Source organism: Pseudomonas sp. FEN (assembly GCF_904067045.1).
In the GTDB taxonomy this organism is placed as follows: Bacteria; Pseudomonadota; Gammaproteobacteria; order Pseudomonadales; family Pseudomonadaceae; genus Aquipseudomonas.
Genome location: NZ_CAJFDC010000024.1, coordinates 113893 through 170441, shown reverse-complemented (window position 1 = coordinate 170441; position 56549 = coordinate 113893). Strand labels below are relative to the sequence as shown.

At 61.5% G+C, this 56549-nt stretch carries 57 protein-coding genes and 1 pseudogene; 5 read left to right on the top strand and 53 right to left on the bottom strand.

Annotated elements, in window-relative coordinates:
• Positions 1-30: 30 nt before the first annotated feature.
• Positions 31-1539, bottom strand: a complete 1509-nt coding sequence (pap, locus tag PFEN_RS21355; RefSeq protein WP_191488688.1) for a polyphosphate:AMP phosphotransferase — start codon at positions 1537-1539, stop codon at positions 31-33.
• Positions 1540-1679: 140 nt separating this feature from the next.
• Between pap and mnmC the strand changes: the two genes are divergently transcribed.
• Positions 1680-3692, top strand: coding sequence for a bifunctional tRNA (5-methylaminomethyl-2-thiouridine)(34)-methyltransferase MnmD/FAD-dependent 5-carboxymethylaminomethyl-2-thiouridine(34) oxidoreductase MnmC (gene mnmC / locus PFEN_RS21350; protein ID WP_191488687.1), 2013 nt, complete (start codon positions 1680-1682; stop codon positions 3690-3692).
• 20 nt (positions 3693-3712) lie between these two features.
• On the opposite strand, the gene PFEN_RS21345 is transcribed toward mnmC, so the two are convergent.
• Entirely contained in the window at positions 3713-8566 is a 4854-nt protein-coding gene (locus PFEN_RS21345) for an NEL-type E3 ubiquitin ligase domain-containing protein (RefSeq protein WP_224771034.1), read from the bottom strand.
• 264 nt (positions 8567-8830) lie between these two features.
• Between PFEN_RS21345 and PFEN_RS21340 the strand changes: the two genes are divergently transcribed.
• Positions 8831-9058 (top strand): YheU family protein, encoded by a 228-nt coding sequence (locus tag PFEN_RS21340; protein ID WP_191488686.1) that lies wholly within the window; start codon positions 8831-8833, stop codon positions 9056-9058.
• 3 nt (positions 9059-9061) lie between these two features.
• On the opposite strand, the gene csrA is transcribed toward PFEN_RS21340, so the two are convergent.
• The 8 genes from csrA to PFEN_RS21300 form a co-directional block, all read right to left on the bottom strand.
• Positions 9062-9262, bottom strand: coding sequence for a carbon storage regulator CsrA (csrA, locus tag PFEN_RS21335; RefSeq protein WP_191488685.1), 201 nt, complete (start codon positions 9260-9262; stop codon positions 9062-9064).
• Between the two features lie 168 nt (positions 9263-9430).
• Positions 9431-9763 carry a YnfA family protein gene (locus tag PFEN_RS21330; RefSeq protein ID WP_191488684.1) on the bottom strand — a complete coding sequence of 111 codons (333 nt, stop codon included), beginning with the start codon at positions 9761-9763 and terminating at the stop codon, positions 9431-9433.
• 65 nt (positions 9764-9828) lie between these two features.
• Positions 9829-10644 (bottom strand): SDR family oxidoreductase, encoded by an 816-nt coding sequence (locus tag PFEN_RS21325; protein WP_191488683.1) that lies wholly within the window; start codon positions 10642-10644, stop codon positions 9829-9831.
• A 180-nt stretch (positions 10645-10824) separates the two neighbouring features.
• Positions 10825-11700 carry a polyamine aminopropyltransferase gene (speE, locus tag PFEN_RS21320; protein ID WP_191488682.1) on the bottom strand — a complete coding sequence of 292 codons (876 nt, stop codon included), beginning with the start codon at positions 11698-11700 and terminating at the stop codon, positions 10825-10827.
• A 177-nt stretch (positions 11701-11877) separates the two neighbouring features.
• The gene (locus tag PFEN_RS21315) at positions 11878-12066 is read right to left on the bottom strand and encodes a hypothetical protein (protein WP_191488733.1); all 189 of its coding nucleotides are present in this window, start codon (positions 12064-12066) and stop codon (positions 11878-11880) included.
• A 247-nt stretch (positions 12067-12313) separates the two neighbouring features.
• The gene (locus tag PFEN_RS21310) at positions 12314-12502 is read right to left on the bottom strand and encodes a PLDc N-terminal domain-containing protein (protein ID WP_191488681.1); all 189 of its coding nucleotides are present in this window, start codon (positions 12500-12502) and stop codon (positions 12314-12316) included.
• An 89-nt stretch (positions 12503-12591) separates the two neighbouring features.
• Positions 12592-13122 carry a hypothetical protein gene (locus tag PFEN_RS21305; protein WP_191488680.1) on the bottom strand — a complete coding sequence of 177 codons (531 nt, stop codon included), beginning with the start codon at positions 13120-13122 and terminating at the stop codon, positions 12592-12594.
• 92 nt (positions 13123-13214) lie between these two features.
• The gene (locus tag PFEN_RS21300) at positions 13215-13733 is read right to left on the bottom strand and encodes an ankyrin repeat domain-containing protein (RefSeq protein WP_191488679.1); all 519 of its coding nucleotides are present in this window, start codon (positions 13731-13733) and stop codon (positions 13215-13217) included.
• A 328-nt stretch (positions 13734-14061) separates the two neighbouring features.
• On the opposite strand from PFEN_RS21300, the gene PFEN_RS21295 reads away from it, so the two are divergent.
• On the top strand, positions 14062-14334 hold the full coding sequence (locus PFEN_RS21295) for a DUF3509 domain-containing protein (protein WP_191488732.1): 273 nt from the start codon (positions 14062-14064) through the stop codon (positions 14332-14334).
• A gap of 78 nt (positions 14335-14412) precedes the next feature.
• On the opposite strand, the pseudogene PFEN_RS31225 reads toward PFEN_RS21295, so the two are convergent.
• The 6 genes and pseudogenes from PFEN_RS31225 to aroC all read right to left on the bottom strand — a co-directional run.
• Positions 14413-14592: pseudogene (locus PFEN_RS31225) on the bottom strand (response regulator transcription factor); the annotation flags it as partial.
• A gap of 427 nt (positions 14593-15019) precedes the next feature.
• Complete coding sequence (gene mtnC / locus PFEN_RS21285; protein ID WP_191488678.1) at positions 15020-15703, bottom strand: acireductone synthase; 684 nt, start codon at positions 15701-15703, stop codon at positions 15020-15022.
• A 29-nt stretch (positions 15704-15732) separates the two neighbouring features.
• On the bottom strand, positions 15733-16278 hold the full coding sequence (locus tag PFEN_RS21280) for a 1,2-dihydroxy-3-keto-5-methylthiopentene dioxygenase (RefSeq protein ID WP_191488677.1): 546 nt from the start codon (positions 16276-16278) through the stop codon (positions 15733-15735).
• 103 nt (positions 16279-16381) lie between these two features.
• Positions 16382-17002 carry a methylthioribulose 1-phosphate dehydratase gene (locus tag PFEN_RS21275; protein WP_191488676.1) on the bottom strand — a complete coding sequence of 207 codons (621 nt, stop codon included), beginning with the start codon at positions 17000-17002 and terminating at the stop codon, positions 16382-16384.
• Complete coding sequence (locus tag PFEN_RS21270) at positions 16999-18159, bottom strand: MFS transporter (RefSeq protein WP_191488675.1); 1161 nt, start codon at positions 18157-18159, stop codon at positions 16999-17001. Before PFEN_RS21270 ends, PFEN_RS21275 begins: the two co-directional genes overlap by 4 nt.
• Positions 18159-19250 (bottom strand): chorismate synthase, encoded by a 1092-nt coding sequence (aroC, locus tag PFEN_RS21265; RefSeq protein ID WP_191488674.1) that lies wholly within the window; start codon positions 19248-19250, stop codon positions 18159-18161. Before aroC ends, PFEN_RS21270 begins: the two co-directional genes overlap by 1 nt.
• An 82-nt stretch (positions 19251-19332) precedes the next feature.
• On the opposite strand from aroC, the gene PFEN_RS21260 reads away from it, so the two are divergent.
• Positions 19333-20331 (top strand): alpha/beta hydrolase, encoded by a 999-nt coding sequence (locus tag PFEN_RS21260; RefSeq protein ID WP_191488730.1) that lies wholly within the window; start codon positions 19333-19335, stop codon positions 20329-20331.
• Positions 20332-20490: 159 nt separating this feature from the next.
• On the top strand, positions 20491-21282 hold the full coding sequence (locus tag PFEN_RS21255) for a hypothetical protein (RefSeq protein ID WP_191488673.1): 792 nt from the start codon (positions 20491-20493) through the stop codon (positions 21280-21282).
• Positions 21283-21352: 70 nt separating this feature from the next.
• On the opposite strand, the gene PFEN_RS21250 is transcribed toward PFEN_RS21255, so the two are convergent.
• From PFEN_RS21250 to fliS, 37 genes are all read right to left on the bottom strand, one after another.
• Positions 21353-21745 carry a DUF2802 domain-containing protein gene (locus PFEN_RS21250; protein WP_191488672.1) on the bottom strand — a complete coding sequence of 131 codons (393 nt, stop codon included), beginning with the start codon at positions 21743-21745 and terminating at the stop codon, positions 21353-21355.
• The gene (locus tag PFEN_RS21245) at positions 21746-22228 is read right to left on the bottom strand and encodes a chemotaxis protein CheW (protein WP_040069887.1); all 483 of its coding nucleotides are present in this window, start codon (positions 22226-22228) and stop codon (positions 21746-21748) included.
• Positions 22229-22301: 73 nt separating this feature from the next.
• Positions 22302-23159 (bottom strand): CheW domain-containing protein, encoded by an 858-nt coding sequence (locus PFEN_RS21240; RefSeq protein ID WP_191488729.1) that lies wholly within the window; start codon positions 23157-23159, stop codon positions 22302-22304.
• Between the two features lie 84 nt (positions 23160-23243).
• Positions 23244-24032: a ParA family protein gene (locus PFEN_RS21235; protein WP_191488671.1), complete on the bottom strand. Its 789-nt coding sequence runs from the start codon at positions 24030-24032 to the stop codon at positions 23244-23246.
• 51 nt (positions 24033-24083) lie between these two features.
• Positions 24084-24971 carry a flagellar motor protein MotD gene (gene motD, locus PFEN_RS21230; protein ID WP_191488670.1) on the bottom strand — a complete coding sequence of 296 codons (888 nt, stop codon included), beginning with the start codon at positions 24969-24971 and terminating at the stop codon, positions 24084-24086.
• Between the two features lie 10 nt (positions 24972-24981).
• Positions 24982-25722, bottom strand: coding sequence for a flagellar motor protein (locus PFEN_RS21225; RefSeq protein WP_191488669.1), 741 nt, complete (start codon positions 25720-25722; stop codon positions 24982-24984).
• A complete protein-coding gene (locus PFEN_RS21220) occupies positions 25722-26861 on the bottom strand; it encodes a protein-glutamate methylesterase/protein-glutamine glutaminase (protein WP_191488668.1) in 1140 nt (379 codons plus the stop codon). The genes PFEN_RS21225 and PFEN_RS21220 overlap by 1 nt, the downstream gene beginning before the upstream one ends.
• Positions 26862-26913: 52 nt before the next feature.
• Complete coding sequence (locus PFEN_RS21215) at positions 26914-29196, bottom strand: chemotaxis protein CheA (protein WP_191488667.1); 2283 nt, start codon at positions 29194-29196, stop codon at positions 26914-26916.
• 14 nt (positions 29197-29210) lie between these two features.
• Positions 29211-29999 (bottom strand): protein phosphatase CheZ, encoded by a 789-nt coding sequence (locus tag PFEN_RS21210; protein ID WP_191488666.1) that lies wholly within the window; start codon positions 29997-29999, stop codon positions 29211-29213.
• Between the two features lie 22 nt (positions 30000-30021).
• Complete coding sequence (locus tag PFEN_RS21205; RefSeq protein ID WP_003183998.1) at positions 30022-30393, bottom strand: chemotaxis response regulator CheY; 372 nt, start codon at positions 30391-30393, stop codon at positions 30022-30024.
• 172 nt (positions 30394-30565) lie between these two features.
• Complete coding sequence (gene fliA, locus PFEN_RS21200) at positions 30566-31306, bottom strand: RNA polymerase sigma factor FliA (protein ID WP_191488665.1); 741 nt, start codon at positions 31304-31306, stop codon at positions 30566-30568.
• Positions 31303-32136 (bottom strand): flagellar synthesis regulator FleN, encoded by an 834-nt coding sequence (gene fleN, locus PFEN_RS21195; RefSeq protein WP_040069867.1) that lies wholly within the window; start codon positions 32134-32136, stop codon positions 31303-31305. Before fleN ends, fliA begins: the two co-directional genes overlap by 4 nt.
• Before the next feature lie 121 nt (positions 32137-32257).
• The gene (gene flhF / locus PFEN_RS21190; protein ID WP_191488664.1) at positions 32258-33580 is read right to left on the bottom strand and encodes a flagellar biosynthesis protein FlhF; all 1323 of its coding nucleotides are present in this window, start codon (positions 33578-33580) and stop codon (positions 32258-32260) included.
• A gap of 11 nt (positions 33581-33591) precedes the next feature.
• Entirely contained in the window at positions 33592-35721 is a 2130-nt protein-coding gene (flhA, locus tag PFEN_RS21185) for a flagellar biosynthesis protein FlhA (RefSeq protein ID WP_191488663.1), read from the bottom strand.
• A gap of 159 nt (positions 35722-35880) precedes the next feature.
• On the bottom strand, positions 35881-37020 hold the full coding sequence (gene flhB / locus PFEN_RS21180) for a flagellar biosynthesis protein FlhB (RefSeq protein WP_191488662.1): 1140 nt from the start codon (positions 37018-37020) through the stop codon (positions 35881-35883).
• 3 nt (positions 37021-37023) lie between these two features.
• Entirely contained in the window at positions 37024-37806 is a 783-nt protein-coding gene (fliR, locus tag PFEN_RS21175; RefSeq protein WP_191488661.1) for a flagellar biosynthetic protein FliR, read from the bottom strand.
• 1 nt (position 37807) lies between these two features.
• Positions 37808-38077, bottom strand: coding sequence for a flagellar biosynthesis protein FliQ (gene fliQ, locus PFEN_RS21170; protein WP_191488660.1), 270 nt, complete (start codon positions 38075-38077; stop codon positions 37808-37810).
• Positions 38078-38092: 15 nt separating this feature from the next.
• The gene (fliP, locus tag PFEN_RS21165; RefSeq protein ID WP_191488659.1) at positions 38093-38845 is read right to left on the bottom strand and encodes a flagellar type III secretion system pore protein FliP; all 753 of its coding nucleotides are present in this window, start codon (positions 38843-38845) and stop codon (positions 38093-38095) included.
• A complete protein-coding gene (gene fliO / locus PFEN_RS21160; protein ID WP_191488658.1) occupies positions 38845-39276 on the bottom strand; it encodes a flagellar biosynthetic protein FliO in 432 nt (143 codons plus the stop codon). The genes fliP and fliO overlap by 1 nt, the downstream gene beginning before the upstream one ends.
• Positions 39277-39744: a flagellar motor switch protein FliN gene (gene fliN, locus PFEN_RS21155; RefSeq protein WP_191488657.1), complete on the bottom strand. Its 468-nt coding sequence runs from the start codon at positions 39742-39744 to the stop codon at positions 39277-39279. It lies immediately after the preceding gene.
• Positions 39745-39800: 56 nt separating this feature from the next.
• The gene (gene fliM, locus PFEN_RS21150; protein WP_191488656.1) at positions 39801-40769 is read right to left on the bottom strand and encodes a flagellar motor switch protein FliM; all 969 of its coding nucleotides are present in this window, start codon (positions 40767-40769) and stop codon (positions 39801-39803) included.
• A 9-nt stretch (positions 40770-40778) separates the two neighbouring features.
• On the bottom strand, positions 40779-41285 hold the full coding sequence (fliL, locus tag PFEN_RS21145; protein ID WP_191488655.1) for a flagellar basal body-associated protein FliL: 507 nt from the start codon (positions 41283-41285) through the stop codon (positions 40779-40781).
• 185 nt (positions 41286-41470) lie between these two features.
• The gene (locus PFEN_RS21140) at positions 41471-42967 is read right to left on the bottom strand and encodes a flagellar hook-length control protein FliK (protein ID WP_191488654.1); all 1497 of its coding nucleotides are present in this window, start codon (positions 42965-42967) and stop codon (positions 41471-41473) included.
• A 99-nt stretch (positions 42968-43066) separates the two neighbouring features.
• Positions 43067-43411 carry an Hpt domain-containing protein gene (locus PFEN_RS21135; protein WP_191488728.1) on the bottom strand — a complete coding sequence of 115 codons (345 nt, stop codon included), beginning with the start codon at positions 43409-43411 and terminating at the stop codon, positions 43067-43069.
• A gap of 41 nt (positions 43412-43452) precedes the next feature.
• Positions 43453-45159: a fused response regulator/phosphatase gene (locus PFEN_RS21130; protein WP_191488653.1), complete on the bottom strand. Its 1707-nt coding sequence runs from the start codon at positions 45157-45159 to the stop codon at positions 43453-43455.
• Positions 45160-45164: 5 nt separating this feature from the next.
• Positions 45165-45470 (bottom strand): STAS domain-containing protein, encoded by a 306-nt coding sequence (locus PFEN_RS21125; protein WP_191488652.1) that lies wholly within the window; start codon positions 45468-45470, stop codon positions 45165-45167.
• Positions 45471-45558: 88 nt separating this feature from the next.
• Positions 45559-46008 carry a flagellar export protein FliJ gene (fliJ, locus tag PFEN_RS21120; RefSeq protein WP_191488651.1) on the bottom strand — a complete coding sequence of 150 codons (450 nt, stop codon included), beginning with the start codon at positions 46006-46008 and terminating at the stop codon, positions 45559-45561.
• A gap of 6 nt (positions 46009-46014) precedes the next feature.
• Entirely contained in the window at positions 46015-47373 is a 1359-nt protein-coding gene (gene fliI, locus PFEN_RS21115) for a flagellar protein export ATPase FliI (protein ID WP_191488650.1), read from the bottom strand.
• On the bottom strand, positions 47363-48145 hold the full coding sequence (gene fliH, locus PFEN_RS21110) for a flagellar assembly protein FliH (RefSeq protein WP_191488649.1): 783 nt from the start codon (positions 48143-48145) through the stop codon (positions 47363-47365). The genes fliI and fliH overlap by 11 nt, the downstream gene beginning before the upstream one ends.
• 10 nt (positions 48146-48155) lie before the next feature.
• Positions 48156-49175: a flagellar motor switch protein FliG gene (fliG, locus tag PFEN_RS21105; protein WP_017124426.1), complete on the bottom strand. Its 1020-nt coding sequence runs from the start codon at positions 49173-49175 to the stop codon at positions 48156-48158.
• Positions 49168-50955 (bottom strand): flagellar basal-body MS-ring/collar protein FliF, encoded by a 1788-nt coding sequence (fliF, locus tag PFEN_RS21100; RefSeq protein WP_191488648.1) that lies wholly within the window; start codon positions 50953-50955, stop codon positions 49168-49170. Before fliF ends, fliG begins: the two co-directional genes overlap by 8 nt.
• Before the next feature lie 21 nt (positions 50956-50976).
• Entirely contained in the window at positions 50977-51306 is a 330-nt protein-coding gene (gene fliE / locus PFEN_RS21095) for a flagellar hook-basal body complex protein FliE (RefSeq protein WP_191488647.1), read from the bottom strand.
• A gap of 132 nt (positions 51307-51438) precedes the next feature.
• Positions 51439-52854 carry a sigma-54-dependent response regulator transcription factor FleR gene (fleR, locus tag PFEN_RS21090; RefSeq protein ID WP_191488646.1) on the bottom strand — a complete coding sequence of 472 codons (1416 nt, stop codon included), beginning with the start codon at positions 52852-52854 and terminating at the stop codon, positions 51439-51441.
• Entirely contained in the window at positions 52851-54050 is a 1200-nt protein-coding gene (locus tag PFEN_RS21085; protein WP_191488727.1) for a sensor histidine kinase, read from the bottom strand. Before PFEN_RS21085 ends, fleR begins: the two co-directional genes overlap by 4 nt.
• Positions 54051-54178: 128 nt before the next feature.
• A complete protein-coding gene (locus PFEN_RS21080) occupies positions 54179-55654 on the bottom strand; it encodes a sigma-54 dependent transcriptional regulator (RefSeq protein WP_191488645.1) in 1476 nt (491 codons plus the stop codon).
• Positions 55655-55824: 170 nt separating this feature from the next.
• Positions 55825-56121 (bottom strand): flagellar protein FliT, encoded by a 297-nt coding sequence (locus PFEN_RS21075; RefSeq protein ID WP_191488644.1) that lies wholly within the window; start codon positions 56119-56121, stop codon positions 55825-55827.
• Between the two features lie 10 nt (positions 56122-56131).
• A complete protein-coding gene (gene fliS, locus PFEN_RS21070; protein WP_191488643.1) occupies positions 56132-56527 on the bottom strand; it encodes a flagellar export chaperone FliS in 396 nt (131 codons plus the stop codon).
• Positions 56528-56549: the final 22 nt, after the last annotated feature.

Here is a 56549-nt window from a genome sequence, read left to right as displayed (position 1 = left end):
CATTCACCCGGCGTATGCGTGGCCATCGCGCTACTTCGTCTTGCCCTTCCTCTCACGCTTGGCGAACGCGCTCTCGATGGCCAGGTTGAGCGTGCGTAGCACCTTGACCCGGGCCCAGCGCTTGTCATTGGCTTCCACCAACGTCCAGGGCGCCACTTCGGTGCTGGTGCGATCGACCATGTCGCCAATGGCGTCGCGATAGAGCGACCATTTCTCGCGGTTGCGCCAATCGTCCTCGGTGATCTTGAAACGCTTGAACGGAATATCCTCGCGCTCCTGGAAACGCTCCAGTTGGGTCTGCTTGTCGATAGCCAGCCAGAATTTCACCACGATCACCCCGGCGTCGCTCAGTTGTTCCTCGAAGTCGTTGATCTCGCTGTAGGCGCGCATCCAGTCGGCCTGGCTGCAGAAGCCTTCGATCCGCTCCACCAGCACACGGCCATACCAGGAACGGTCGAACACAGTGAACTTGCCGCGCATCGGAATATGCCGCCAGAACCGCCAGAGGTATGGCTGGGCGCGTTCGTCCTCGGTCGGTGCGGCTATGGGAATGATGCGGTATTGCCGTGGATCGAGCGCCGCCGCCACCCGCCGGATCGCCCCACCCTTGCCCGCCGCGTCATTGCCCTCGAACACCGCCACCAGCGCGTGCCGGCGCATGCGTTTGTCGCGCAACAGACCAGCCAGCCGCGCCTGTTCGGTAATCAGCTGCTCTTCATAGTCGTTCTTGTCCAGGTGCTGGCTCAGGTCCAGGCTGTCCAGCAGGCTCAGATCGTCCACCCCCTTGAGCAAGGGCGCGGCATTGGTCGGCCGTGGCTTGGCGTCCCGGGTCTTGAGCGCCGTCTGCAAACCTTCCAACAGGATCTTGCCCACGGTCAGGCTGCGGTAGTGGGGGTCGACGCCTTCAATCACATGCCAAGGCGCATAATCGTGACTGGTACGACGCAGCACCCGCTCGCCGTATTGCACGAACTTGTCGTAAGTCTCCGACTGCTGCCAGTCCAGCGGGCTGATGCGCCAGCTGTGCAGCGGGTCATCCTGCAGCGATTTGAGACGGGCCTTCATCTGTTTCTTGGACAGGTGGAACCAGAACTTGAAGATCAACGCGCCTTCGTCGCAGAGCATTCTCTCCAGGCGTTCGGCGCCATTGATTGCCTGGTCCAGCACGGCGTCCTTGAAGTGCCCATGCACCCGGCCCTGCAACATCTGGCTGTACCAGTTGCCGAAGAACACCCCCATGCGCCCCTTGGCCGGCAACTGCCGCCAGTAGCGCCAGGCCGGCGGCCGGGCCAGTTCTTCATCGGTTTGCTGGTCGAAGGTACGGACCTCGATCAGGCGCGGGTCCATCCATTCGTTGAGCAGCTTGACCGTCTCGCCCTTGCCCGCGCCTTCGACGCCGTTGATCAGTACGATGACCGGAAAGCGCTTTTGCTGATGAAGTTCGAACTGCGCCTCCAGCAAGGCTTCGCGCAAGGCCGGAACTTCGGCGTCGTAGGTCTCTTTGTCGATGGCATGACCGATTTCGGCGGATTCAAACATGGGCGACTCCCTTCCAAGAATGGAGCAAGACTAACGGATCGGCCCCCACTTTGTGACGGGAAATCCCCAGGCCTTGCCGTGGATCAATCCGACGTCCGGCAATGGGCTAGAATAGCCGCCTTGTTGCCGTCGAGCCGCCCATGACCAACGTATCGCCCAATCTTCCCGCTCACGCCCAGATCGACTGGGACGAGCAGGGTCGCCCGCACTCGCGGGTCTTCGATGACGTGTATTTCTCCGACCATTCGGGCCTGGAGGAAACCCGTTACGTGTTCCTCGAGCAGAATCGCCTGCGGGAACGCTTTGCCGCGCTGAGACCGAACGAACGACTGGTGATTGGCGAAACCGGCTTCGGCACCGGATTGAACTTCCTCTGCGCCTGGCAATTGTTCGAGGCCTGCGCGGTGCCAGCTGCCCGGCTGCATTTCGTCAGCGTGGAAAAGTACCCCCTGAGCCGCGCCGACCTGCAACGTGCCTTGGCCCTCTGGCCCGAACTGGCGGTTCTCGCCGAGGCGCTGCTCAAACAGTACGTGGCGATTCATCAAGGTTTCCAGCGACTGCTGCTGGACAATGGCCGGGTGACCCTGACACTGCTGATCGGTGATGCCATGGAGCAATTGCCACAACTGGACGCCCAGGTCGATGCCTGGTTCCTCGACGGTTTCGCCCCGGCGAAAAACCCACAAATGTGGACCCCCGAGCTGTTCAGCGAACTGGCGCGGCTGGCGGCCCCCGGCGCGACCCTGAGCACCTTCACCAGTACCGGTTGGGTCCGACGCTCATTGAATGCCACGGGCTTCAAGATGCGCCGCACACCGGGCATCGGCCATAAATGGGAGATCCTGCGGGGCGAATTCATTGACCGGCCCGTGGACTCGGCCGCGCCGCCGCAGGCCAAGCCATGGTTCGCCCGCCCCCAGCCACCCAGCGGCGAGCGCCGGGCGCTGGTGATCGGTGGCGGCCTGGCCGGTTGTGCCAGTGCCGCGAGCCTCGCGGCACGTGGCTGGCAAGTCTGTTTGCTGGAGCGCCACGATGAGCTGGCCCGGGAAGCCTCGGGTAACCCGCAAGGCGTCCTCTACCTCAAGCTGTCGGCTCATGGCACCGCCTTGTCACAACTGATCCTCGGTGGCTTCGGCCATACCCGGCGTTTGCTTGAGCAGTTGCACAAAGGCCTCGACTGGGATGACTGTGGTGTACTGCAACTGGCTTTTGATGCGAAAGAAGCCGAGCGCCAGGCCCAGTTGGCCGCCGCCTTCAGCCCCGAGTTGCTGCGGGTGCTGGATCAGGCGCAGTCCCAGGCCCGCGCCGGTGTAGCCCTTGAACATGGTGGGTTGTTCTTCCCGGAAGGTGGCTGGGTCCACCCACCCGCCTTGTGTGCCTGGCAAGCCAGCCACCGGAATATTGAGGTACGCCTGCATAGCGAGGCTTTCGAACTGCGCAATATCGATGGCCAATGGCAGGCGTGGGACGCCGACTCCCTGCTGGGCAGCGCCCCGGTGGTGGTCCTCGCGGGGGCCGCTGAAGTGAAACGCTTCGCGGCCAGCGCGGCGTTGCCGCTCAAGCGTATCCGCGGACAGATCACCCGCCTGGCGCAAACCGCCGAGAGTGCGGCCTTGAGTACCGTGGTCTGCGCCGAAGGCTATGTCGCGCCGGCACGCCTCGGTGAACATACCCTGGGGGCCAGCTTCGACTTCAAGAGCAATGATCTGGCGCCCACCACCGCGGAACACATTGGCAACCTGGAGCTGTTACAGGACATCTCACGCGATCTGGCCGACCGCCTGAACAGCGACAAGTTGGCCCCGGAGCAACTGCAAGGCCGTGCCGCTTTTCGCTGTACCAGCGCCGACTATCTGCCGGTGGTCGGGCCGCTGGCGGACCCGGGGCTTTTCGCCGAAGCCTACGGCGTCCTGGCCCGGGATGCCCGGCAAATCCCCCAGGTCCCCTGCCCTTGGCTCGAGGGACTGTATATCAACAGCGGCCACGGCTCCCGTGGTCTGATCAGTGCGCCGCTCTCGGGCGAGTTGCTGGCCGCCTGGCTGGAGAACGAACCACTGCCGCTGCCGCGCAGCGTCGCCGAGGCCTGCCATCCGAATCGCTTCGCCTGGCGGGCGCTGGTTCGAGGCAAGGGCAAGCCTGGGGCGGGCGCCTGAAGCAGCACTCAGATACAGAGTCAGACCCGGGCGGAATGCTCATCCAGCTCGTTCTGGGTCAGGGTTTCGAGAAAAGTCTGCTCCTCGGCGATACGGTTCTCCATCAACACTGACAAACGCCGGGCATAACGATCGCTGAGCATCTCCGGGGAGTTGGTCAACAGTTGCTCCTCCTGCTCGTGAAAGGGTTTGTTGAACCGGGCAAAATTGCGTGGGTATTTCTTTTTCAGGTAGTCGATCCAGAAATCCCTTGAAGCAATGAAGCTCCTCATCGCCGGCGTGTCCTCAGCCTCGCGGACGCGCGTACGGGCTTCAAGGATCTGCTTCTCGGTGACATTGGCAATCGACCTGAAGAACATTTCCTTCGGCTGCCCGGGCAAATACAGCGAACGTCCCAGCCCTACTCGATAGGCCAGGTTCACCTCGACCTCATCGACCGCACTCGATGAAGACACCTCGGGACTATCCTGCAGAGCCTTGACATGAGCCCTGGCGATGTCGTCGATGCGCTCCAGGCGAAACAGTCCGCGCGCCAGTTTCAGCAACTCCGTCGGCTCATTGGTCCTGGTCGCCAGATTCCGAGCCCTGGCCAACAGCATGCGGACTTCCAGATGGCTGAAATTTCGCGCGGCGCTATCGACGCACGTCATCGGGTCGGCCGCCAGATCGAACAGTTCGCCGCGCAACGTTGTGTCCTCGGCCGCCTCCCCCAGCACCTCCCAGACACGTCGCGTCAGGTCCGCACGAATCTTCAGATAGTCCGCGCTGCCCCCCAAGCGTCCCAACAACGCGAAAAATTCCTCGGAACCCGCCTCCCGCCGCAAGTCGTGCCACAGGTCCCGCAGGCTGTCACGGCGCTCCCCCGCCTCGATATCGGCCAGCCAACGCTGGCGCGCACTGAACTCATCCAACTCCAGCTCCGTCTCAGGAATACCGAAGGTGATTCCGCTACTCACCCGATAGGCGGCCAACTGATTCTGATCGTCGACCGTAAAGGGGTTGTTACGCAGAATGATCCGCCGATTGATCGGCGAAGGCGCCGCATAGAGGGCGTCCGAGACGCTGCGGATCTGGTTATCGCGCAAGTCCGCTTCGTACAGCCGAACCCGGGTCAACAGGCCAGCAGGCAAACTGTCGATTCCCGCTCCCCGCAGGAGCAGACGGCGCAGGTGCGGCATCTGGCCGACATCCAGCAAGCCGACATCAAAGTTGCCGTTCAGGTTCAGCACTTCCAGATTGTGCAAGCTCGACAGCACATTGACCGAGCCCGGAGTCAGCACGATCCGGTTGTCCTGCGCGTGCAGCTCCCGGAGCTGGCGCATGTCGGCAATCGCACTGGGCAGGCGATCAAGCTGATTGTTGTTCAACTCCAGTTTGCGCAGATTGGAAAAATGCTCGAGAAAATCTTCGGGAATGCGGTCCAGCCCCATGTACTTCAAAGAAAGCTCGGTGACATGATCGAAGTTGATCCCGAAGGGCAAGCGCGGCAAGTCGTCGACACGCAAGCCTGCCAGACTCAGGCTGCGACCAATGACGACGCCATTCTCGTCATAGGTTCTGGGCGTTTGCCGCCGCCAGCAACGCTCGATGATCTGGGTCGCCTGTTCACGGCTCTCGGCCACGCCTCCCATCCAGGCGTGCGAGCGGTGAATACGCACCTCATCCCCCTGCCAATTGAACAGCGCCAAGCGCAGCTGCTGCAATTCCCCCTCAAGCGCGTCAAGCTGGTTTCTGACCTGGAGCGGATCGTCGCCGAGGGAAAAAAAGAAGTTGCGCGCTTCCGGCTCGCAGAGGTCGGGATACAGCCGGGTCACCCGGCGCAATCCTCGTCGCGAGCCATGAACACCGCCGCGCTTGATACGTAGACAGCCTGGAGCAGCCTTGTCGCGCCAGGCCGGCGAGCGGTGTCCTGGCTTGCGCGCGGGGAGACCGAGGGTTTCCTCTAGTTCGACGCGCGGACGCGCCAGTATCTTGGACATCAACTGCTGGTGCAGCAACTCGGCTTCGCCCAGCTCGATCCCCATCGCCTCACGTTCGCTCAGCCGCAGGCCACCGAGCAACGCAGCGCTCAGGGCAAAGCGCCCCTTGCCCCGTGGCCCCAGGCTCAGCCCCGAGCCATCAAAGGCCTGATAACCTTGCGCGGTCCTGAGCAAAACCCGGCGCCGGGGCAGATCTTCGTCACCCATCTCGATCAACAGGTGACCATCGAATCGATCCTGGCGAATCTCCAGGCGCAAATCCAGCGGCCAGCCCTCGATCGTTTTCAGCATGGGCAACTGCAACCTGGCGTTTTCCAGACTGCCCGGGCTCTCGAGAAAGCCGCCATCCAACGCATGGTTGATTCGAATTTCGCGCACGCCCTCGTTCGCCTCTTCAATCAACTGCAAGGGCAGCCGATCACTGAGGCTCAAGCGTCCTCTCAGCACATCGTTCGCCTGCCCCAGAATTTCACGCAAGACCCCGTCCGGCAAATCGGGAAAGCGTCGCCTCAAGCTGACTGGCAGCCCCACATCGGTCACGCAGGACAAGCTGTAGAGACGCTGGAACAACGCCGCGCGATGCTCGCGCACATGTGCGCCCAGCACGTGCTCCAGACACGCCGACACCTTGTCGGCGTCCACCACCGAACCGAGCAGCGCCTTGCGATCCTCGCTCGTCAATTTGTTCAAGACTGCCGCCACCCCCTGCGTCTCGATGTCCTGGGCCCGCAACATCAACCTGCGCGGCTGCGCGGTCAGGTCTGCCCCGTATTCGCGCAGCGGTTTGCGCGCCGCGTCCAGAAGCATGAGCGTGTAATCCTGGGGCCACCCCTTGAGGCCTGGCAGAATCTGCAACTTCAGATCAAGCAAGCGGGCCGCGACCGATTTCGGCGCATCAGCAGGCGCGAGCAGCCAATCCAATTCGTGGTTCAGTCTGAAACGCTGTATCGAGTCGAGCAGAGGGGCCGGGATCGTTGCATTATTCATATGCATGCGCCGCAACGACACTTCGTCGAGTCGCTGAATCGACAGGATCTGCTCGATGCTTTCATCACTCAGGAAACGCACCTCAGGCCCCAGGCGACGAAACAGGTAGACCGGATCATGCCATTGCAAGGGCGATTCGTGGACCAGCCTCCAGGCCCCACGACCATTGTGTTCAAGCAAAGGCTCGTAGGCTGATTCGCGGCTCGGGTGGCGCAAGCGCCAGGCCCCGACAGATTCATCCCGGTAGACCCGGTAAGGTTCGCCCGCGATATCCAGGTAACGATGGCCGTCCCCCGCGTCATCGCCCTGATAGAAGCCCTCGTGGTCCAGCGTCCGCTCCGCCAGCCCAGGCGCTTCATGGCGGTAGGCACGCGGCTCGGCCTGCCACAGCCGGTAGCGACCATCGCTCGACTCGATCGGCAACAGGTCGTTGAAAAAGTCCGAGTGTCGCTGGAAGAACCCTTTGAGGGCCTTGCTCCCCCAATGCATGGCAACCCCCTGGGCAACCATCGTGGCAATATCCTCGGCCACCGACATCATGTGCGTGATGGCCTCGTCACGCTCACCACGCTGCCAATCCTCGTAGCCCTCATAGGACTCGGCCAACAGTTGCCCGACCGCCACGCCCATCATCAGTAAACCCAGCCAGGGATTGACGAAGGCCGCCAGGTTCAGCAGGGTCATTCCCAGGCTCAACACCGACAGATACCTGGCCTTGCGGGCATCCTGGTCGATATCCTCGGTCGGGACCGCCACCACCCGCGCATCCTCCTGGAACCGCAGGACCTGTTGCCGGTAGAGATGAAAAAACAACTCAAGGCTCAGCTGCGCAGGCTTCAACTGTAGATCGGCCGCCTGATTCAGGCACCTGGTAACCTTGCCGTCGGCAGTCCGGGTCTCAAGGGTCAGGCACTTGCGCAACAGCGAGAGGAAACCCGGCAGGTCGCGCTGGCTGACAAAACCGCAGAAGAACTTCTCATACGAGGGTTGCCAAAGGCGAATACACAGTTCGGCCTGAAACGCCTCAAGGGAGGCATAGAGTTTGAATCGCGTCAGCGGATCGTTGGGAATATGCACCAGCACCCGGTTTTTCATGCTGGCCTTCCCGGTCTGCGGCACATTCTGCAGCGTGAACAGGCAAATAGCCGATAACGAAAAGCCCAGCATCTTCAATTCATTGACCATCATCCGCGAGCCATCCGGCGCTACGTCGACATTCAACTCGATCAATTTGCACAGTTGCCGATGGGCAATGTCATCGATGTCCTTTTTCATGTAGGCAATACAGGCGTCCACCAACATATCGGCTTTCTTTTGTTGCAGGATGGCGGACTCGATACGAAGTTCGTCGCTCACCGTCTGCCGCCCTTCATTTTCCGCAAGATGAAAAGCCCTGCACACATGCTGCTGATAGCGCTTTCCCAGATCGAGCTTGCGCACCAGCTCGACAAAGGCCTCCAGTGTGATGCTTGGCACCTGCTTCGGGTCGCCGCTCAGACTGATATGGGACTTGGGGGGAAACTGCTCGTCCGCTTCAAAATTCTGTAACGCGGCCTCCAGCAAACTGTGGCTGGTATAGGTCATCGGAAAGAAGTAAGCCACCCCGGACGGAGCCGGCAGCATCGGCCATCGATTGGCAATTTTCAGTTGATCCTTGTGAATATCCAGTCCCGGGCCGAATCGAACGCGCAGTGCATTGACAAGCAACGGCTCGCAAAAATCGCGGACGGCCTTCAGGTCCTTGAGCCGTGATGACACCTCCTCTTTGCAAAACTGACTGAGGCGCAAGTATTCACGCAGGCGTGCAATATCTTCGGCGCTGGCTTCCAGTAACCAGCAGGGAGCATTGGCCTTGATTACATCTTCGTTGGCGCTATGTTCGTCCGGAGCGGACGCTGCAATAAACATGTGGAAATACCCTTGTCGTCCATGTCCATCGAGGGTATCGCCGGCCCAGGCTTTAAAATCGATAAAAAATTATTATCTATCAGTAGGTTAATAAAAAAATAAATAGGCTTTGGACAGCCGGATAGCCCCCATCCGCGGAACACTGCGCAGCACCGAAGGGCGACGTGCCGTATCCTTTGGCGGCATGTCATTATGCCCTGGCGATATAGCCCAATCAGCGCTGGCCCGGTAGCATCAGGCCTCATAGCCACAAGAGACGATTCCATGCTGATTCCCTACGAGCAACTCGAACCCGATACCCTCACCCGCCTGATCGAAGACTTCGTCAGCCGCGACGGTACCGACAACGGTGACGACACGCCCCAGGAGACCCGCGTGTTGCGTGTGCGCCACGCGTTGAGCAAGGGCCAGGCGGTGATCTTCTTCGATCTCGAAAGCGAGCAATGCCAGTTGCTGCCCAAGCACGCGGTGCCGAAAGAACTCTTCGACTGAGCGTTAGACAATGGAGTCGCGGGCAGGCTCCGGTTCAGCCAGTTTGGTCAGAATCCGACGGTAGATTTCCGCTCGATGCACGTTGACATTCTTGGGTGCCTCCACACCGAAACGAACGTGATTACCGTTAACAGCGAGAATTCGCACGGTGATGTTATCGCCGATGGAAATCATCTCGCCCACGACGCGGCTCAGTACAAGCATGGCACTCAATCCTCAAGGGTTTATGAGTGCCCAAGACTGCCCGGCCCGATGACCGCCTTCAATGCAGGCACGGCAAATCAGCCGGCCCTGACCGACAGGGTCGATTCGCCCTACAGAATCAGATTGCTTACTCGACCAAGTCGGAGATTTTACCGACAAGGGCCAGGCTCAAGACGTTGAAAAGCGCGGCCCCAGCAGGATGATGCTGGCACCCAGGACACAGAGCGCGGCGCCCAGCCAGTCGGAACCCAAGGGGCGGATGCGTTCGACCAGGCCCAGCCAGGCGATGGAAGTAATGATATAGATACCACCGTAGGCCGCGTAGGCCCGACCGGCGTAGCTCGCCTCGACTTTGGTCAACAGCAGTGCAAACAGGGTCAGGCTCAAGAGCGCGGGGGCGACCCACCAGGCGCTCCGGCCCAAGCGCAGCCACATCCAGAAGGCATAGCAACCGGCGATTTCAAACAGCGCAGCAAGAAAAAACCACAGGTAATTGACCACGATGAACACTCGTCAGGGTTGCACATTGCTGGCAACCCTAACCAGACGTCGATTCACGAGCAAGCTCAATGAGGGACTTGCTTGGCCTTGTGGCGCATCTTGTCGGCCATCACGGTCATTTCGTCATAGAGCAGCTGCGGATTCTTCTGCTTGAGGGCCCAGGCCAAACGCCCCTGCTCATGGGGCAGAATCATGAATTGCCCCTGGCCTACCTGGGTGTAGATGTAATCAGCAATGTCGCTCGCGCTGATCGGCGAACTTTCCAGCAGCTTACCGACCTGGGCCTTCATCGCCGGCGTAGGCCCGCGGAACGAGTCCAGCAGATTGGTCTGGAAAAACGACGGACAAACCACATGCACGCCGATTTCCTGTTGGGCCAGTTCAATCAGCAGGCTTTCGGACAAGGCCACCACACCGGCCTTGGCCACATTGTAGTTACTCATCGCAGGCCCCTGCATCAGGGCAGCCATGGAGGCGATATTGATGATTTTGCCCTTGCTCTGCTCCAGCAGCGGCAGGAACGCCTTGCAGCCCTTGACCACCCCCATCAGGTTGATCGCGATCTGCCAGTCCCAGTCCTCCAGGGACAGCTCGCTGAAGAAGCCGCCCGAGGCGACGCCAGCGTTGTTGACGATCACATCGATACCGCCGAACTTGACCTCGCATGCCTGGGCGAAGGCGGTCAACTGGCTGTAGTCACGGACGTCACACCGCTGGGTGAAACCATCGCCGCCGGCTTCGCGCACCAGTCTCAGCGTTTCCGCCAGGCCGGGTTCGCTGACATCCGACAGCGCCAGGCGCCAACCTTCGCGGGCCCAGCGCAGTGCGATTTCGCGGCCAAGACCGGAGCCGGCGCCAGTGATCATGATGCGATTGTGCATAGCAGATGCCTTGTGGGTTCTGAGGACGATGATCGGCAGTGTAGCGAAGGACGATCAAAGGCCCATGCACCATCAGATTGCTGAATGCTCCAGGCAAAGTGGCGGCCTGCCCGTCTTCCCACACGCCAGTAACCGGGGTTATGGTCCATCGAGCGCGGGGAACACGGTGACTACAAGGATTTAGTCGTTGCTTGGCTTGTTCACGGCCTGCAATACGTATTGTGGCAAGGCAAACGCACCGATGTGGATTTCGGGATTGTAGTAGCGGGTGACAATACCGCTGCCGGCAAAGCGCTGGCGCAGGGTTTCCAGCGACAATTTGCGTGACCCGGTGTCGGTCGCGCCCCAGGCAAAAGTCATGGCCCCACCGATGTAGGTCGGTACCGCGGCCTGATAGAAGTGCCAATCCGGGAACAGGCTGCGCAGGCGTCCCGCCGTGGTTTGCACCTCGGCCAACTGCATGAATGGCGTACCGTTCTGGGTCACCAGGATGCCACCTTCGTTCAGGCAGCGACGACAGGCCTGGTAGAAGTTTTCGGAAAACAACACTTCGCCGGGACCGATCGGGTCGGTGGAATCGGAGATGATGACATCGAACTTTTCCGCGGTGGTGGCGACGAAACGCATACCGTCATCGATCACCAGGTTCAGGCGTGCATCGTCGAACGCGCCCTTGGAGTGCTCGGGCAGGAACTGCTTGCACATGTCGACCACGGTGGCATCGATCTCGACCATGGTGATGTGCTCGACGCCACGATGCTTGCTCACTTCACGCAGCATGCCACCGTCGCCGCCGCCAATGATCAGCACCCGCTTGGCGCTGCCATGGGCGAGGATCGGCACATGGGTGAGCATCTCGTGGTAGATGAATTCGTCGGCTTCGGTGGTCTGGATGACGCCGTCCAGGGCCATGACCCGGCCCATGCGGGCATTTTCGAAGATCACCAGGTGCTGGTGCCCGGTACGCACTTCGTGCAGCAGCTTGTCTATGCGAAAGCGCTGGCCGTAGCCTTCGTAGAGGGTTTCCTGGTAGTGGGTTTCAGGCGTGTTGCTCATGGGAAGTGCTCCGGTGAATGCGGGTGGCAACGGATGGTTGCCCGCCCATGGCGGGCTATCGAGCAAGCAACGGGCGCGAATGGCCGTTGCCGCGATGATCCGAGAAAGGCACGCATTCTACGTTGCGAATGATGACAGGTCGAACCTTCGCGGGACAAAAGCCGCCGGCGGCTCCGCTCAAGGAACGAGATACTTGATCAGCAGTGCGGTGACAGTCGACACGGTACCGACAAAGCCAACGGCAATCGCGACCGGGTACCAGAATGTTTCACGGGTCATCTTCCCCGCCTCGGCATTGAGCTTGCGTTGCTCGGCGATAAGCTTGGCGATCTCGACATGGGTTTTCTCAAGCTGAGCCTGTTCCATGTTCATCTCCTGCATGGGCTAGTCCTTTAGCGTAGGGTTTCGGGACAGCGCCTCCCTTGAATCCAAGAGAGGCCTGAGGGCCAAAGCCTCCAAGCTTTTTTACCCTGTTCAAACCCTAGGAGTTCATCCTTATAAACACCATCAGCCCTCTACAACCAAAATCGTAGGCAATTTCCGAGACGCGATCAGAATGCGCGCCCCCCCTAATCCCGGGTCTACGTCTTGCTCAAGATCGCATGCCCAGCCACTAACGCAGATTGCCGCGCGGCCCCGCGATGGCCCAGATGATCAGGCCGAGCACGGGCAGCAGGATAATCAGCAAGATCCAGAGGATCTTCATCCCGGTTTCGGTAGTGCTTTTCAGCACATTGAGGATGGCCCAGATGTCCAGCGCCAGGATGATCAGGCCAATCAGGCCGTTGAAAGTGGAACCCATGGTCTTGCTCCTTGATGAGGATCTGCCCTCATAGGATAGCCGCTCGCCACCAGGGTTCACTTTCTTGCAATTATCTCGAAGCCGGCGGCTCAGACGTGCACTGCGATCCGCTGCGCTTCCAGGGCGGGCGCGGCGGCAATCCCGAGCTCCTCGCACAGGGCCAGTACCCGCGGCAGATCATTACCATAGACCAGCACCGCCTGGAGTTCGTCGTCCAGCAACTGGCTGAAATTCACCAGTACGTAGCCGCCCATTTCCGGGTTCATGCTGCTCAGTTGCACCTGAATGCGGTTCAAGGCGGTCAAGGCTTCAACCTTGGCCAACTGCTTGGGCTTGATATTGAAAGGCACGTCCTTGCCGAAGGACTCGACGATCCGGGTGAACAGCTCCATATAGGTGTCGGCCTGGAACAGCACGGTCTCGGGTAAGCTGCCCACGACCACCCACTCGCCCAGGGGCATCGGAAAGCTGTCGTCGTAGTTGATGTCCGGATTGGCCACCAGAAAGCCTGCCGCATCGGCATAGGCCTGGGCCGCTTCATCAGCGATCCGCAGGATTTCGGCCTCGCCCATGCAACCGGAGCTGATTTTGCTGATGAGTTCGGCGAGGGCGGTTTTCATGGGCAGGTCCTGCAACAGGGAAAATGACGGCCGCGAAGAATACACCAATTCTGGCTGGGGCTGGCTTATGGTCCGGGTCAGCCTCAATAACATCAGCCCAGGATCTTCTGCAACTGCGCTGCCGTGTCCTGCGCGCCCATGGTCTGCGCGGCTGCCAGCGCGGTGACGCCATTGGCGTCCTGGGCCCGGGGATCAGCCCCCTGGCCGAGCAGGTAATCGACAATCGCCGTGCGATTGAACATCGCCGCCATCATCAGCGCCGTGCGGCCGTCCTTCGACGCCCCTTCGACCTCGGCCCCGCCCTCGATCAGCAGCCTGACCATCTCCAGGTCGCCCTTGAACGCCGCCCCGGCAACCGGGCTCTGACCATTATCATTGCGTATCTGCGGGTCGGCCTGGTACTCGAGCAGCACGCGCACCGCATCGGCGTGCCCATGATAGCTGGCCAACATCAGCAAGGTGTCGCCCTTGTGGTTGCGCAGGTTCGCTGGCAAGCCTTTGCTCAACAGGGCCGCCAGCAGCGCCGCATCACCCTTGCGCGCCACATCGAACACCTGCTCGGCGAACTCGGCGGCTTGCTCTTCGGTCATTTGTAAGGGCTGGTCGGACATAGAGATCTCCTTGGCGTTGCTCGGACATGGCTGCGAAGGCCTTCAGTTTCCCGAGCCCCCCGCGTGCTGTCATGCCTTATTTTTCAAGCGCGGCCATAGAAACAATCAATAGAAGGGGTTGGGCAGCCCGGCGCCTTGGCCTCGCCGAATGGCCGAACATCGGTAAAATGCAGGATGCACGATGGCCAATCTTGCAAAATGCACGACTCCGAAGAATCAGAAAAAATATAACTCCATGCTTTATAACGACTTTTTAAAAAAACCATGCTGGCACAATCACTGCACTCATAACGCCATGCCCTTCATGAGCGAAAAGGAGTCAATAGAGATGAGCCTGATTCAGGAAAAGTTCGCTTCGGTATTTTCCAACCACAAGGTCACGACCCAACCGCGTCCGGACGGTGGCATTCTGTTAACCCTGCAGGACAGCAACGGCAAGCAAGTCCGGCGCTCGGTTTCCTACGCGCAATTACACACTGCCGAACAACTCACCTGGGTGATCAGCGCTATTCGCCGCGACCTCGCCAGCGAGCCCGGTGAACTGCCCTCCATTGCCCTGCTGCAAAGCCAGAACCGCTTTGCGCTGCCGACCTATCAATAACCAGCCGGCTACGAGCCGAAGTATGGCGGACTCTCTACCGCCGCTTCGGCTTGCAGCCTGCAAGTGGCCGCGGCCCTGTCAGACCAACCCACGATTCACCGCCTCGCCCACGGCATGGGCACGGTTACTCACACCCAGCTTGTGATAGATATTGCGCAGATGGAACTTGACCGTCGCTTCGGAAACATTGCGAATAACGCTGATTTCCCAGACGGTTTTGCCCGCCCGCGCCCAGCGCAACACTTCCAGCTCTTTCTCACTCAATATCTTGCTCTTGGAAAGCCTGCACCTGCGCGGCTTGCTCAACGCTGGCAGGACGACGACGTGGGACGACTCCTTGGCTGGCTGAATAAAGTCCTGTTTATGCCGCACTCGCGAATCGGCAATATCAACGACCCTGCACGACGCCCTGTGCACGGCATCGGCACCCAGCCTTTCGGGAACGCTCATCATTGTTTCTTCCTCCGGTTTCAATAGATCGTCCAACTTTCGCCAAGTCTTATTGGCCGCAGACAAGTACCCATCAAAAAACAGAGAGTTACACAGAAAGGGGATTTAACAAGCAACTACAAACACAAACAGGGATGCCCGACATTTCAACAGGCAATTTCCTACAACTTAAAGTATACAAGACCGACTCAAGTTTTAATCAAGCCGGCCGCTCAACCACCGTTTAAGACCTTGTCTAGAGTGTTGTCGGATCAATCTCGGCAAAGTTGCTCACATTCGGATGACCAGGCAACTCCCCACCGTCGCGCGCCAGACCACAGGTCAGCATGCCAGCCTGTCGCGCGGCATCGAGTTCTTCGACGATATCCGAGAGGAACAGGATCTGCTTCACCGGGCAGCCAATGGCTTCGCTGATGTGCCGATAGGACTGGGCTTCACGCTTGGGGCCGGAGGTGGTGTCAAAATAACCGCTGAACAAGGCCGACAGGTCGCCGGCCTCGGAACAGCCGAAGATCAGCTTCTGCGCCTGGATCGAGCCCGAGGAATAGACATAGAGTGCATAGCCCCGCGCGTGCCACTGCTGTAACGCCTGGACCGCATCCGGGTAGACATGCCCCTTGAGCTGGCCGGCTTCATAACCCTGTTGCCAGACCATGCCTTGCAAGGCCTTGAGCGGTGTGGCCTTGCGATCCTCGGCGATCCAGCCGAGAAGAATTTCGATCACCCGTTCGACATCCGCCGCCGGCTCGCCGCTGTCGAGCCGCACCGCCCCCAGTTGTACCGCCACGTCCGGGCGCTCGGCGTGCTGCCGGACAAAATCCGGCAGATGCCGGGTGGCGTAGGGAAACAGCACGTCGAAGACGAAGCTCACTGCACTGGTAGTGCCTTCGATATCCGTGAGGATGGCTTTGATCGGCATGTCGGGTCCTTCTGGGTAAGCGCGCGGGTTCAATCTTCGAGACGCGGGAAACGGTTGGCGATGTCTGCGCCAGTGAACTGGGCGACCCAGCCTTCGGGGTTGTTGAACAGTCGGATGGCAACGAAATACGGCTGTTCTCCCATATCGAACCAGTGCGGCGTACCGGCCGGGACCGAAATCAGGTCGTTCTTTTCACAGAGCACGGCATAGACATACTCGCCGATGTGCAAGGTGAACAAGCCACGCCCGGCAACGAAGAAACGGACTTCGTCTTCGGCATGCCGGTGTTCGTCGAGGAACTTGGCGCGCAACTCGGCCTTCTGTGGGTGATCGCTGTTCAAGCTGACGACATCGACGGTGATATAGCCGCGCTCAGTCATCAAGCGGTCGATCTGCACCTGGTAAGCGGCAATCACTTCCTCCTGGCTGGCGCCGGGCTGAATCGGCACGGCCGCATGCCAGCGATCGAAGCGCACCCCTTGCTCGGCCAGGGTCGAGGTAATGTCGTCAACGTGGGTGAGGACTTTGTTCGGGAGGTCCGGGGTTGAAACGTGATAGACGGACAAGCTGCTCATGGGGCTCTATTCCTCGACTTGGGTCGGCGCGGGCAGGTTTTCGGGAACCGGCCCGACGCACCGGATAATCAGACAATCAACAGGCTCGTGCAAACACCGCGGCTCAGGAAGGCCGCAACGAACGGGTTTTCAACTCGCATTCGAAGAGGAACTCGAACGCTTCGATCTGGCGCAGTGCGTCGCTCATGCGCGCGCCCCAGGTGTAGAGACCGTGCCCACGGATCAGGTAACCGACACAATCGGGATGCGCCTCGAGCCAAGGCTGCACCTTGGCCGCCAGGCGCGCAATATCCTGATCGTTATCGAAGATCGGCACCCGCACCGTCGACTCATGGGTCGACACCCCGGAGAAGGCCTTTTGCAGTTCATAGTCCTCGAACTCGATGAACTCGCCAAGCGTCGTGCGCGACAACACCGTGGCATTCACCGAATGGGTATGCAACACCGCGCCGATCTCGGCTCGCCAGGCATAGAGCTGGGTGTGCAACAAGGTTTCCGCCGAGGGTTTCTTGCCTGGCTCCAGGCTGTTGCCCATAAGGTCGGTGGCCAGGACATCATCCGGGCCCAGTTGCCCCTTGTGCTTGCCGGACACTGTCAGCAGTGCCTGGCTGGACGACAAGCGGGTCGAATAGTTGCTGCTGGTAGCCGGCGACCAGCCGCGACCATACAGAAAGCGCCCGGCCTCGATGATTTCCAGGCTCAGTTGTTCACGGGTCAGGCTCATGGCCGCTCCTCTTGCATGCGTGTGGCAATGATAATGGCCGCGGCCAGGGCCGCGAGACTGGCGATACCGAAGGTCCAGGTCGGCCCCAGGCTGTTCCAGCTATAACCGGCGTACAACGCGCCCAAGGCCCCGCCGGTACCGGCCAGTGCGGCGTATAATGCCTGCCCCTGGCCTTGCTGGCGCGCACCGAAGCTACGTTGCACGAAATGGATGGCCGAGGCGTGAAAGCTGGCGAAAGTCGCCGCGTGCAGCACTTGGGCGAACAGCAGTACCAGCAGTTGATCGGCCAAGGCCCCCAGCAAGAGCCAGCGCACGGCGGCCAACAGGAAACTGGCGAGCAATACCCTGCGGACCGAAAAGCGCCCGAGGATCCGGCTCATGGCCAGGAACATCAACACTTCGGCCACCACCCCCAGCGCCCAGAGCAGGCCGATCAGCCCGCGAGTGTAGCCGAGGCTTTCCAGATGCAAGGTCAGGAAGGTGTAGTACGGACCGTGGCTCATCTGCATCAGCGCGACACAGGCATAGAACGCCAGCACCCCGGGACTGCGCAACTGCCGTAGAAAACCTTCGCTGGAGGCGCGGTGGCCAAGGTTCGGCGGCTGGGCATTCGGCACCCAGGCGCTGCTCAGGACGATACCCGTCATGATCACCACAATAGCCACCGGGTAGATATCCAGGCTCAACCACTCGAACAAGCGCCCGAGCGCCACGACCGTGAGAATGAAACCGATCGAGCCCCACAGGCGGATCTGGCTGTAGCGCGCCGTCTGCCCCTGGACCTGCAGATGCGCCAGGGTGATGACTTCGAACTGTGGTAGCACCGCGTGCCAGAAAAACGCATGCAGGGCCATGACCAGCGCCAGCCAGCCATAGCTTTTGTCGAAGAAGATCAGCGAAAACGCCAACAGGGTGCAGACCGCGCCGAAGCGCACGATCGCCAGGCGCCGGCCACTGTAGTCGCCCAGCCAGCCCCAGATGTTCGGTGCCACGCAACGCATCAGCATGGGAATCGCCACCAGTTCGCCAATGCGCGCCGGAGCAAACCCCAGATGGTTGAAGTACAGCGCCAGGAACGGCGCCGTCGCTCCCAGCAACGCAAAGTAGAACAGGTAGAAACTGGACAACCGCCAGTAGGGGAGCGCTGCTCCCGGCATTACAGTTGGCCCAGTACCGGCGTGGTGACCCGCACGTCCGCGTTCTGCCCGCGGTGACGCAGCAGGTGGTCCATCAGCACGATCGCCATCATCGCTTCGGCGATCGGGGTGGCGCGGATGCCCACGCAAGGATCGTGGCGACCCTTGGTGATCACGTCCACCGGGTTGCCGTGAACGTCGATGGAGCGTCCCGGCGTGGTGATGCTCGAGGTGGGCTTGAGCGCCAGGTGCGCGACAATCGGCTGGCCGGAGGAAATCCCGCCGAGGATGCCGCCGGCGTTGTTGCTGAGGAAACCTTCGGGGCTCAGTTCGTCGCGGTGTTCGGTGCCACGCTGGGCCACGCAGGCAAAGCCGGCGCCGATCTCGACGCCCTTGACCGCGTTGATGCTCATCAGCGCATGGGCCAGCTCGGCATCCAGGCGGTCGAAGATCGGCTCGCCCAGGCCCGGCATCACGCCCTCGGCCACCACGGTGATCTTCGCGCCGACCGAGTCCTGGTCACGCCGCAACTGGTCCATATAGGCTTCCAGCTCGGCAACCTTGTCCGGATCAGGGCAGAAGAACGCGTTCCGCTCCACCGAGTCCCAGGTCTTGAACGGGATGTCGATGGGGCCCAACTGGCTCATGTAGCCGCGGATGACAATACCCTGGCTGGCCAGGAATTTCTTCGCGATGGCACCGGCCGCCACGCGCATGGCGGTTTCCCGCGCGGAACTGCGACCGCCACCACGATAATCGCGCTCGCCGTACTTGTGGTGATAGGTGTAGTCGGCGTGAGCCGGGCGGAACAGGTCCTTGATCGCCGAGTAGTCCTTGGACTTCTGGTCGGTGTTGCGAATCAGCAGGCCGATGGCGCAGCCGGTGGTGCGCCCTTCGAAAACCCCCGAAAGGATCTCCACTTCGTCGGCTTCCTGGCGCTGGGTGGTGTGGCGACTGGTGCCAGGCTTGCGTCGATCGAGATCGCGCTGCAAATCCTCCAGGGACAGCGCCAGACCCGGAGGGCAGCCGTCGACAATAGCGACCAACGCCGGGCCATGGCTCTCGCCAGCGGTGGTGACAGTGAACAGCTTGCCGTAGGTATTGCCGGACATGCAGGGCGCTCCGCGATTCGAATCTAGATAACCAGGCGCAACAGTATACTCAGGCTATCCCCTTAGTTCATCCTCGAACCTTATCGGCGGTTTCGAGTCGAACCGACACCTTGTAAATAATGGCGTGATGATGCTGCGATTGATTCTGCTGGCCCTGACCCTGTTTACCGGCATTGCCCAAGCCTCCGTGCTACAACAACCGATCACCCTGGACACCGGCAGTGGCGAGCTGTTCGGCTCGTTGCTATTGCCCCGATCGGACACGCCGGTGCCGGTGGTACTCCTCGTCTCCGGCTCCGGCCCCACCGATCGCGACGGCAACAATCCCGACGGCGGGCGCACGGACAGCCTCAAGCGCCTGGCCTGGGTACTGGCCAACCATAATATCGCCAGTGTCCGCTTCGACAAGCGGGGTGTCGCCGCCAGCCTGGCCGCCGACCCCGACGAGCGCACGCTGAGTGTCGAGGGTTACGTCGCGGATGTCGTGGCCTGGGGCGAGAAACTCAAGGCCGACCCGCGTTTCGGGCCACTGATCCTGCTCGGCCATAGCGAAGGCGCGCTGATCGCCACCCTGGCGGCGCCCAAGCTGGATGCCGCCGCGCTCATCAGTATCGCCGGCAGCGGTCGCGCCATAGACCTCGTGATACGTCAGCAACTGGCCAATAACCTGCCACCGGCCTTGATGTTGCGGGCCAATGAACTGATCGACAGTCTCAAGGCCGGACACCCGGACAACGACATCCCCGCGCCACTGAAGCCGATTTTCCGTTCCAGCGTCCAGCCCTACCTGATCAGCCTGTTTCGCCAGGACCCGGCGGCGGCCTTCGCCCGGCTGCGGATACCCGCGTTGATCGTCCAGGGCCGCAACGATATCCAGGTCGGCGTCAGCGATGCACAGGCCCTGAAGGCCGCCAAGCCGGATGCGCAGCTAGTGCTGATTGGCGGCATGAACCATGTGCTGCGCATCGTGCCCAACGACGTCAAGAGCCAGCTGGCGTCCTATCAGGACCCGCAACTGCCCCTGGCCGCGGAGCTGGGCAGCCGGGTGCTGGCCTTTATTGACGGATTAGCGCACCACTGACGCCCGATTCGAGGCCGCGAAGAGGCCCTCAAGGCCACCAGAAGACGCACGTCGGGCACGAGGGTATTTTGTGCTCCAGTCTTGTCGAAAACGGCCGATAAGCCATTGCCGGTAGCGATATTGTGACCAGCAAGCTGGATACGGACAGGATCTTGCCGAATGACTGAACCCCAAGCCTCACCCGAAAACACCGCCGAAGCCGCCGAAGTCGCACCGGTAGATCTGCCGTGGGCGGACGTGCAGGCCGAACACTTCAAGCTGCTGCGCCTGGCACCGCTGACCACCGACCGCGCCACCGGTGCCCGCCCCTTGCGCTTTGTCCAGTTCGGCTACGCCGAGCGCCATAGCAAGGAACGCAGCCTGTTGCGCCTGGAGATCCAACTGCCCGGACAACGGGTACGCAAGGAACAGAACCATCTGGACGTGTGGGTCGACCACAGCACCAAGCGCGTGCATTTCGAACCCGAAAACGGCTTGCAGATCGAGCCGGCGAACCGCGGTATTGGGCGTTTCCTGGCCGCCCAGGCGGCGCTCTGGGCGCAGAAGAAGGGATCACATTACCGCGTCGACGGCGCCGCCCTGCCAAACAAGGACGCCTTGAACGAAGACACCCGCCTGCGTCGCGATCACTTCCTCAAGGTCCAGGGCTTCGAAGTGGCGTATGCCGATCCCCTGCACCTCAAGGGCAGCTACAAGGATGTCCAGGTTGGGGAGTTGCGCAGCCAATGGAACACCGAAAAGCTGCAATTCGTCGAAATACTGGAAGCGGCGCAGATGCTGCAGACGGCCGAGCAGAACCTTCTGGAGCAGGAAGTGAAGCTGCGCCAGCAGGAAGAACGCGTCAGCAAGTTCAAGCGCGAAGACACCGGCCTGCGCTTCACCATCACTTGCCTGGTGGCCTTCGCGATGTTCCAGGCCGGGTTGCTGATCTGGATCGCGACTCGTCACTGAGCCCCTTGCCTGACCAGCCCGGTGGCGCCCAGCCGAAGACGCCAGGGTCACCAGGCAAGCGGCGGACATCTCATCCCCGATGCAGCTTGCTCATCAGCTCCGCCTCGGCCTGAGTCAGGCCGCAGGACTGCGTCAACTCATCGACGCTCGCCCCCATGCCCACCAGTTTGGCGGCCTGGGCGAAGGACAGGCTCGAGGGATCGCGCTGCTCCAGTTGGGCCAGCTTTTCCGGCAACGGCGCCACGACAGCCCGCAGTTCGTGCAGGTCCTCGCCCATGCGAACAGTACCGTTCTGGAAATTGTCCACGCGCCGTGCCAGCTCCTTGATGCGCTGGTCACGCAGCGCATCGCCCTCGGCCTGTTGCGCGGCAATCAACCGCTGGCCGCGGGCATAGACCACGAACATGCCCACGGTCCCGGCCCACAACAAAGCCAGGAGAATAACGGCGACCTCAAGAATCAATCAGATGCTCTCCAGCTCGGACCATTCTTCTTCGCTCATCATCTTGTCCAGCTCAACCAGAATCAGCAGTTCGTTGTTCTTGTTGCACACGCCCTGGATGAACTTGGCCGATTCGTCGTTACCCACGTTCGGCGCGGTTTCGACTTCCGACTGCCGCAGGTAGACCACTTCGGCGACGCTGTCGACCATGATCCCGACCACTTGCTTGTCGGCCTCGATGATCACGATCCGGGTGTTGTCGTTCACTTCGGTCGGCATCAGGCCAAAACGCTGGCGGGTGTCGATCACGGTGACGACGTTGCCGCGCAGGTTGATGATCCCCAGCACGTAACTTGGCGCACCCGGTACCGGGGCGATCTCGGTGTAGCGCAGGACCTCCTGGACGCGCATCACGTTGATGCCATAGGACTCGTTATCCAGCTTGAAGGTTACCCATTGCAGGATCGGATCTTCGGAACTCTGTGCGGACGACGACTTATTCATACCCCTGACCCTCAATGACCGTTGATACGGTGTGTGCTCTGGCAAACCTCGCGGGGGGACCGCGACGCCGCCGTTATTTGTTCGTTGGTTTGCTGGCTGGTTTGTTCGTTTGCAGGTGTTTCACCGCCCCGCTGGCGATCAGTTCGGCCAGTTCGGAGACGTCGAGCAACGCACACATGTGTTCGATGACCGTGCCGGCCAGCCACGGCCGCTGCCCACGATGGGTACGCCATTTGATTTCGTTGGGGTCCAGGCGCAAGGAACGGCTGACCTGATGCACCGCCAGCCCCCATTCATAGCCCTGGACCGAGATCACATATTGCAGCCCCTGGCGGAAATCGTCGCGGTAACGGTCTGGCATCACCCAACGGGCGGTATCCAGGACTTTCAGGTTGCCAGCCTGGCTCGGCAGGATCCCGAGGAACCATTCCGGCTGACCGAACAGCGGCGTCAGCTCGTGCCCCGCCAACGAGTAGATCGAACCCAGGCACACCAGCGGCACCGCCAGGGTCAGCCCGGCGACGTCGAACAGCAGGCATTCGAACGGCTCGGCCGCCCAATGCGGACGTTCGTCGCCCTGCATCGGCGGCGGCGGGATATTCGCGGCGGGCGGCAGGTGCACCTCGACCACCGGCTCCACCACCAACGGGGCGACCGGCAACACCTGCGGTACCGCCACCGGCGTCGCCGGCACAACGGGCGCCTTGGCGACCAGGGCTTGCGCCGCCAAGGCATCGCGAGCCTGCTCTTCGAGCACGGCGGCCTGGAATTCGTCCAGCTCGGCGACCGGGCTCGACTCCACCGCCACCGGTACTTCGACGGCAACGGCGATGTCCACCGGCAACTCTTCGGTCGCCTCCTGCAGCAATGCATCCAGATAGGATTGCAGCGCCACTTGCGGCCGGGTGGTGACGTCGACAGGACGGATCATGTGAATGCCCATGGAGATGTCCCGTTACAGTAACCTGTAAAGGGTATCGGCTGGACAGGCAGGTGACTTGAGGACTGGGTCACGTCAGGCCACCTGCGGAATGAGTTGCTGGGTCAGCAGGTGCTTGAGCAGGGCTCGATAGGCCAGCACGCCACGGCTCTTGCCGTCGAACTGCGAGGGTGTGACACCGGCCCGGCTGGCATCGCGCAGGCGCGTATCGACCGGAATATAGCCTTCCCAGATGGTGTCCGGAAACTTGTCCCGCAGGATCCGCAAGGTGCCCATCGACGCCTGGGTCCGGCGGTCGAACAGGGTCGGTACGATGGTGTAGGCCAACGCCTGCTTGCGCGAACGGTTGATCATCGCCAAGGTATTGACCATCCGCTCCAGGCCCTTGACCGCCAGGTGCTCGGTCTGCACCGGCACCACCAGTTGCTGGCTCGCCGCCAGGGCATTGACCATCAGCACCCCCAGCAGCGGCGGGCTGTCGATCACCGCATAATCGAAGTCCTGCCACAGCTGCGCCAAGCTCTTGGCGATCACCAGGCCCAGACCGCTCTGGCCTGGCGACAGACGCTCCAGGGTCGCCAGCGCGGTGCTGGACGGCAGCAGGGAAATCCGCTCGTCGCTGGTGGACAGCAGCAATTGCCCGGGCAAGCCCTCGGGCACCAGGCCGCGGTGCTGGAACAGGTCGAAATTGCTGTGTTCCAGGGTATCGGGGTCATAACCGAAGTAGCTGGTCATCGAGCCGTGGGGGTCGAGGTCGACGACGACCACGCGCTTGCCCGCCTCGGCCAGCAATCCGGCTAAAGCGATGGAGGAAGTGGTCTTACCGACGCCACCCTTTTGATTGGCTACTGCCCAGACTCTCATTCAGTGTGTTCCTCCCGGCCGGCGTCAAACCTGCCGAGAAATAGCGCCAAGTTATAGAGCAGGTGCCGGAGATTTGACGGCGTTCTCGCGTACCGCTTGCTTTACCGCTGGCGGTGCAGTTTGTGTGCCAGCACGCCTCAAGGCCGCATCCGGTGTTGCATTGGCCGTGCCGGTACCGGTCAGGCTGCGGCGCACGTCGAGGTTACGGGACACCACCAGCACCACCCGCCGGTTGCGCGCGCGCCCTTCGGCGGTGGCATTGTTGGCCACCGGCTGGAACTCACCATAGCCCACCGAGGCCAGGCGACTGGGGTTGACCCCATCCATGGCCATCATCCGTACGATACTCGCCGAACGCGCCGAGGACAGCTCCCAGTTGGTCGGATATTGCGCGGTACGAATCGGCTGGTCGTCGGTAAAACCTTCGACGTGGATCGGGTTCTCAAACGGCTTGAGGATCTTCGCCACCTTGTCGATGATGTTGAACGCCATGTCGCTGGGCATCGCATCGCCGCTGCCGAACAGCAGGCTGGAGTTGAGCTCGATCTCGACCCACAGTTCGTTACCGCGCACGGTCATCTGGTTGGAGCTGATCAGGTCACCGAACGCCGCGCTGATATCATCGGCGATGCTCTTGAGCGGATCCTTGGCACCCTGGCCAAAAGCGGCATCAGTCTGTTCACTGTCCTTGATCAGCGGGTCGGCCGGCTTCACCGTCACCGGACGCTCCTCACCGATGGGAATCGGCTTGAGGCTGCGGTCGGCCTCGTTGAACACCCCGATCAGCGCCTGGGAGATCACTTTGTACTTGCCTTCGTTGATCGAGGAAATCGAATACATGACCACGAAAAAAGCGAACAGCAGCGTAATGAAGTCGGCGTAGGAGACCAGCCAACGCTCGTGATTCACATGCTCTTCGTGTTGGCGACGTCTGGCCATGTCTACTCCATCAGTCCATGAAGCCTTGCAGCTTCAATTCAATGGAGCGCGGGTTCTCGCCCTCGGCAATCGACAGGATGCCCTCGAGCAGCATTTCCCGGTAGCGGGACTGGCGCAGGGCAATGGATTTGAGTTTGCTCGCCACTGGCAGCAACACCAGGTTGGCACTGGCCACGCCGTAGATGGTGGCCACGAAGGCCACGGCAATCCCGTTACCCAGTTGCGAAGGGTCGCCGAGGTTGCCCATCACGTGAATCAGGCCCATGACCGCACCGATGATGCCGATGGTCGGCGCATAGCCACCCATGCTTTCGAAGACCCTGGCAGCCTCGATATCACGGCTTTCCTGGGTGTAGAAATCCACTTCCAGGATGCTGCGGATGGCTTCCGGCTCGGCGCCATCGACCAGCAGTTGCAAGCCTTTGCGCGAATAGGTGTCCGGCTCGGCCTCGGCGACGCCTTCCAGGCCCAGCAGGCCTTCCTTGCGCGCCGTCAGGCTCCAGTTGACCACCCGTTCGACGCCGGCGGGCAGATCGATACGGGGTGGAAACAGGATCCAGCCGAGAATCTGCATGGCGCGCTTGAACGCGCTCATCGGCGATTGCAGCAAGGCCGCGCCGATGGTCCCACCCAACACGATCAGCGCCGCCGGCCCGTTGGCCAGGGCGCCCAGGTGCCCACCTTCGAGGAAGTTGCCACCGATGATGGCGACAAAGGCCAGGGCGATCCCGATAAGGCTCAACACATCCATCAGAGACAAGCCTCGACCAGGTGCTTGCCGATTTCGTCCAGGCTGTAGACGGCGTCGGCCAGGTCAGCCTTGACGATGGCCATGGGCATGCCATAGATCACGCAACTGGCTTCGTCCTGGGCCCAGATGGCGCTGCCGCCTTGCTTGAGCAGGCGCGCACCTTCGCGACCGTCGGCGCCCATACCGGTGAGTACCACCGCCAGAACTTTGTCACCGTAGGACTTGGCCGCGGAACCAAAGGTGATATCCACGCACGGCTTGTAATTCAGACGCTCATCGCCCGGCAGGATTTTCACCGCGCCACGACCATCGATCATCATCTGCTTGCCACCCGGGGCGAGCAAGGCCAGGCCGGGACGCAGGATGTCGCCATCCTCGGCTTCCTTGACACTGATCTGGCACAGCTTGTCCAGGCGTTCGGCAAACGCCTTGGTGAAGGCCGCCGGCATGTGCTGGATCAACACGATGGGCGCCGGGAAGCTCGCCGGCAACTGGGTCAGAACCCGCTGCAAGGCCACCGGACCGCCAGTGGACGTACCGATAGCCACCAGCTTGTAGGCCTTGCGCTTCGGTGCTCCGGAGGTCGAGGTGGAGGCTGTGGCCTGTGCCGGCGCGCGACTGGCCACTGGCGTGGTTCGCACGGGTGCCGGGGCAGCGCTGGAATAGCTGCTCGAAGTCGGGGCCGGCATCGGCGCCGCTGCCGGCTGCGGCGCGGACGCGCCGTAGCTGCTGAAGCGCCGATTGCTGCGCGAGATGCTGTGAACCTTCTCGCACAACAGTTGCTTGACCTTCTCGGGATTGCGCGAGATGTCTTCGAAATTCTTCGGCAGGAAGTCCACGGCCCCGGCGTCCAGCGCATCGAGGGTGACACGCGCGCCTTCGTGGGTCAGCGACGAGAACATCAGAACCGGCGTCGGGCAGCGCTGCATGATATGCCGCACCGCCGTGATGCCGTCCATCATCGGCATCTCGTAGTCCATGGTGATCACGTCCGGCTTGAGGGCCAGGGCCTGATCGATGGCTTCTTTACCGTTGGTCGCCGTACCGACGACCTGGATGCTCGGATCCGCCGAAAGAATTTCCGAGACGCGGCGGCGGAAAAACCCCGAATCATCCACCACCAGGACCTTGACTACCATAAACACTCCGTTAGGCACGGCGGCGGGCTTGGGCGCCGCCGCCGAACCAGAATCAAATACGCCGTGCGGCGTAACGCTTGAGCATGCTCGGCACGTCGAGAATCAGGGCAATGCGGCCGTCACCGGTAATGGTGGCGCCGGACATACCCGGAGTCCCCTGCAGCATCTTGCCCAGCGGCTTGATGACCACTTCTTCCTGACCCACCAACTGATCGACAACGAAGCCGATCCGCTGAGTGCCCACCGAAAGGATCACCACGTGGCCCTCGCGCTGCTCTTCGTGAGCGGCCGAGCTGACCAGCCAGCGTTTGAGGTAGAACAGCGGCAGCGCCTTGTCCCGCACGATCACCACTTCCTGGCCGTCGACCACGTTGGTGCGCGACAGGTCGAGGTGGAAGATTTCGTTGACGTTGACCAGCGGGAACGCGAAAGCCTGGTTGCCGAGCATGACCATCAGCGTCGGCATGATCGCCAAGGTCAACGGCACCTTGATGACGATCTTCGAGCCCTTGCCCTTGGTCGAGTAGATGTTGATGGTGCCGTTGAGCTGGGCGATCTTGGTTTTCACCACGTCCATGCCCACGCCACGCCCGGACACATCGGAAATCTCGGTCTTGGTCGAGAAGCCCGGGGCAAAGATCAGGTTGAAGCAGTCGGTCTCGCTCAGGCGATCGGCCGCATCCTTGTCCATCAGGCCCTTCTTCACCGCGATGCCGCGCAGGACATCGGCGTCCATGCCCTTGCCGTCATCGGAGATCGACAGCAGGATATGGTCGCCTTCCTGCTCGGCGGAGAGGATCACCCGACCGCTGCGGGACTTGCCCATGGCTTCGCGGTCGGCCGGTTCTTCGATACCGTGGTCGACCGAGTTGCGCACCAAGTGGACCAGCGGATCGGCCAGGGCCTCGACCAGGTTCTTGTCGAGGTCGGTCTCTTCGCCCACCAGCTCCAGGTTGATCTCTTTTTTCAATTGCCGGGCCAGGTCGCGAACCAGGCGCGGGAAGCGGCCGAAGACTTTCTTGATCGGCTGCATGCGGGTTTTCATCACCGCGGTCTGCAGGTCGGCGGTCACCACGTCAAGGTTGGACACGGCCTTGGACATGGCTTCGTCGCCGCTGTTCAAGCCCAGGCGCACCAGGCGGTTACGCACCAGCACCAGTTCGCCAACCATGTTCATGATTTCATCCAGGCGCGCGGTATCGACCCGCACGGTGGTTTCCGCTTCGCTGGCGGCCGGCTTGTCGCCAGCGGCGGCAGGTGCCGACGCACGGGCCGGTGCCGGGGCGGCAGAAGCCGCCGCGGGCGCCGCTGACGCCTTGGCCGGTGCCGGCGTAGCCGCTGCTGCCGCTGCCGGGGCTGGCGCCTTGGCGGCAGCTGCGGCGGCCGGTTTGTTCGCTGCTGGCGCGGTCGCCGCCGTGGCCGCAGCCACTTCGGTGAACTTGCCTTTGCCATGCAGCTCGTCGAGCAGGGATTCGAATTCCTGGTCGGTGATCAGATCGGCGCTTGCGGCTCCCGTACGCTCGGCCGCCTGGGCCGAGGCCGCAGTGGTATCGAGCGCCTCGACCTTGAACGAGCCCTTGCCATGCAACTGGTCCAGCAAGGCCTCGAATTCATCGTCGGTAATATCGCTACTTTCCGGCGCGCCGCTGGCGGCGCCAGGTGCTGCCGACTGGGCCGGAGCCGCCACGGCATCAGGCGCGAACTGACCTTTGCCATGCAACTGGTCGAGCAAGGACTCGAACTCGGCGTCGGTGATTTCATCGCTGCCAGCCTCCCCCTGCGCCGCGGCAACGGCTCGCGGCGCCTGGGCTTCGGCTTCGGCCTTGACGTTGTTCAAGGAGTCGAGCAGCAATTCGAATTCGTTATCGGTGACATCGCCGGACGGGCCTTCAGCGACCGGTTCGGGCGCCACGGCCTCGACCACCGCCGCTGGCGCCTCGGCGCTTGCAGGTTCCGCCAGGCGCGCCAAGGCCGCCAGCAGTTCCGGGGTCGCCGCAGTGATCGGGCTGCGCTCGCGAACTTCGCTGAACATGCCGTTTACCGCATCCAGCGCTTCCAGGACCACGTCCATCAATTCCGAATCGACGCGCCGCTCTCCCTTGCGCAGGATGTCGAACACGTTCTCGGCGATGTGGCAGCACTCCACCAGCTCGTTGAGCTGGAGGAAGCCGGCGCCCCCTTTTACAGTGTGAAAACCGCGAAAGATTGCATTGAGCAGGTCCGCATCATCAGGCCGGCTTTCCAGCTCGACCAGTTGTTCGGACAGTTGCTCCAGAATCTCGCCGGCCTCAACCAGAAAATCCTGAAGGATCTCTTCATCGGCGCCGAAGCTCATGTGTTTGGGTGCTCCTAGAATCCAAGACTGGAAAGCAAATCGTCGACATCGTCCTGACCGGACATAACGTCTTCACGTTTATCGGCATGAATCTGCGGACCTACACCCTTGGCCATCTCTTTTTGCGGATCTTTTTCCGCAAGGATGGCATCGCGATCATGCTCGATACCGGCAAAACGGTCGACCTGGCTGGCCATCAACACCAGTTTGAGCAGATTGCTTTCCACTTCGGTGACCATCTGGGTCACGCGCTTGATCACCTGGCCGGTAAGGTCCTGGTAATCCTGGGCCAGCAGAATGTCGTTCAGATCGCTCGACACGGCACGGGTCTCCTGCTCGCTGCGGGAGAGGAAACTCTCGACCCGCCGCGCCAGTTCGCGAAACTCCTGCGCATCGACTTCGCGCCGCATGAAACGGCCCCAGTCAGCGCCCAACGCCTTGGCTTCCACGTTCAGGCCATTGACCCTCGGGGTCGCACTCTCCACCAGATCCATGGTGCGGTTGGCCGCGGCCTCCGTCAGCCGGACCACATAGGACAGGCGCTCGGTGGCGTCGGTGATCTGCGACACTTCCTCGGCCTGCGGCATATGCGGGTCGATCTGGAAGTTGACAATAGCGCTGTGCAATTCGCGGGTGAGCTTGCCGACTTCAAGGTACAGGCCACGGTCACGGGTCTGATTCAGCTCATGGATCATTTGCACCGCGTCGCCGAACCGACCTTTTTCAAGGCTGTCGACCAGTTCGCGGGCATGTTTTTTCAGGGTTGTTTCAAAATCACCCAGTGAAGATTCGTTGTGCTCCATAGCGCCCCCGTGGTGGACTTCATCAGCCGATGCGTTCGAAGATTTTTTCGATCTTCTCTTTCAACGCCTGGGCCGTGAATGGTTTGACCACATAGCCGTTTACACCGGCCTGGGCAGCTTCGATGATCTGCTCGCGCTTGGCCTCGGCCGTCACCATCAACACCGGCAGGTGCTTGAGCTTTTCATCGGCGCGGACGTGACGCAACAGGTCGATCCCGGTCATGCCGGGCATGTTCCAGTCGGTGACCAGAAAGTCGATGCTACCGCTGTTGAGGACGGGAATCGCGGTGGTACCGTCGTCCGCCTCAACCGTGTTGGTGAACCCGAGGTCACGCAACAGGTTCTTGATGATCCGCCGCATCGTTGAAAAATCGTCAACGATGAGGATTTTCATGTTCTTGTCCAATTCGACCTCCAAGCAGTCTTAAACGCGTTCAGCACCTGAACGCGCTGTTCAATCAATCCGGCACAGCACTCGACGACTGCATGGAAACCCCATCCGGCCGAGTCACCGACAGGGCGTCAAACGCCATGCCAGTCTCGTTCGCAGTGTTTCCACACTGCCTTCAGCGCGCTCGCCACTCCCCCAAACGCCCCCGCAAGCGGGCCGCGCACTGGCTGTGTAACTGGCTGACTCGCGACTCGCTGACCCCCAGCACCTCACCAATTTCCTTGAGGTTCAGTTCCTCGTCGTAGTACAGCGCCAACACCAGTCGCTCACGCTCCGGCAAATTGGCAATCGCGTCCGCCAGCGCCGCCTGGAAACGTTCATCTTCCAGATCGCGTGACGGTTCGAGATGAGCAGTCGCGCCGTCCTCGTGCAGCCCTTCATGCTCGCCGTCCTGCAACAGGTCGTCGAAACTGAACAGGCGGCTGCCCAAGGTATCGTTCAAAATCCCGTAATAATCGTCGAGACTCAATTGGAGTTCGGCTGCAACCTCGTGATCTTTAGCGTCACGGCCGGTTTTTGCTTCAATTGCACGAATTGCGTCACTGACCATGCGGGTATTGCGGTGAACCGAACGCGGCGCCCAGTCGCCCTTGCGCACTTCATCGAGCATCGCACCGCGGATACGAATGCCGGCATAGGTCTCGAAACTGGCACCTTTGCTTGAGTCGTACTTGGTCGAGACTTCCAGCAGGCCGATCATACCCGCCTGGATCAGATCCTCGACCTGAACACTGGCCGGCAACCGCGCCAGCAGATGATAAGCGATACGTTTGACCAACGGTGCGTAACGTTCAATCAACTCATACTGGCTGTCACGCGACGACTTGGAATACATGCGATAGCCACTGGCAGTCATAGCACCGGTCCCGCACTCGTTTGATGCACCAGACGCTCGACGAAAAACTCCAAGTGCCCCCGCGGGTTGGCGGGTAGCGGCCAGGTGTCGACCTTCTGAGCGATAGCCTTGAACGCCAAGGCACATTTCGAACGAGGGAATGCCTCATAGACCGCACGCTGCTTTTGCACGGCCTTGCGCACACACTCGTCATAAGGAACGGCGCCGACATATTGTAGGGCCACATCCAGGAAACGATCCGTGACCTTGGTCAACTTGGCGAACAGGTTACGGCCTTCCTGCGGACTCTGGGCCATGTTGGCCAGCACACGGAAGCGGTTCATCCCGTAGTCACGGTTGAGCAACTTGATCAGGGCGTAGGCGTCGGTGATCGAAGTCGGCTCGTCGCAGACCACCAGCAGCACTTCCTGGGCCGCGCGGACGAAGCTGACCACCGACTCGCCAATGCCCGCCGCGGTGTCGATCACCAGGACATCAAGGTTGTCGCCGATATCGCTGAACGCCTGGATCAGGCCGGCATGCTGCGCCGGACTCAGATGCACCATGCTCTGGGTCCCCGAGGCCGCCGGCACGATGCGAATTCCACCCGGGCCCTGCAGCAACACATCGCGCAGCTCGCAGCGCCCCTCGACCACGTCGGCCAGGGTGCGCTTGGGGGTCAGGCCCAGCAGTACGTCGACATTCGCCAGTCCCAGATCGGCATCCAGCAGCATGACGCGCCGGCCGAGCTCAGCCAGCGCCAGGGATAAATTCACTGACACGTTGGTCTTCCCGACGCCACCCTTGCCGCCGGTCACCGCGATCACCTGTACGGGATGCATGCTGCCCATGTTCTCTTCTTACCTTGTCTTGCGTAGACGGAAGGCCACATAAGTGGCTGCGCGTTCACTTGCCGGAACAGTGCGTGGCAGACCATCGATGTAGGTAATTTGCAACGTCTTCATACTCATCTCAGCCCACCCGCTTCGACGGACTGTGGTAGATGTCAGCGAACATATCGGCCATGGCCTCCTCGCTGGGCTCTTCCTGCATTTGCACACTGACCGCCCTGGACACCAACTGGTGCCGGCGCGGCAAGTGCAGATCGTCCGGAATGCGCGGCCCGTCGGTCAGATAGGCCACCGGCAATTCATGACTGATGGCCAGGCTCAGCACTTCGCCGAGGCTCGCCGTTTCATCAAGCTTAGTCAGGATGCAGCCGGCCAGCCCGCAGCGCTTGTAGCTGTGATAGGCGGCGGTCAGCACCTGCTTCTGGCTGGTCGTCGCCAGTACCAGGTAATTCTTCGCCTTGATCCCGCGTCCGGCCAGGCTTTCCAGTTGCATGCGCAATGCCGGATCGCTGGCCTGCAGGCCGGCGGTATCGATCAGCACCACACGCTTGCGCAGCAGCGGATCAAGGGCCTGGGCCAGGGACTGGCCCGGGTCGACATGGGTCACGGACACGTTGAGGATCCGTCCCAGGGTCTTGAGTTGCTCCTGGGCACCGATGCGGAAGCTGTCCATGCTCACCAGCGCGATGTTCTGGGCGCCATACTTGAGCACGTAGCGTGCCGCCAGTTTGGCCAGGGTGGTGGTCTTGCCCATGCCGGCGGGGCCGACCATGGCGATCACGCCCCCCTCTTCCAGCGGCTCGATCTCGGGTGTGACGATCATCCGCGCCAGGTGCGCCAGCAGCATGCGCCAAGCCTGGCGCGGCTCGTCGATCTCGGTGACCAGGTCCAGCAGGTCGCGCGACAGCGGACCGGACAGACCGATGCGTTGCAGCCGACGCCAGAGGTTGGCCTGCTGCGGCTGACGGCCTTGCACCTGATTCCAGGCCAGGGAGCCGAGTTGGACTTCCAACAGCTCGCGCAGGCCATTGAGTTCGAAACGCATCGAGTCAAAAGCCCGCTGGTCCACCGCCGGAGCTGGGGCGACCGGGGCTGGCGCCGGGCGCCGGGGCTCGTCGAAAGTCGGTTCGATCAGCGGTTCGGCGGCGGTCAGCGGCAGGCCGGCGAACAGCTGGCGATTGCTCGCCGTCTCGCCATCGCCACGCAGGCTCAGTTCCGCCTGGGCGGTGACAATACGCGACTGGGTCTTGCGCAGCTCGTCTTCGAGCTCCATGTTCGGCACCCGCGGCGACAGCGCCGAGAGCTTGTAGTCCAGGGCAGCCGTCAGCTCGACACCGCCCGCAATCCGGCGGTTGCCGATAATGGCCGCGTCCGAACCCAGCTCATCACGAACGAGCTTCATGGCCTGACGCATATCGGCGGCGAAAAAACGCTTAACTTGCATAACCCACTACCTCAGCCGTTGGGCCCTACTGTCGCAACGATGGTCACTTGCTTGTTGTCCGGGATTTCCTGGTAGGCCAGTACGTGCAGACTTGGCACCGCCAGTCGCCCAAACCGCGAAAGCATCGCGCGAACCGGTCCAGCTACCAGCAGGATCACCGGCTGCCCTTGCATTTCCTGGCGCTGGGCGGCGTCGATCAGCGAACGCTGGAGTTTTTCAGCCATGCTCGGTTCCAGAAGAACGCCTTCTTCCGAACCTTGTCCGGCCTTCTGCAGACTATTGAGCAATATTTGTTCCAACCTTGGCTCCAAGGTGATCACAGGCAGCTCGGACTCAAGCCCTACAATGCTTTGGACGATTGCACGGGACAATCCGACGCGCACCGCGGCAACCATAGCGGCAGTATCTTGACTCTTGGAGGCATTGTTTGCGATTGCCTCGGCAATGCTGCGGATATCGCGGACCGGCACGTGTTCGGCCAGCAAGGCTTGCAACACCTTGAGCAATTGCGACAGGGAAATGATCCCCGGCACCAACTCTTCAGCCAGCTTCGGCGAGCCTTTGGCCAGCAATTGCATGAGCTGTTGAACTTCCTCGTGGCCGATCAGTTCGCTGGAATGCTTGTAGAGAATCTGGTTGAGGTGCGTCGCCACAACGGTACTGGCGTCGACCACGGTATAGCCGAGGGACTGGGCCTGGGAACGCTGGCTGACCTCGATCCACACGGCTTCCAGGCCAAAGGCCGGGTCCTTGGCGGTAATCCCGTTGAGCGTGCCGTAAACCTGGCCAGGGTTGATCGCCAGCTCGCGATCCGGGTAAATCTCGGCTTCGGCCAGGGTCACGCCCATCAGGGTCAGGCGATAGGCACTGGGGGCCAGGTCGAGGTTGTCACGAATATGCACAGTGGGCATCAGGAAGCCCAGGTCCTGGGAGAGCTTCTTGCGCACCCCCTTGATCCGCGCCAGCAACTGCCCGCCCTGGTTGCGATCCACCAGCGGAATCAGGCGATAACCGACTTCCAGGCCGATCATGTCGATGGGACTGACGTCGTCCCAACCCAGCTCCTTGGTTTCCATGGCTCGCGCTGGCGACGGCAGCAGCTCCTGCTGGCGCTGGACTTCGGCCAGGGCCTGGACCTTGGCAACATTCTGTTTTTTCCAGACCATATAAGCCATGCCACCGGCAACGGCGGCCAGGCTGATAAAGGAAAAGTGCGGCATGCCCGGCACCAGGCCCATCACCGCCATCAGGCCGGCGGCAACACCAAGCGCCTTGGGCGAGGCGAACATCTGCCGGCTGATCTGCTTGCCCATGTCTTCCGAGCCGGAAGCCCGGGTCACCATGATCGCCGCCGCCGTGGATAACAACAGCGATGGCAATTGCGCCACCAAACCGTCACCAATGGTCAACAAGGCGTAGACCTTGCCGGCGTCGGCAAAACTCATGTGATGCTGGAAGATCCCGACCGCCATGCCGCCGATCAGGTTGATGAACAGGATCAGCAGGCCGGCGACGGCGTCACCGCGGACGAATTTGCTGGCACCGTCCATGGAGCCGTAGAACTCGGCTTCCTGGGCAACCTCCAGACGACGCAGCTTGGCTTGCGGCTGATCGATCAGGCCGGCGTTGAGGTCGGCGTCGATAGCCATCTGCTTGCCGGGCATCGCATCGAGAGTGAAACGCGCGCTCACCTCGGAAATCCGTCCGGCGCCCTTGGTGACCACGACGAAGTTGATGATCATCAAGATCGCGAAGACGACGATACCGACCACGTAGTTGCCGCCGATCACCACCTCACCGAAGGCCTGGATCACCTTACCGGCCGCGGCATGGCCCTCCTGGCCATGGAGCATGACCACCCGGGTCGAGGCCACGTTCAAGGCCAGGCGCAACAGCGTGGCGATCAGCAGGATGGTCGGGAACACCGCGAAGTCCAGCGGCCGCAGGGCATAGACGCAGACCAGCAGGACGACAATCGACAAGGCGATGTTGAAGGTGAAGAACACATCCAGCAGGAACGCCGGCACCGGCAACATCATCATCGCCAGCATGACCAACAGCAGCACCGGCACACCCAGGTTACCCCGGCCGAGGCTACTCAGGTTACTGCGCGCGGAGTTGAGAAGTTGAGAGCGATCCACCGGTATTCCTCGTCACCTTGAAGCAAACTTTTGACGCCACAAGCGCCATAGGCCAGCCTTTGCAAGAAGCCTTCCAACTCTGGCGAGGACACATAAATGCTTGTGGCAGGAGGCCGATGGACGCCACAAACCCGTGGGAGCCGGCTTGACGATGAACGATCAGGAATCGCGGCGCAGATCCGGTGGAATCGGCAGGTCGCCCTTGAGCGGGTCCGGGCGCTTGCCCTTGCCAGCGCGGTGCTGGCGGATCTGATAGACATACGCCAGCACCTGCGCCACCGCCAGGTACAGGCCCGCCGGAATCTCCTGCTCCAATTCGGTGGAGTAGTAGATCGAACGCGCCAGGGCCGGCGATTCGAGCAGCATGATGTCGTGCTCGACGGCGATCTCGCGGATCTTCAAGGCCAGGAAGTCGCTGCCCTTGGCCAGCAGCACTGGCGCGCCACCCTTCTCCGCGTCGTATTTGAGCGCCACGGCATAGTGGGTCGGGTTGGTGATCACCACATCCGCCTCGGGGATCGCCGCCATCATCCGCCGCTGGGACATTTCGCGCTGCAACTGGCGAATCCGCTGCTTGACCTCCGGCCGCCCCTCCTGGTCCTTGTGCTCGTCACGCACTTCCTGCTTGGTCATCAGCAGCCGCTGATGGGCTTCATAGAGCTGCACCGGCACATCCACCGCGGCAATGATCAACAGCCCCAATGACATCCACAAGGTGCTCCAGCCCACCACCTGCAGACTGTGAATGATCGCCATCTCCAGTGGTTCATGGGCAATACGCACCAGGTCATCGATATCCGAAGACAACACCGACAACCCGACGAACAGGACGATGACGAACTTGCCGATAGCCTTGAGCAGCTCCATCAGCGCCTTGGTCGAGAACATCCGCTTGATCCCCGCCAAGGGGTTCATCCGACTGAACTTCGGCGCCATGGTACCGGCAGAGAACAACCAACCACCGAGGGAGATCGGCCCGATAAGAGCGGCAAGCAGAATGCTCAGCAGGATCGGCTGCACCGCCCAGATCGCAATTTCCCCGGAGTGCATGAGGAAAATCCCCATGTAGCGCTGGTCGACCACCACTTCCCGGGTCAGGCTGAAGTTCAGGCGCATCAACTCAGCCATCTGCTGGGCCAGGGCGCCGCCGAACACCAGCAAGGCACCGGCGCCAGCCATCATCACGGCAAAGGTATTGAGTTCCTTGGAGCGGGCAACCTCACCCTTCTCCCGGGCATCTCTTTTCTTTTTGTCCGTGGGGTCTTCTGTCTTGTCCTGACCACTCTCGCTCTCGGCCATGGCTCAGCGCGCCCGTGCCAGTGCACGTAAAAACTGCAGGGCCTCGACGGCCAGCGGTTGATACTGGTTGAGAATGTCCCCCAGGCTGATCCAGAGGATGAACATCCCCAACACCAGGATCAACGGGAAACCGATGGAGAAGATGTTCAGTTGCGGCGCGGCGCGGGTCATGATGCCGAAAGCGATGTTCACCACCAGCAACGCGGTGATCGCCGGCAGCACCAATACCAACGCCGCCCCGAGCACCCAGCCGAGCTTGCCGGAGATTTCCCAGAAATCCGTGGTCGACAGCCCGCTGCCCACCGGAAAGGTGGTGAAGCTCTCGGTCAGCACCTCGAGGACCACCAGATGGCCATTCATGGCCAGGAACATCAGCGTCACCAGCATGGTGAAAAATTGCCCGATCACCGCCGCCGAAACACCGTTGACCGGGTCGACCATGGAGGCGAAGCCCATGCCCATCTGGACCGCGATAATCTGTCCGGCCACCACGAAGGCCTGGAAAAACAACTGCAGGGACAGGCCGAGCAAGGCGCCGAAGATGATCTGCTCGGCAATCAGCAGCAGCCCGCTCAGATCCAGCGGATGCACTTCGGGCATCGGCGGCAGACCCGGCGTGATGACCACGGTGATTGCCAGGATGAAGTACATGCGTATCCGCCGCGGCACCAGGGTGGTTCCGAAGATCGGCATGGTCATGATCACCGCGCCGACCCGGAACATCGGCAGCATGAAGCTCGCGACCCAGCTGCTGATCTGCGTGTCGGTCAGCGCGAGCAGCGACATGTCAGCCGATGACCTGCGGAATGCTGCCGTACAGCGACAGGATGTATTCCATGAACTTCTGCACCAGCCACGGACCGGCGACGATCAGGGTGATCAGCATCACCAGCAGGCGCGGCAGGAAGCTGAGGGTCTGTTCGTTGATCTGGGTGGCGGCCTGGAACATCGCCACCACCAACCCCACCAACAGGCTCGGGATCACCAGCACCGCGACCATCAGGGTGGTCAGCCAGAGGGCATCGCGGAATATGTCGACTGCGACTTCAGGAGTCATTGCACATCACTCGCTCTAGACACCGCCAAAACTGCTGGCCAAGGTACCGATGATCAGTGCCCAGCCATCCACCAGCACGAACAGCATGATCTTGAACGGCAGGGAAATAATCAGCGGCGACAGCATCATCATCCCCATGGCCATCAGCACACTGGCCACTACCAGGTCGATGATCAGGAAGGGAATGAAGATCATGAAGCCGATCTGGAACGCGGTCTTCAATTCCGAGGTCACGAAGGCCGGCACGACAATGGTCAGCGGTGCCTGGTCGGGCGTGGCGATGTCGGTGCGCTTGGACAGGCGCATGAACAGCTCCAGGTCGCTGCTGCGGGTCTGCGCCAGCATGAAGTCCTTGATCGGCCCCTCGGCCTTGAGCACCGCATCCTGGGCCGTCATTTTCTCGGCCAGGTAAGGTTGCAGGGCGTCATGGTTCACCTTGTCGAAGACCGGCGCCATGATGAACATGGTCAGGAACAGCGCCATGCCGGTGAGGATCTGGTTCGAGGGCGTCTGTTGCAGGCCCAGGGCCTGACGCAGGATCGAAAAGACAATGATGATGCGGGTAAAGCTGGTCATCAGCATGACGAATGCCGGGATAAAACTCAGCGCCGTCATGATCAGCAGGATTTGCAGGTTGACCGAATATTCCTGCTGGCCGTTGGCCCCGGTGCCAAGGGTGATCGCCGGGATCGACAATGGATCGGCGGCGAGCGCGATAGGCGCCGCCAGCAGCAAGACCAGCGTCAAGACAAACCGCAAAGCACCCATCACTTCTTATCCTTACCCAGCATTTCCATCAGGCGTTGAGCGAATTCAGGCGTGGCCTGTTCGCCGCTCGGCACCTGGACCGGCTCCTTGAGCACATGCAACGGGGTGATCGTGCCCGGCGTCAGCCCGAGCAGGATCTGCTCGTTGCCGACCTGCACCAGCACCAGACGGTCGCGCGGCCCAAGGGCCCGCGAGCCGATCAGTTCGATCACCTGCGCCTTGCCCCCCGGCCCCACCTGTTGCACACGGCGCAACAACCAGGCGAGGACAAAGATGATCCCCAGCACCAGCAGCAAGCCGAGCACCAGTTGCGTCAACTGCCCGGCCATGCCGCCACCCGCGCTCGGCGCAACCGTCGCGGCCGTGTTCAGCGGTTCCGCCGCCCAGACACTGAAGGGCGACAGCAGCAAGATGCCGAGAAGCCTGCTCATTCAGCGCAACTTCTTGATGCGTTCGCTCGGACTGATCACGTCGGTCAGACGGATACCGAACTTCTCGTTGACCACCACCACTTCACCGTGGGCGATCAGCGTGCCATTGACCAATACGTCCAACGGCTCGCCAGCCAGGCGATCAAGCTCGATCACCGACCCCTGGTTCAATTGCAGCAGGTTGCGGATATTGATATCGGTGCTGCCGACCTCCATGGAAATCGACACCGGAATGTCCAGGATCACTTCCAGGTTCGGACCGTCCAGGGTCACCGGCTCGTGGCTCTTGGGCACACTGCCAAACTCTTCCATGGGCAGGCGGTTGGAGCTCGACGCCGTGCCGGAATCGGCCGCCAGCAAGGCATCGATATCGGACTGGCTGGCGTCGCCAGTTTCTTCCAGGGCAGCCGCCCATTCATCGGCCAGGGCCTGGTCGTCCGCGGAAGTCATATCGTGTTCGTCAGCCATCAGTTGTCCTCGGCGAGCAGAAAATCAGTTAACACAGCACATGCCTGATCGATCCCCTAACGGCGCTCGATCGCTTCAATCACTTGCAGCGCCAGGTTGCCCTTGTGGGAACCGAGCTTGACCTTGAACGATGGCACGCCATTGGCGCGCATGACCATGTCCTCCGGCAACTCCACCGGAATCACATCGCCTGGCTGCATATGCAGGATATCCCGCAGGCGCAACTGGCGACGGGCAACCGTGGCACTGAGGGGCACGGCCACGTCCAGCACGTCTTCGCGCAGGGCCTTGACCCAGCGCTCGTCCTGGTCGTCGAGGTCGGACTGGAAACCGGCGTCGAGCATCTCACGCACCGGCTCGATCATCGAGTACGGCATGGTCACGTGCAGGTCGCCGCCGCCGCCATCGAGTTCAATATGGAAGGTGGACACCACCACCGCCTCGCTCGGACCGACGATGTTGGCCATGGCCGGGTTCACTTCCGAGTTGATGTACTCGAAATTGACTTCCATGATCGCCTGCCAGGCCTCCTTGAGGTCGATGAACGCCTGCTCCAGCACCATGCGCACTACTCGCAGTTCGGTGGGCGTGAATTCACGGCCTTCGATCTTGGCATGGCGGCCATCGCCACCGAAAAAGTTGTCCACCAGCTTGAACACCAGCTTGGCATCAAGGATGAACAGCGCGGTACCGCGCAGCGGCTTGATCTTCACCAGGTTGAGGCTGGTGGGAACATAGAGCGAATGCACGTATTCGCCAAACTTCATCACCTGCACGCCACCGACCGCCACATCGGCGGAGCGGCGCAGCATGTTGAACATGCTGATGCGGGTGTAGCGGGCGAAACGTTCGTTGATCATCTCCAGGGTCGGCATGCGTCCGCGGACGATGCGATCCTGGCTGGTCAGATCATAACTTTTGACACTGCCGGGCTCGGCAGCGGTTTCGGTCTGCACCAGACCGTCATCGACGCCGTGCAAGAGGGCATCGATCTCATCCTGGGACAGCAGATCCTGCACGGCCATGTCGTGATCCTACTGCAATACGTAGTTAGTGAAGAGCAGCTGTTCAACCACCACTTTGCCGACTTCCTTCTGCGCCACTTCCTGCACGCTGGCAGTAGCTTTCTGACGCAGCAATTCCTGACCGACCGGGGTGGCGAGGGTTTCGTAGGTCTGCCCGGAGAACAGCATCACCAGGTTGTTGCGGATCACCGGCATGTGGACTTTCAGGGCATCCAGGTCGGCCTGGTTGCGCGCCAGCAGCGTGATGCTCACCTGCATGTAGCGCTGGCGACCGGAGGCATCCTTGAAGTTGGTGACGAAGGCCGGCGCCATCGACTCGAAAATCGCCGGTGGCTTGGTGCTGCTGCTGGTTTCGACAGGGGCCGGAGCCGGTTTGCTCTGGGCACTGTGCATGAAGTACCAGGTCGCGCCCACCGACAAGCCGATGGCCAGCAGTGCGCCCAGCACAATGACGATGATGAGCTTGAGTTTGCTTTTACTGCCGGGTTCTTTTACCGCTGCTTCGCTCTTCGCCATGCCAATAATCCGTCACTATTCGATTTTTCATAGTCGCACGGCAAGGCTGGAGCAAGTGTTATGCCAGATTGGGCATAAGAGAAATACAGTCTTTGAAATACAACGGAACCTGTAGGAGCCAGCTTGCTGGCTCCTACAAATGCACACTGGGAAACCCCGTGCACACCGCGGTGTCCGACATGGGATCAGGCGTAATAGTCGACCGCGCTGGAGCCTACCACCACGCTGGAGCTGACCGCCGCCGCCTCGCCGACCGCGGCAATGGACAGCTCGTCCTGACTGTCGCCACTCAGGCTACCGCCAGTGTTGCCACCTTTCTGCGCCTGCTGCTGTTGCTGCTGCGCGCCCTGGCCCTGGCCAGCCCAACCACGGGCCTGGTCGGAAACCGTGACATCGGCCTGCCCAAGACCTTGCTGTTGCAGCATGTCGCGCAGGCGCGGCATGTTGCCTTCCAGGGCGTCGCGCACCCCGGCATGGGCACTGATGAAGCTGATCTGCGTCGGCTGGTCGGCTGACATGTTCACCTTGATATCCAGGCGCCCCAGTTCGGCGGGTTGCAACTGGATCTCCGCCGACTTGAGATTGGCGCTGGAGAGGTACATGACCCGATTGACCACCTCTTCGCTCCAGCCGCTCTGATGCATCGCCAACGGCTGGCTGGCCGGCAGCGCATTCGCGGTCTTGGGCGTGGCCGCCTGGGTCAGGGCCGCCAGGCGATTGGCGAAATCATCGACCCGGGTATCGCTGGAGGCACTCTTGATATCTTTCAGACCGTCATCGATCAAGGTCTTGAAGGATTTGTCGCCACCCTGGCCGCTGCTACCGGGATCGGTCTTCTGATCCAGCAGGGTGACGACGTTATTGACCGGGTTCTGCGCCAGCGTCGAATCGGTGGCATTGGTACCGGTGTTGGTCCCGGTGCTGTCGGTGGATTTCGCCGAGGCCTGACTGCCACTCGATACGTGACCGCCCTGCTCCATGGCCAGGCGTACCGCCGGCAGATTGTCCAGCGGGTCGGCGGCCGGATCGAAATCACCGGTAGCGGTCGACGTGGTCACCGCGGCCGGCGTGGTCGCAGCCAGGGGCGCCTGGAGCACCGCCGGATCGACCGGCGTGGCTGCGGCGGGCGCGGGGGCTGGTGGCGTTGCGGCAGCCTGGAGCAAGGCCGGATCGACGCTCGGATCCGGCGTCGCCACGGCGACTGGCGTATCGCTGGCCACACTCTTGGCGTCGCCGCCGGAAGCGCTCTTGTCGCCAGATTTCGAGGCATCGGTCGAGGCAGTGGTGCCGTCGGCCGTCGTCTTGTCCGTGGCACTCTTGCCATCAGCGGATGCCGTCTTGTCAGCAGCAGACGCCGTCTTGTCATCCGCCTTTGCCGATTTGTCGGCAGGCAAGGATTTGCCGCTACCGGCAACCGACGACGGCGAGGCGGCATCCGTGTTGCTGGCTTTGCTGGCCGGCGCATCCGGTTTGGAAGGCAGCACAGGGGCCTTGTCCGGCGTCGTCTTGAGCGGATTCATGGCAACCTTGACCGGATTGCTCTGCGTATCCCGGTAGACCTGGGCAAAGCTGAAAGCATTGTCCTTGGGCGTTGCGACAGCCGTCGGCGCGGGAATGACAGGGTCCGCCTGCGGCTTGACGGCAGCGGTGGCCTGGAGGAGCGAATTGGGGGCAAGTGGCATAACACGATCTCCGCTGCACAGGGGTCGTAAGTACAGTACAGGGAGTAATAGCAAGGTTCGGGCCAATCTGCCCCTTGGCGGGCGCGCCCCACCCTCGCGCTAGGGTCTGACCGGAAAGCGCTCGCGTTCGGTCTCGTAAAAGCACCGCACCAGCTCATATTCCCGATCAATCTGGTTGATCAGTTCTTCGACACCGACCAGCGGCAGTTGCGTGGCAAGCAGCTCCAACTGACGACAAAGCTCGGCCAGGCGCAGCGCGCCCATGTTGCTGCTGCTGCCCTTGAAGCTGTGCGCCAGCGCACCGAGATCCACGGCGTTGCTCGCCTGATGCAACTGTCCCAGGCGTTTTCCCGAGTCCTCGAGAAAAGTATCCAGCAACAGCGGATACTCATCTTCCATGATCTCCTGCAACGCACTGAGTGCATCACGATCCAGATGCTCCATATCGTTGTCCACTTGATCGCTCCCTGCTCCTGACCTGCGAATTATGCCTGAGCCTCCCACGAAAACTCCACGTGGGCACTGCGCCCATTGTCCGACCAGCTGGCATTGCGACCGAGCTGACGAACCAGCCCCACACCACGCCCCGACAGCCGATCGACCGCCACTGGACGCGCCATGACCTGCGCCACGTCAAAACCGTTGCCGCTGTCCTCGACCTGTATGCACAACCGACCGCCCTCTCCTTGCGGAACCACCTCCAGGCGCACGCGCACAAATCCCTCCCGCAGTTCGAGCAGACGCCGATTGCGTTGTTCATAGTATTGCGCAAATCCTCGTACATCGCGCTTGAGGCTCGAATCCAGGTTCAGGACACCGTGCTCCAGGGCGTTGGAGTAGAGTTCGGCGAGGACACTATAGAGCGCCCCGCTCTGCGTGCGCAGGCCATGTACTTCCATCAGCAATTGGAGCAGATACGGCAACGGGTTGAAGCGTTTGAGCGTGGCCGCGCGAAACTCGAAATTCACCGACCAGTCCAGCGGGCAGGATTCACCGCTGTCGGAATAGACCACGGCGCTCGACAATTGACGTGCCGGGGCCGGAAGACTGATCTGGACCATGCTCAGATCGTCCCGGGCTTCGCCGTGAAAACGCTGCAAGGCCTCCTGAATTTCCTCGAACAGACGGTCCGGATCCAGATTGGCTTCGAAGACCTCGTGCAGGCGCCCCACCCCGAAGAGCTGATCGTCGCTGTCGCAGGTATCGATCACCCCATCGGAAAGCAGGAACACCCGATCCCCCAGGGCCATGGGGTAGACATCGGTGCGATGGTCGAACGCCTCGGCCCCCAGCACCCCCAGGGGCAGATGCCGGGCCACCAGCGGCTGGCGCTCCCCCGTGGCCACGCGATGCAGGTAACCGTCCGGCATGCCGCCATTCCACACTTCCACGACCTGGCGCTGCGGGCTCAGGCAGAGAAAGGTGGCACAGCAGAACATGTCCACCGGCAGGATGCGCTTGAGCTTGGCATTCATCTCGCGCAGGGTTTCCGGCAGACCATAACCCTTGGCGGTCATGCCGTAGAACACTTCCGCCAGCGGCATCGCCCCGACCGCCGCCGGCAGGCCATGGCCGGTAAAATCGCCAAGCAGCACGTGCATGTCACCGGCAGGGGTATAGGCCGCCAGCAACAGGTCGCCGTTGAACAGTGCATAAGGCGACTGCAGGTAACGGATATTCGGGGCGTTCAGACAGCCGGAATGGGCCACCTTGTCGAATACCGCCTTGGCCACCCGCTGCTCGTTGAGCAGGTAGTCATGGTGCCGGGCAATCAGGTCGCGCTGTTGCAGGACGGTGTCCTGCAGACGCCTGAGACGGTCCATGGCCTTGATCTTGGCGCCCAGGATCACCTGATTGTAGGGCTTGGCCAGAAAATCGTCGCCGCCGGCTTCCAGACAACGCACCAACCCATCGACTTCGGTCATGGAGGTCAGGAAGATGATCGGCACCAACGACTCGCCGGCCAGCAGCTTGATCCTGCGCGCGGCCTCGAAACCGTCCATCACCGGCATCATCGCGTCCATCAGCACCAGCTGTGGCCGTTGCGCCTCGAACACGGCGACGGCCTCGGCGCCGTTACTGGCCGTCAGCACCGCGTGCCCCTGGCGCCTGACGATGCTCGAGAGCAGCAACCGATCGGCCGCGCCGTCTTCGGCGATCAATACCGTCAGCGACTCTGCTCCCGACTGCATGGCTATCAGCCGATGTCGAAGAGTTTGTCGAAATTGGAGATAGCGAGGATCTTGCGCACATCCGAGTTGCTATTGATCACCCGCACATCGGATTTATCACCACCGGCGTGATCGCGCAATAAAAGCAACATACCCAGTGCGGAGCTGTCCAGATAGGTCGCTTCCTTCAGATCGACCACAATGGACGACGGTTTCTTGGCAAGTCCCTCGTAAGACTCACGAAATTCCTGATGCCTACCAAAATCAAAACGCCCTTTGATGGAAATCGTCAATTTTGCGCCATCGGGCGATACTTCTACGACTACAGCCATGATCCTGCTTCCTTGTCAGTGGCGACGTGTACAAGGTTTAGCACCCCACCGAGGGTAGGGCAACCGTGAGCGTCAAAAATCCTGCAGATCAATACGGACTCTGCCGTGGTAAACGCTGGGACAGCTCATCCAGCAACTTCTGTTCACGCTTGTCTTCCAACTGGCGCGCCTCGTCGACATAGCGTTGCACCAGCTTGCGCAGGCCTTCGACCCGGGCATAGGCCTGTTGCCAGGCCTCGCGGGCCTTGTCGAGGTTGTTCTGGTGCCAGGCCAGGCTCTGGCGCTGCTGGCCAACCGCTGTGTCCAACTGCGTGAGGAACTGCTGGTAGCCCAACAACCATTGGCCGGAAACGCCCAGGCTGCCACGCTGTATCCATTGCTCCTGGTATTCGAGGCGAAAACGCTCGAGATCCTCCAGCTTGTTTTGCGCGACCCGCACCTGCCCCTGGAAATAGCCAAGGCGCTGCACCGCCGTGCGCTCGGCGCTTTCGGCCATGTCGACCACCGGGGTCAGACGCGCGGCGCGGCTCAGGGCCATGATTGATCAACCACCCGCCACGGGAGCGAACACCGACGCCAGATGCGCGCCGCTTTCACCCAGGCTGATATTGTCGTTCAAGCCCTGGCGCAGGTACTGGACCATCGCAGGCTGCAAGGCAATCGCGGTATCGGTCTCACGGTCGCCACCCGCCACATAAGCACCGACACTGATCAAATCACGACTCTGCTGGTAGCGCGACCAAAGCTGCTTGAAGTGTTGGGCACGACTCATGTGTTCGGGACTGACCACCGCCGGCATGACCCGGCTGATGGACGCTTCGATATCGATCGCCGGATAGTGGCCTTCCTCGGCCAGACGGCGGGACAGGACAATATGCCCATCGAGCACGCCCCGCGCCGCATCGGCAATCGGGTCCTGCTGATCGTCGCCTTCGGACAGCACGGTATAGAACGCGGTGATCGAACCGCCGCCGGCCTCGGCGTTGCCGGCACGCTCCACCAGCTTGGGCAATTTGGCGAACACCGACGGCGGATAGCCCTTGGTCGCCGGCGGTTCGCCAATGGCCAGGGCGATTTCCCGCTGGGCCTGGGCAAAGCGGGTCAGGGAATCCATGAGCAACAGGACATTCTTGCCCTTGTCGCGGAAATACTCGGCAATCCGCGTGCAATACATGGCTGCGCGCAAACGCATCAGCGGCGCATCGTCCGCCGGCGACGCCACCACCACCGAACGCTTGAGTCCTTCTTCGCCGAGGATGTGCTCGATGAACTCCTTCACCTCGCGCCCGCGCTCGCCGATCAGACCCACGACGATGATATCGGCCTCGGTGAAGCGGGTCATCATGCCGAGCAACACACTCTTGCCCACGCCGGTACCGGCGAACAGGCCGAGACGCTGGCCGCGACCCACGGTCAACAAGCCATTGATACTGCGAATGCCCACGTCCAGCGGCTGACTGATGGGATCGCGGTTGAGCGGGTTGATGGTCGGACCATCCATCGGCACCCAGTCCTCGGCCTTCATCCCGCCCTTGCCATCGAGGGCGCGACCGGCACCGTCAAGCACCCGCCCGAGCATGCTCATACCCATGGGCAAGCGCCCGGTGTCGGCCAAAGGCACGACCCTGGCCCCTGGCGCAATGCCGGCCACGCCACCCACCGGCATCAGGAATACCTTGCCGCCGGAAAAGCCCATGACCTCGGCCTCGACCTGCACCGGGTGATAGCTGTCGTCATTGATCACCAGGCAGCGCGCGCCCATGGCGGCCCGCAACCCCTCGGCCTCGAGGGTCAGGCCGACCATGCGCAGCAGACGTCCTTCGAGGACCGGCTGCCCGGGCAGGTCAATGGCTTCGGCATAAGCGCTCAAGCGCTTGCCGAAACTGGTGCGCTCAAGACGCATCGGAGAGGTCCGGCGCGGAAACCGTCGACAACGCTTCCTCCAGCTCCAGGACCATGTCCGGCAGCGCCGGATGCAGGGATTGCTCATGGAGCTGATCGAACAACTGCGCCACGGCCTTGCTGATACGGGTTTCGATGGTGGCATCGATCCGGCTGTGCTCGGTTTCGATCCGGCAGCCGCCCGCCTGCAGGGCCTCGTCCTCGACGATGCGCCAACTGGCTTCGTGGCGCTCGCGCAGAGCCTTGACCTGATCGAAGTCCTGGGGATTGATGAACAAGCGGATATTCTCGGCCCCCAGCGGCAGCAGCTTGAGGGCTTCGCGCAGGACGTGCTCGATCTGGCTGGAGTCGGTCTTCAGCTCGCGCTGGATAACTTCGCGGACCATGTGCTCAACCAGGCTTACCAGGCTCTGCTCGATCTGCCGGTCCTGCTCGGCGATGGGGGCGAACAGATTGCCCATCACCTGTTCCAGGGACTTGAGCTTGGCGCTCAGGGCGACTTCCGCCTCCTGCCGCACCTTGAGCTGGGTACTGTGGAAACCTTCGCGCTCGCCCACGGCGAAGCCTTCGTTATAGGCCTCCTGGCGAATGCTTTCGAGCTCTTCGAGGGTCAGCGGCTGGACTTCCTCCAGCGGTACCTCTTCCATCTCGGCGGGTGCTTCTTCCACCGGTTCCGGCTCGGACACCTCGACATGCGGGTCGAAACTGGGCAGCGACCAGAGGTCGAAACCACCCACGTCCCGGGCGCGGATCAGATCGGTTGGATCAGTCATGGCTCGATCCTTAGATCATCTCTTCGCCGCCCTTGCCACCGAGCACGATTTCTCCGGCTTCGGCCATACGGCGGGCGATGGTGAGGATTTCCTTCTGCGCGGTCTCGACGTCGCTGACGCGCACCGGGCCCTTGGCTTCGAGGTCGTCGCGCAGCAGCTCCGCCGCACGCTTGGACATGTTCTTGAAGATCTTTTCCTTGACGCCTTCGTCGGAGCCCTTGAGTGCCAGGACCAGTACATCCGAAGAGACCTCGCGCAGCAGCGCCTGGATCCCGCGGTCGTCGACGTCGGACAGGTTGTTGAAGACGAACATGAGGTCTTCGATCTGGGTCGACAGATCCTCGTCCACTTCGCGGATCGAGTCCATCAACTGGCCTTCGATCGAGCTGTCGAGGAAGTTCATGATATCCGCGGCACGCTTGATACCGCCCAGAGTGGTACGCGCCGCGTTGGAGTTGCCGGAGAACTGCTTCTCGAGAATCTGGTTGAGTTCCTTGAGCGCCGCCGGTTGTACCGTGTTCAACGACGAGACCCGCAGGATGATGTCCAGGCGCACCTTGTGGTCGAAGTTGTTCAGCACTTCACCGGCCTGGTCGGGGTCCAGGTAGGCCACGACAATGGCCTGGATCTGCGGGTGCTCGTAGCGGATCACATCCGCCACCGCCCGCGGTTCCATCCACTTGAGGCTGTCCAGGCCGCTGGTATTGCCCCCCAGCAGGATACGGTCGATCAGACCGTTGGCCTTGTCTTCGCCCAGGGCCTGGGTGAGCATCTTGCGCACGTAGTCGTCGGAACCGACGCCCAGGCTGGTCTGGTCGCCGACGATCTCGACGAACTCGCTCATGACCTGCTCGACCTGCTCGCGGTGCACGTTACGCATCTGCGCCATGGCCACGCCGACCCGTTGAACTTCTTTCGGGCCCATGTGGCGCAATACCTGTGCGGCATCGGTGGAACCCAGCGACAGCAGCAAGATCGCGGCTTTATCGACCCGGGTCAGCTTCTGGGTGACGGCGGCGTTATTACTCATCGGCGTTAATCCACTCTTTGACGACCTGTGCCACACGGCCCGGATCTTCGGCTACCAGACTCTTGATGGCATTCAGTTGTGCGTCATAGCCTTCGCTCGGGCTCGGCAACAGGATGCTTTGCGGGCCGCCCAGGCTGACGCGGTCGTTGGACAGCTCGCCATCCAGACCGCCCATGCCACCGAGTTCGACGTCGCCGCCAAATCCGGCAAGCTGCTTGCCCTTGCCACCACCGGTGATGTTGTTGAGCACCGGACGCAGCACGCCGAACACCAGCACCAGGATGAACAATACACCTAGTACCTGCTTGACCACATCCCAGAACCAGGGTTGCGAGTAGAACGGGATATCGGCGATCACTTCACCGCGCTCGGCGGAGAATGGCACGTTGATCACACTGACACTATCGCCGCGACTGGCCTCGAAACCGACGGCGTCCTGGACCAGACGGGTGAAGCGGGCCAGTTCGTCGGCGCTCCACGGCGCACGAGTGGTCTCGCCATTGGTCGGGTTGATCTTGACCTGGTCGTCGACCACCACTGCTACCGACAGACGGGTCAGACGTCCCTGCTGTTGCTTGGTATGGCTGATGGAGCGATCCAGCTCGAAGTTCTTGGTCGACTGTTGACGCTTGTCCGCCGGATAGGGCGCCAGCATCGGTTGACCGGTGGCCGGGTCCATGATCTGTTGGCCGTTGGCATCGAGCAGCGGCTGACCAGCCGCGATGGCACCGGACGAAGCGCCAGCGCCGCCGGTGGTCTGCGGCGCACTGGCCGGACCTGGCGGCTGATTGCTCAGGGCCCCGGGCACACCTTGCGGACCGTTGCTGGCGGTACGCTGTTCAGTGGTCGACTGTTCGCTGCGCAGCGCCGGCTGGTCCGGGTTGAACTGTTCGGAGGTCGACTCGACGGCGCTGAAATCGACGTCGGCGGAAACTTCAGCCTTGTAGCGATCATTGCCCAGCACCGGTTGCAGGATGTTGTGCACACGCTGGGTCAGCATGCTTTCCATGCGCCGGCTGTAATCGAACTGCTTGCCGGCCATGCTCAATTCGGAGTTCTGCGCCTGATCGGAGAGCAGGTTGCCTTTCTGATCGACGACGGTGATCTGCGATTTGCTCAGTTCCGGAACACTGGTCGCCACCAGGTTGATAATGGCAATCACCTGTCCTGGTTCCAGGGAGCGCCCGGAATACAATTCGACCAATACCGAGGCGCTGGGCTTGCGTTCATCGCGCACGAACACCGAGCTTTTCGGAATAGCCAGGTGCACGCGGGCACCCTTGACATTGTTCAGGCTGGAAATGGTCCGCGCCAGCTCGCCTTCCAGGCCGCGACGATAACGGGTCGCTTCCATGAACTGGCTGGTGCCCAGGCCCTGGTCCTTGTCGAGAATCTCGAAACCGATGTTGCCGTCGCTCGGGGTCACGCCGGCGGCGGCCAGCTTGAGCCGCGCCCGGGACACATCATCGGCCTTGACCAGCAATGCGCCGGAGTTCGGCTCGACGGTGTAGGGAATATCCGCGGCGGCCAGGGTCTCCATGACCTGCTTGGCATCCATCCCGGCCAGGCTGCCATACAGCGGCCGGTAGTCAGGTTGCTGGGACCACAGCACCACGGCAAAGCCAATTGCCACGCTGGCGGCCAGGCCGACCATCAGGCCAACCTGCCGCAGCATGGTCATTTCGGAAATATTTTCCAGAAAAGACAAGCCGAACAGTGGCGGTTTACCGTCTGCGGGGCTGGATTTGGCCGGTACGTTATCGGCGAGAACTTCTGCCATGACTGTCTACGTCCCTAACCCTTAAACCGGCATCTGCATGATGTCTTGATACGCCTGGACCAATTTGTTGCGCACCTGGGTCAAGGCCTGGAACGAGACACTGGCTTTCTGCGAGGCAATCATGACGTCAGTCAGGTCGACACCGCTCTTGCCGATTTCGAATGCCGTGGACAGCTGGCTCGAGGCTTGCTGCACGTTATTGACTTTGTTGATCGCACTGCCGAGCAAGTCGGAAAAGCTGCTACCGCTGACTTCCGGCGCGGCCACAGCCGATTTCGGTTGAGCCATGGCATCCATTTGCATGGAGCGCATGTCCAGCATCAATCGATTAAATTCAACACCCTGGCTCATGAACTTCTCTCTCCGGCGACCTGCATTTTTTTGACACTCGTGCAGCAGTTAGTGAAGGATTAGCAACAAGGGTGCCAGCTCCTTATCGTCTTCGAACAAAATCCGATACATAACACACAAGCCTGAATCGACTTATGTGGCAAATAGATAGGCCTCGACATCCATCCCGGCATCGCGCATCTGCGCCAGCTTGTACCGCAGCGTACGCGGGCTGATACCCAGGCGCTCGGCGGCTTCCTTGCGGCGCCCGCGCTCGGCGCGCAGGGTGTCGATGATCATCTGGAATTCGCGACGGCGCAGGTCGTCACCCAGGCCACCCAACTGCTCGACCGCCCCCCCCTCGCTCACGGCGGGCTCAACCACAGACGGCCGGACGGCAATGGCGGCCAGCCCGGGCATGGATACCCCGCCGACCGGGCCGACCAGGCAGAAATCCTCAGCCTGGATCAGCCCGCCCTGCTGCAGGATCAGCGCCCGCTGGATCGCATTGTCCAGCTCGCGCACATTGCCCGGCCATGGATAGCCAATCAGGCAGGCCTGCGCCTGGGGGGACAGGCGAACAGCGGCATGTTTCATTTTGGCGCTGTGCTTGGCCAGCAAACGCTCGGCCAGCGGCAGAATATCGGCGGTACGCTCGCGCAATGGACGCCAGGCCAGTGGAAAAACCGACAGGCGATAGTAAAGATCCTCACGAAAACGCCCCGCCGCCACTTCCGCGGCCAGGTCGCGGTTGGTGGTAGCGACCACCCGGATATCCAGGGTGATCGGTTTGCGCGCACCCACCCGTTCGACTTCACGCTCCTGGAGCACGCGCAGCAGCTTGGCCTGGAGGCCAAGGGGCATTTCGGAAATCTCATCGAGCAGAATGGTCCCGCCATCGGCCTGCTCGAACTTGCCAGCCTGGGCCGCGATGGCGCCAGTGAACGAGCCCTTTTCGTGACCGAACAGGGTCGCCTCCAGCATATTGTCGGGAATCGCCGCGCAGTTGATGGCGATAAACGGCTGGCTGGCACGCGGCGACTGTTGATGGATATAACGGGCCAGGACCTCCTTGCCGGTGCCGGATTCCCCGGAAATCAACACGGTCGATTCGCTGCGCGCCACCCGCGCCGCCAGTTCGAGCAACTGGGCGCTGGCCGGCTCCGCGGCAATCGGCCCCTCACTGTCCTGTGCGCTCAACTGCCCCAGGGCATGCCGCGCCACCAGATCCAGCAGGGCCTTGGGCTCGAACGGCTTGACCAGGTAATCGGCCGCCCCCTGGCGCATCGCATCGACCGCACGCTCCACCGCCCCGTGAGCAGTCATCAGCAACACCGGCAATTGCGGCTGGCGCGCACGCAGCAGGCACAGCAGCTGGTGCCCGTCCATGCCCGGCATATTGACGTCACTGATCACCAGGCCGAATGGCTCCCGGGCCACCGCCTCCAGCGCCTCCTCAGCCGAACCGACCGCGTGAAACCGATGCCCGGCCAGCAGCAGGGTATCGGCCAGCGCCTCACGCAAGGCATGATCATCCTCGACCAGCAGGACCTTGAGCAACGTGCTCATTGTTGAGCTTCCTCCATGACGCCAGGAATCAGCGGCAGGCAGACCATCGCACAAGTGCCACGCCCCAGCCGTGAATGTAATTGCATGTCGCCCTGGTGCGCCCGGGCAACGGCCTTGACCACGGCGAGGCCAAGGCCGGTACCGGTGGTCTTGGTGGTAAAGAAAGGCTCACCCAGGCGCGCCAGCACGGCCGGCGCGATCCCCGCGCCGTTGTCACTGATGCACAGGCGCAAAGTCATGCCCCGGGCGTACAGGTGCACCTTCAGGCGCACCGCACCGGTGGCGGCCTGCTGGGCGTTTTCGATCAGGTTCAGCAACGCCCCTACCAGGGTGTCGCGATTGCACAACAACTCACCGACATGACTGTCGCACTGCCAACGCACGGCTGCGCCCTGGACATGGGTCTGGGCAGCCGCCTGCAGTGCCTGCATCAGCGCCCTGGGCGTCAGCCGATCGGTCAGCGGCAGTTCGCCACGAGCGAACACCAACATATCGCGCACCTGGTGCTCCAACTCATGCAGACGCTCTTTCAGGCGTCCGGCAAAGCGCTGCTGGGTCTCGACCGGCAAAACCTGTTCAGTGAGGTGACTGGCATAGAGCAAGGCCGCCGAGAGCGGTGTGCGGATCTGGTGCGCCAGGGACGCAACCATGCGCCCCAGCGATGACAAACGCTCATGCCGGGCCAGTTGATCCTGCAGGCGACGGGTTTCAGTCAGGTCGTTGAGCAGGACCAACTGGCCTGGTTCCGCATCCAGCGAACGCGTGGAGATCGACAGGCGCCGACCGTCCTTGAGGGAAATTTCATGGCCATCGTCCTCACGCGGAGCAAAGCAACGGGCGATCACCTTGCGCCACAGCTCGCCGACCAGAGGCAGCCCCAACAGCTCCTGGGCCGCCGGGTTGGCTTCGCTGACGAGGCCATGGGAGTCGATGACGATCACCCCGCCCGGCAACAGGTCGAGCAGGTTTTGCAAGCGATTGGCCAAGCGCTCCTTTTCCGCCAGTTCCGCCATGCGCTGGGCGCTGACCACGGCCAACTCGCCCTTGAGCTCGGTGACCCGGGCCTCGAGCAGACTGTAGGAATCGGTGAGCTGCGTCGACATCTGATTGAACAGCGAGAAGGCCTGTTCCAGGCCCAGCCGACTGACCTGCTCGACGGACGACGATTGTCCCGTGGATTCAGGGACCGGTGACATCGGGGCGGCTTGGGGCATGGTGCTCTCTCGCTTGGCTGACCGTCATTTAAACGGAACGTTGCAAGAGACTTAGCAATACCCGTGCCTAAAAAAAACCATCCAGTTTTCAGCAGGTTGAAAAACAGGCGTCAATCATCTGCCTGTTCATCGCCCTCGCGTCGACTCATACCGTACTTGCGCATCTTTTCCACCAGGGTGGTGCGACGGATACGCAGACGCTCGGCGGCGCGCGCAACGATGCCATTGGCATCGTCGAGGGCCTGCTGGATCAACCCCTGTTCCAGGCCACCAAGATAGTCCTTGAGGTCCAGGCCCTCGGGCGGCAGCATCGCCGAGTTGCTGAAGTCCGGCGCATGGCCGTTGATCGCCACCCGTTCTTCCAGGTCGCTGCGCAGGCTGTCCACCAACTGCTCGTCTTCGTCATCGACGTAGCGGAATTTTTTCGGCAGTTCGGCAACGCCGATCACCCCGTACGGATGCATGATCGCCATGCGCTCCACCAGATTGGCCAGTTCGCGGACGTTGCCCGGCCAGGCATGACGGCACAACGACATGATCGCCGCCGAATTGAAACGGATGGAGCCGCGCTTTTCATGCTCCATGCGCGAGATCAATTCGTTCATCAGCAGCGGGATGTCTTCGACCCGCTCGCGCAACGGCGCCATCTCGATGGGGAACACGTTCAGGCGGTAGTAGAGGTCTTCGCGGAAGCTGCCGACCTCGATCATGCTCTCGAGGTTCTTGTGGGTGGCCGCAATGATCCGCACGTCAATGCTCTGGGTCTTGTTGCTGCCCACGCGCTCGAAGGTGCGCTCCTGCAGCACGCGCAACAGCTTGACCTGCATCGGCAACGGCATGTCGCCGATCTCGTCGAGGAACAGCGTACCGCCATTGGCCAGCTCGAAACGCCCGGCACGAGTGGTGATGGCCCCGGTAAAGGCGCCCTTCTCGTGACCGAACAGCTCGCTTTCCAGCAACTCGGCGGGGATCGCCCCACAGTTGACCGGCACAAAAGGCGCGTCGCGACGCTTGGAGTGATAGTGCAGGTTGCGCGCCACCACTTCCTTGCCGGTGCCGGACTCGCCGAGAATCAGCACGCTGGCATCGGTGTCGGCTACTTGCTGCATCATCTGGCGCACATGCTGGATCGCGCGACTGGTACCGACCAGGCTGCGAAACAGGTTGGGCTCACGCTGCCGACCGCGCTCACGGGCCTGGTCGTACATCTCGCGATAGACCTGGGCACGGTGCAGGGAGTCGAGCAACTTGCTGTAGCTGGGAGGCATTTCCAGGCTCGACAACACCCGGCGACGCTGGTCTTCAGGCAGGTCGGCAGAAGAAATTTCACCCAAAAGCAACACGGGAAGGAACTCATCCCAGGTGGACAGTGTCTTAAGCAAGCCAGTCACTCCGCTCGCGGCGTTGACCGTCCCGACCAGGACACACAGCACTTCGCGACTGGACGACAAAGACGCCACAACCTGCTGCCAGTCATCGCTGGTGCAGGAGAAATTTTCTTCGCCGAGAAAATTTAAAATCACCGCCAGGTCGCGGCGGCGAATGCTATCGTCATCGATCAGCAGAATTTTGGTTTCACGCCACATGCAATAGCAACTTCCCTAGTCAACTCGATGCCCGGTATGGGTGGGCAAGCTAGACATCCGAGGCCGGACACGGCCTTCAAGGACGACTGAAATCTGGAAACAGCACTAGTTAAGTCAAAAAAGCGTACATAGTCAAATTTATGGCGCAATACGGTTCGATTAACCCAACACTAACCGAACAGATGGTAAACCTTTGCGGCGTTCCTTGCTTGCTGGATCTTCGACATCTCATCGACTATCGACTGACGTTCGCCCATGGCCGCTTCCAGCAGCTGACGATAGACATGGAGCAACTCTTCCAACTTGACGCGCAGCGCATCCTCGTCCAATCCAGTCTCGCCGAGCACATCCTCCATGCAGGCGCGGCAGGCCAGGTCCAACCGGGTGATGGCCTCCCAGTCGCGATCGGCCAAAGCCTTCACCAAGGCGGCACGGGTTTCTTCGATACGCTGCAGTACGAGACTCATGATGAACTCCTTAAAACTGCGGACTTGGTGCGGCGATGGCGTCCCAACCTTCCTTGACCGTGGTGAGCAGACCGGCGACTTCGTCGAGCATCCGGGTGTCCGACTGGATATTGGCTTGCGCCAGACGCGTCATCATGTAAGCGTAAAGATTGTCCAGATCACCCAGCGAATCCGCCGACTTCTCCAAGTCCAAGCCTTCGCGCAAGCCACCGACAATGCCGATGGCCTTGCCGATGGCGACACCCTTGGCGGCGATGTCGTTGCGCTCAATGGCACCCTTGGCCTGGGCAATGCGGTCCAGGCCACCTTCCATCAGCATCTGCACCAGGCGATGAGGACTGGCCTCGGAGGTCTGTGCCTGGGCTCCTACCTTCTGGTATTGCCGAAGGGCTAGCATCGGATTCATGTTCTACCTCGTTACCACTCAG

Coding starts and splice junctions, on each gene's coding strand:
- pap (WP_191488688.1), bottom strand. CDS start 1,539: ATGTTTGAATCCGCCGAAATCGGTCATGCCATCGACAAAGAGACCTAC.
- mnmC (WP_191488687.1), top strand. CDS start 1,680: ATGACCAACGTATCGCCCAATCTTCCCGCTCACGCCCAGATCGACTGG.
- PFEN_RS21345 (WP_224771034.1), bottom strand. CDS start 8,566: ATGTTTATTGCAGCGTCCGCTCCGGACGAACATAGCGCCAACGAAGAT.
- PFEN_RS21340 (WP_191488686.1), top strand. CDS start 8,831: ATGCTGATTCCCTACGAGCAACTCGAACCCGATACCCTCACCCGCCTG.
- csrA (WP_191488685.1), bottom strand. CDS start 9,262: ATGCTTGTACTGAGCCGCGTCGTGGGCGAGATGATTTCCATCGGCGAT.
- PFEN_RS21325 (WP_191488683.1), bottom strand. CDS start 10,644: ATGCACAATCGCATCATGATCACTGGCGCCGGCTCCGGTCTTGGCCGC.
- speE (WP_191488682.1), bottom strand. CDS start 11,700: ATGAGCAACACGCCTGAAACCCACTACCAGGAAACCCTCTACGAAGGC.
- PFEN_RS21315 (WP_191488733.1), bottom strand. CDS start 12,066: ATGGAACAGGCTCAGCTTGAGAAAACCCATGTCGAGATCGCCAAGCTT.
- PFEN_RS21310 (WP_191488681.1), bottom strand. CDS start 12,502: ATGGGTTCCACTTTCAACGGCCTGATTGGCCTGATCATCCTGGCGCTG.
- PFEN_RS21305 (WP_191488680.1), bottom strand. CDS start 13,122: ATGAAAACCGCCCTCGCCGAACTCATCAGCAAAATCAGCTCCGGTTGC.
- PFEN_RS21300 (WP_191488679.1), bottom strand. CDS start 13,733: ATGTCCGACCAGCCCTTACAAATGACCGAAGAGCAAGCCGCCGAGTTC.
- PFEN_RS21295 (WP_191488732.1), top strand. CDS start 14,062: ATGAGCCTGATTCAGGAAAAGTTCGCTTCGGTATTTTCCAACCACAAG.
- mtnC (WP_191488678.1), bottom strand. CDS start 15,703: ATGCCGATCAAAGCCATCCTCACGGATATCGAAGGCACTACCAGTGCA.
- PFEN_RS21280 (WP_191488677.1), bottom strand. CDS start 16,278: ATGAGCAGCTTGTCCGTCTATCACGTTTCAACCCCGGACCTCCCGAAC.
- PFEN_RS21275 (WP_191488676.1), bottom strand. CDS start 17,002: ATGAGCCTGACCCGTGAACAACTGAGCCTGGAAATCATCGAGGCCGGG.
- PFEN_RS21270 (WP_191488675.1), bottom strand. CDS start 18,159: ATGCCGGGAGCAGCGCTCCCCTACTGGCGGTTGTCCAGTTTCTACCTG.
- aroC (WP_191488674.1), bottom strand. CDS start 19,250: ATGTCCGGCAATACCTACGGCAAGCTGTTCACTGTCACCACCGCTGGC.
- PFEN_RS21255 (WP_191488673.1), top strand. CDS start 20,491: ATGACTGAACCCCAAGCCTCACCCGAAAACACCGCCGAAGCCGCCGAA.
- PFEN_RS21245 (WP_040069887.1), bottom strand. CDS start 22,228: ATGAATAAGTCGTCGTCCGCACAGAGTTCCGAAGATCCGATCCTGCAA.
- PFEN_RS21240 (WP_191488729.1), bottom strand. CDS start 23,159: ATGATCCGTCCTGTCGACGTCACCACCCGGCCGCAAGTGGCGCTGCAA.
- PFEN_RS21235 (WP_191488671.1), bottom strand. CDS start 24,032: ATGAGAGTCTGGGCAGTAGCCAATCAAAAGGGTGGCGTCGGTAAGACC.
- motD (WP_191488670.1), bottom strand. CDS start 24,971: ATGGCCAGACGTCGCCAACACGAAGAGCATGTGAATCACGAGCGTTGG.
- PFEN_RS21225 (WP_191488669.1), bottom strand. CDS start 25,722: ATGGATGTGTTGAGCCTTATCGGGATCGCCCTGGCCTTTGTCGCCATC.
- PFEN_RS21220 (WP_191488668.1), bottom strand. CDS start 26,861: ATGGTAGTCAAGGTCCTGGTGGTGGATGATTCGGGGTTTTTCCGCCGC.
- PFEN_RS21215 (WP_191488667.1), bottom strand. CDS start 29,196: ATGAGCTTCGGCGCCGATGAAGAGATCCTTCAGGATTTTCTGGTTGAG.
- PFEN_RS21210 (WP_191488666.1), bottom strand. CDS start 29,999: ATGGAGCACAACGAATCTTCACTGGGTGATTTTGAAACAACCCTGAAA.
- PFEN_RS21205 (WP_003183998.1), bottom strand. CDS start 30,393: ATGAAAATCCTCATCGTTGACGATTTTTCAACGATGCGGCGGATCATC.
- fliA (WP_191488665.1), bottom strand. CDS start 31,306: ATGACTGCCAGTGGCTATCGCATGTATTCCAAGTCGTCGCGTGACAGC.
- fleN (WP_040069867.1), bottom strand. CDS start 32,136: ATGGGCAGCATGCATCCCGTACAGGTGATCGCGGTGACCGGCGGCAAG.
- flhF (WP_191488664.1), bottom strand. CDS start 33,580: ATGCAAGTTAAGCGTTTTTTCGCCGCCGATATGCGTCAGGCCATGAAG.
- flhB (WP_191488662.1), bottom strand. CDS start 37,020: ATGGCCGAGAGCGAGAGTGGTCAGGACAAGACAGAAGACCCCACGGAC.
- fliR (WP_191488661.1), bottom strand. CDS start 37,806: ATGTCGCTGCTCGCGCTGACCGACACGCAGATCAGCAGCTGGGTCGCG.
- fliQ (WP_191488660.1), bottom strand. CDS start 38,077: ATGACTCCTGAAGTCGCAGTCGACATATTCCGCGATGCCCTCTGGCTG.
- fliP (WP_191488659.1), bottom strand. CDS start 38,845: ATGGGTGCTTTGCGGTTTGTCTTGACGCTGGTCTTGCTGCTGGCGGCG.
- fliO (WP_191488658.1), bottom strand. CDS start 39,276: ATGAGCAGGCTTCTCGGCATCTTGCTGCTGTCGCCCTTCAGTGTCTGG.
- fliN (WP_191488657.1), bottom strand. CDS start 39,744: ATGGCTGACGAACACGATATGACTTCCGCGGACGACCAGGCCCTGGCC.
- fliM (WP_191488656.1), bottom strand. CDS start 40,769: ATGGCCGTGCAGGATCTGCTGTCCCAGGATGAGATCGATGCCCTCTTG.
- fliL (WP_191488655.1), bottom strand. CDS start 41,285: ATGGCGAAGAGCGAAGCAGCGGTAAAAGAACCCGGCAGTAAAAGCAAA.
- PFEN_RS21140 (WP_191488654.1), bottom strand. CDS start 42,967: ATGCCACTTGCCCCCAATTCGCTCCTCCAGGCCACCGCTGCCGTCAAG.
- PFEN_RS21135 (WP_191488728.1), bottom strand. CDS start 43,411: ATGGAGCATCTGGATCGTGATGCACTCAGTGCGTTGCAGGAGATCATG.
- PFEN_RS21130 (WP_191488653.1), bottom strand. CDS start 45,159: ATGCAGTCGGGAGCAGAGTCGCTGACGGTATTGATCGCCGAAGACGGC.
- PFEN_RS21125 (WP_191488652.1), bottom strand. CDS start 45,470: ATGGCTGTAGTCGTAGAAGTATCGCCCGATGGCGCAAAATTGACGATT.
- fliJ (WP_191488651.1), bottom strand. CDS start 46,008: ATGGCCCTGAGCCGCGCCGCGCGTCTGACCCCGGTGGTCGACATGGCC.
- fliI (WP_191488650.1), bottom strand. CDS start 47,373: ATGCGTCTTGAGCGCACCAGTTTCGGCAAGCGCTTGAGCGCTTATGCC.
- fliH (WP_191488649.1), bottom strand. CDS start 48,145: ATGACTGATCCAACCGATCTGATCCGCGCCCGGGACGTGGGTGGTTTC.
- fliG (WP_017124426.1), bottom strand. CDS start 49,175: ATGAGTAATAACGCCGCCGTCACCCAGAAGCTGACCCGGGTCGATAAA.
- fliF (WP_191488648.1), bottom strand. CDS start 50,955: ATGGCAGAAGTTCTCGCCGATAACGTACCGGCCAAATCCAGCCCCGCA.
- fliE (WP_191488647.1), bottom strand. CDS start 51,306: ATGAGCCAGGGTGTTGAATTTAATCGATTGATGCTGGACATGCGCTCC.
- fleR (WP_191488646.1), bottom strand. CDS start 52,854: ATGAGCACGTTGCTCAAGGTCCTGCTGGTCGAGGATGATCATGCCTTG.
- PFEN_RS21085 (WP_191488727.1), bottom strand. CDS start 54,050: ATGTCACCGGTCCCTGAATCCACGGGACAATCGTCGTCCGTCGAGCAG.
- PFEN_RS21080 (WP_191488645.1), bottom strand. CDS start 55,654: ATGTGGCGTGAAACCAAAATTCTGCTGATCGATGACGATAGCATTCGC.
- PFEN_RS21075 (WP_191488644.1), bottom strand. CDS start 56,121: ATGAGTCTCGTACTGCAGCGTATCGAAGAAACCCGTGCCGCCTTGGTG.
- fliS (WP_191488643.1), bottom strand. CDS start 56,527: ATGAATCCGATGCTAGCCCTTCGGCAATACCAGAAGGTAGGAGCCCAG.